Source organism: Streptomyces sp. NPDC007025, from assembly GCF_042869455.1.
In the GTDB taxonomy this organism is placed as follows: domain Bacteria; phylum Actinomycetota; class Actinomycetes; order Streptomycetales; family Streptomycetaceae; genus Streptomyces.
The window spans coordinates 551821-609491 of the sequence record NZ_JBIAFT010000002.1; the positions used below are offsets into that span (position 1 = coordinate 551821).

A 57671-nucleotide genomic window follows, 5' to 3' on the forward strand; every position below is an offset into this window, starting at 1 on the left:
GTCGGCGGCTGCGGCTGGAGCTCCGCCAGGCCCTGCCGGGTCGCCGCCACCACGACCCGGTCCTCGGGGCGCAGGACGTAGTCCGGCCGGAGGTCCCAGACCAGGCCGGTCGGGCGCTGCTCCCCGTCGGCCGGGCGCGGGACGCCGAGATCGGGGCGCCGCTCGGCCGGTTCCGTGGTGTCCAGGGCGAGGACCCGCCAGGCGCCGGGCCGGAAGGCCGCTTCGACGGTACGGCCCTCCAGCTGCGGATGGCCGGCGACCGTCAGCGCCGCGAAGACCAGCACCCTGCGCTCCACCGGTATCGCACCGAGAATCTGACGGCCCATCATCGCACCCGCGAAAGCAGGCGCGGCCAGGTGCGAGACGCTGCGGCTGCGGGTCAGCGCGTGCGGGTGGGTGGCACGCAGGGTCCGGAACACGGCGGCCGCGAAATCGTCGTCGTACAGCCGCAGCGCCACCCGCAGATCCGCCTTGACCGTTCGGGCGTACAGGGCGGCCTCCAGGTTGGTGGTGTCGGAGCTGGTCAGAGCGAGCAGCGAGTGGGCCCGATGGGTCTTGGCGGCCTCCAGGACGCCCTCCTGGGTGACGTCGCCGATCACGGTCGGTACCCGCAGGCGCCGGGCCAGGGCCACTCCGCGCGCCTCCAGGCTCTCCTCCACGCAGACGACGGGGATGTCGAGGTCGCGCAACTGGGCCAGCACCCGGGTACCGACCTTGCCGAGCCCGAGCAGCACGACATGACCGGAGAGTCCGCGCGGCGGGCGGCGCAGGGCGGAGGCACTGCGGAACGCCCCCAGCGCCTCCAGCGCGCCCGCCACCAGGAGCGGCAGCAGCGCGAGACCCACCAGCCCGGTCAACAGCTGCAGCACCTGCCGCCCCGCGCTCTCGCCGAGCGCGGGGTCGTTGATGGCGAACAGGTCCAGCAGCGTGACGTAGGCGGCGTGGAGCAGATGGCCGCCGGTGATCAGCCAGGAGACGAGAGCGAGGGCGCACACGGTCAGCCCGGTGACGGCGACGGACCAGCGCAGCCTGCGGGAGAAGAACTCCGAGAGCGGCCGGCCCCGGCCGGCCGGGCGTCCGGACGGCGGTGTTGGCCGGTTCCGGGCCACCGCTTCGAGGACGATCGTGCCGCGACCGGGGGCGGCCGAGACCGCCTGCGGCTCGGGAAGCAGCCGGGGACCGGCCGTCCCGCTGCTGTCCGAACCCTCCTCGCCTCCCGGGTCGTTGACGGTCGCCGAGAGCAGAGCGAGCGTGCACAGACCCGGGCCGGCGGCCCCGCGGCCGGACGGGGTGCGCTCCGCCGCCCGCAGCAGCAGCCCGTCGGCATGGACGATCTTGCTGGTGCCCGCGATCGCCGTGGCCGCCAGCGCCGGGGCGGCGGTGTCGGCGTCGGAGAGCACGGTGGTGGACGCGTCGGCGGTGGCGGGGTCCAGGTCCGGCAGGGCCACCAGGGCGGCCTGGTCGAGGAGCTGCTCCAGGTGCTGGCCGAGCCTGCGGTTGTAGAGCCGGATCACCAGCCGCAGCCCCGGATTGAGCCTGCGGGCCGCCAGGGCGGCGTGGATGTTCGTCTCGTCGTCGTCGTGGACGAGGGCCAGCGCGGCGGCCCCGGCCACACCCGCCGACTCCAGTACCTCTTCGGTGAGCGCGTCGGCCTCCAGCCGGTGCGGATCCGCCCCCGGTGCGGGCGGCCCGCCGGTGACGGCCGCCGAGACCCGTCCCAGCAGCGCGGCGGCCCGGCCCTGGCGGGGGGCGGACAGGCGCGGAGGCCCGGCAGGCGCGCCGCCGGGGAGGACGAGTGTGACGCGGGCTCGGTAGACGTCGCGGAGTTCGGTCGCCAGACGATGCGCCAGTGCGTCGTCGCCGCAGACGATCATGTGTCCGGCGAAGCGGTCGGGGTCGAACTGATCGGGCAGTGTGGGCACCTGCGTAGCGTGCCCTGTCACAGCTCCGGCCGCACGTCGCGTCGGGGCGGCCGAGAGTGACCGCGGTGCGGGCCCCGGAGGACGGTGGCGGGCCGCCACCTCTTGACCCGGGTGGGCGCAGCCACTAATTTACGCTCGAAGTGGATTCATGACACCGAAAGGAGGCGGCCCGAGTATGCGTATCTACTCCGATCTGAGCCGCCTCGCCCGCCGCACCGTCTGGGTGCCGGGTCGGGTCGCGCACGGCTGCTGACAAAAGCCGCTCCTACGTGCCCTCCGTGGCACGGTCCCGCATCTTTCTCCACCATTCTCCGGCGCGCCGCCGACGCGTGCCGTCATGCGCTCGCTCCTCTTTTGCTGCGTATCCGAAACACAGAAAGCTGCCTGAAATTGGCGAACAAGATGAACCGACCTGCCCCGGCCCGGAACGGAGGCACGTCATGGTAGCGGCACGGATCACGGTCAACGGGAAAGAAACCCCCCTCGCACCGGCACCGCCCCACGCCACGGTGCTGGACTTCCTCCGCGAGCGCGGCCTCACCGGCACCAAGGAGGGCTGTGCCGAGGGCGAATGCGGCGCCTGCTCGGTCCTGGTGGCCCGGGCCGGGGTGGACAAGCCCACCGACTGGGTGGCGGTCAACGCCTGCCTGGTCCCGGCGGCCTCGCTCGACGGCCAGGAGATCGTCACCTCGGAAGGCCTCGCCACCGCCGGTGCGCACGGCACACCGCCCGCCCTGCACCCGGTGCAGGAGGAGATGGCGGTCCGCGGCGGCTCCCAATGCGGCTACTGCACACCGGGATTCGTCTGCAGCATGGCCGCCGAGTACTACCGGCCGGACCGCTGCGCGCACGCCGAACCGGCCGAGAGCGGCGACGCCGGGCACGGCGCGGCCGACGCCGAGCACGGTCCGAACGGTTTCGATCTGCACGCGCTGAGCGGCAACCTGTGCCGCTGCACCGGATACCGTCCGATCCGCGATGCCGCGTTCGCCGTCGGCACGCCCGCCGACGAGGACCCGCTGGCGCAGCGGCGCGAGCAGCCGGCGCCCGCGCCCGTCGCCACCGAGTACGCCCAGGGCGACGCGGTGCTGCTGCGCAAGAGCACCCTGGCCGAAACCCTGCGGCTGCTGCGCGAGCGGCCCGACGCGGTGGTGGTCGCCGGCTCCACCGACTGGGGGGTCGAGGTCAACATCCGCTCCCGCCGCGCCGACTGCGTCGTCGCCGTCGACCGGCTTCCGGAACTGCGCGAGCTGCACGTCGGGTCCGACGCCGTCGAGATCGGGGCGGCCCTGACGCTCACCGAGATCGAACGCCGTCTGGACGGCGCGGTGCCGCTGCTGGCGGAACTCTTCCCGCAGTTCGCCTCCCGGCTCATCCGCAACGGCGCCACACTCGGCGGCAACCTGGGCACCGGTTCGCCCATCGGCGACAGCCCGCCCGTACTGCTCGCGCTGGAGGCGTCGCTGGTGCTCGCGGACGCCGACGGCGAGCGCGAAGTGCCGCTGGCGGACTACTTCACCGGCTACCGGCAGAGCGTGCGCCGTCCCGGCGAACTGATCCGCGCCGTGCGCCTCCCGCTCCCGCTCTCGCCGCTCGTGGGCTTCCACAAGATCGCCAAGCGGCGGTTCGACGACATCTCCAGCGTGGCGGTCGCCTTCGCGCTCGACATCGAGGACGGAGTCGTGCGCAAGGCGCGCATCGGCCTGGGCGGTGTGGCCGCCACCCCGGTCCGCGCCCTCGCCGTCGAAGCGGCCCTGGAGGGCGAGCCGTGGACGGCCGGGACCGTCGAGGCCGCGGCCGAGATCCTGCGGGCCCAGGGCACTCCGATGAACGACCACCGGGCCAGCGCCGACTACCGCTCGGCGATGCTCGGTCAGAGCCTGCTGAAGCTGTACGCGCAAACCACCGAGGCGGTGCCGTCATGAGCCAGCTGTCCCAGCGCCCCGAGAACCCCGTCGTCGGCGTCCCCATGCCGCACGAGGCCGCCGGCCTGCACGTCACCGGCGCCGCGCTCTACACCGACGACCTGGTGCACCGCACCAAGGACGTCCTGCACGCCTATCCGGTCCAGGTCATGAAGGCCCACGGCCGGGTGACCGCGCTGCGCACCGCTCCCGCGCTCGAGGTGCCCGGTGTGGTCCGGGTGCTGACCGGCGCCGATGTGCCCGGCGTCAACGACGCCGGGATGAAGCACGACGAGCCGCTCTTCCCCGACGAGGTCATGTTCCACGGCCACGCCGTCGCCTGGGTGCTGGGCGAGACTCTGGAGGCGGCGCGGCTCGGCGCGGCGGCGGTGGAGGTCGAACTCGACGAACAGCCCTCCCTGATCACGCTGCAGGACGCGATCGCGGCCGGCAGCTACCACGGTGCCCGGCCCGTGATGGTGCAGGGCGACATCGAGGCGGGCTTCGCCGACTCCGCGCACGTCTTCAGCGGCGAGTTCCAGTTCGCCGGCCAGGAGCACTTCTACCTGGAGACGCACGCCGCACTGGCGCAGATCGACGAGAACGGGCAGGTGTTCGTCCAGAGCAGCACCCAGCACCCCTCGGAGACCCAGGAGATCGTCGCGCACGTGCTGGGCGTGTCCAGCCACGAGGTGACGGTGCAGTGCCTGCGGATGGGCGGCGGCTTCGGCGGCAAGGAGATGCAGCCGCACGGATTCGCGGCCGTCGCCGCCCTCGGCGCCAAGCTGACCGGCCGGCCGGTGAGGTTCCGCTTCAACCGGACCCAGGACCTGACCATGTCCGGCAAGCGGCACGGCTTCCACGCCCGCTGGAAGATCGGCTTCGACGCGGACGGCCGCATCCAGGCCCTGGACGCCACACTGACCGCGGACGGCGGCTGGAGCCTGGACCTGTCGGAGCCGGTGCTGGCCCGGGCGCTGTGCCACATCGACAACACCTGCTGGATCCCCAACGCGCGGGTCGCCGGCCGCATCGCCAGGACCCACACGGTCTCCAACACCGCCTTCCGCGGCTTCGGCGGACCGCAGGGCATGCTGGTGATGGAGGACATCCTCGGCCGGTGCGCGCCGCTGCTCGGCCTGGACCCCATGGAGCTGCGGGAGCGCAACTTCTACCAGCCGGGCCAGGGCCAGACGACGCCGTACGGGCAGCCGGTCACCCAGCCCGAACGGATCTCCACCGTCTGGCGGCAGGTGCAGGACGACGCCGGCATCGCCGACCGCAGGCGCGAGATCGCGGCCTTCAACGCGGCGCATCCGCACACCAAGCGGGCCCTCGCGGTCACCGGCGTGAAATTCGGCATCTCGTTCAACCTCACCGCCTTCAACCAGGGCGGCGCACTCGTGCTGGTCTACAAGGACGGCTCGGTCCTGATCAACCACGGCGGCACCGAGATGGGCCAGGGCCTGCACACCAAGATGCTGCAGGTGGCCGCGACCACGCTGGGTATCCCGCTGCACAAGGTGCGGCTGGCTCCCACGCGCACCGACAAGGTGCCCAACACCTCGGCCACCGCGGCGAGTTCCGGCGCCGACCTGAACGGCGGCGCGGTCAAGAACGCCTGCGAGCAGCTCCGCGAGCGGCTGCTGCAGGTGGCCGCCTCCCAGCTCGGCGCCAACGCCTCGGACGTGCGCATCGTCGAGGGCGTCGCGCGCGCCCTGGGCAGCGACGCGGAGCTGGCCTGGGACGACCTGGTGCGCACCGCCTACTTCCAGCGGGTCCAGCTGTCGGCCTCCGGCTTCTACCGGACCGAGGGGCTGCACTGGGACGCGAAGTCGTTCCGCGGCTCGCCGTTCAAGTACTTCGCCATCGGGGCGGCCGCCACCGAGGTGGAGGTCGACGGCTTCACCGGCGCCTACCGTGTGCGGCGGGTGGACATCGTGCACGATGTCGGCGACAGCCTCTCGCCGCTGATCGACATCGGCCAGGTCGAGGGCGGGTTCGTGCAGGGCGCGGGCTGGCTGACCCTGGAGGACCTGCGCTGGGACGTGAGCGACGGGCCGAACCGCGGCCGGCTGCTGACCCAGGCCGCGAGCACCTACAAGCTGCCGAGCTTCTCGGAGATGCCCGAGGAGTTCAACGTCAGGCTGCTGGAGAACGCCACCGAGGAGGGCGCCGTCTACGGGTCCAAGGCGGTGGGAGAGCCTCCGCTGATGCTGGCGTTCTCGGTGCGGGAAGCCCTGCGGCAGGCCGCCGCCGCGTTCGGGCCCAGTGGGGTCAGCGTCGGGCTGGCCTCGCCCGCGACGCCGGAGGCGGTCTACTGGGCGATCCAGGAAGCCCGCGGGGGCGCCGCCTCCCGGCACGGCGAGCTGCCCGCAGCTGCCGCGGAACCGGCGCGCACCGGCGCGGAAGCATTGAGCGGTGCCTGATATGACGTGGATCGCCGCGGTCGCGCGGTTGCGAGCACGCCGGGAGCCCGGTGTGCTGGTGACCGTCGCGGCCGCGCGCGGCCACGCGCCGCGCGACGCCGGCGCCAAACTCGTCGTGGGGCGGAGCGGGACCTGGGGATCGATCGGTGGCGGCAACGTGGAAGCCGTCGCGATCGACCGGGCCCGGGAGCTGCTCGCCGTGTCCGAGCCGGAGCCGGAGCTGATGGATTTCGCGCTGAACGACAAGGTGACCAACGAGCACGGCGTGCAGTGCTGCGGCGGCACGGTCTCGGTGCTGCTGGAACCGCTCCCGGTGGTGCGGGCGGTGGCGATCTTCGGCGTCGGGCACGTCGGGCTGGAACTGGCCCGCATCCTGGCGCGTCAGGACCTGGACCTGCATCTGGTCGACAGCCGCGCCGAGATCCTCGCCGAGGAGCGGCTGGACGTCCTGTCCGACGCAGTGGCGCAGGTGCAGGTGCACCACACACCACTGCTGCCCGAGGAGGTGCTGGCGGAGTTGCCGCACGGCACCCACGTGCTGATCATGACCCATGACCACGCCGAGGACGCCGCGCTGTGCGACGCGGCGCTGCGCACGAGCCACCTGGGCCCCATCGGGCTGATCGGGTCGGCCGCCAAGTGGACACGGTTCCGCAAGCGGCTGGCCACCGAGGGCGGTCACGACGACGCGGCCATCGACCGGATCAAGACCCCGATCGGGCTGTCCGACCTCACCGGCAAGACTCCCGCGACCATCGCCGTGAGCGTCGCGGCCGATGTGCTGCGCGCCTTCGAGACCCGGGAGAGCTGACTCCCCACCCCGACCGGCAGGGCCCTCGCCGCGGCCCCGGCCCGCTGCGCGTGCTCGTACGAACCGCCAGGGCATGGGGCCGCACGGCGGCACCCCCAGCACGCCCGTGGAGGCCCGTCCCGGCCGTGCGCGACGGCGCTGCTGCGGACCGGCTCCAGCAGCCTGCTGCCGGAGCGACCAGGGGGTCACGAGGTGCGACCGCACTTGTAGGACCCTACGAATCGCCAGGCCGACTCCGCCCATTGTTTGGTCCTTCGCTCCCTGGCCGATCTTGACCGGCGGGCTGTCTAATTCTTGCAGCAGACGCGACGGAGCGAGGGACTTGTTGTATGGCGTGCAGAATCCAGCGTGCCTCTCCGGCATGGGTATTGCTTTCGGTCACCACCGTGACCCCGCTGCCTTGCGCCTTTCCGGGGAAGAGGACCGGCTGATACGGCCCGAGGGTGGCGCGCGCGGAAAGCAGGCCGACGCCACTGATCCGTTCGCAATTGTCCAATTCTCGTCTCCGTTTTCCCCGGCGTTCGAAAGCGAGAAAAGTTTGTGCGCGGGAAAAGTGCCGGTACATGGATCCTGCACGGTTTCGAGTCCGACGCGGCAGAGCGGAATTCCCGCCGTCCGCACGTCGTCCTGAATCCGGCCCGGCCCCCGCCGGCACCCCCACGGCCCCGACTCCGCACAGCCCGGGGCCGCCGCCCTGCCCGGCGTCCGCCGACCCCAACCCGGGGCGCCTCCACCCGCCCACCCACACCCGAAGGAACACCCATGACCACCCGCATCGCAGAGACCGGCAACCGTGAGCTCGAGCGCGCCTGGATGGAGCGGGCCGTACAGCTCGCCACCACCAGCGTCCACAACGGCGGCGGCCCCTTCGGTGCCCTGATAGCCAAGGACGGCGACATCGTCGCCCTCGGCAACAACCAGGTCACCTCCAGCCTCGACCCCACCGCGCACGCGGAAGTCAGCGCCATCCGCGCCGCCTGCAAGGAACTCGACACCTTCAGCCTGGACGGCTGCACCCTGGTCACCTCCTGCGAGCCCTGCCCGATGTGCCTGTCCTCCGCGCTGTGGGCGCGCGTCGACCGGCTCATCTTCTCCGCCGACCGTCACGACGCCGCCGTGGCGGGCTTCGACGACCGCAAGTTCTACGACCTGTTCGAGAAGCGGCCGCAGGAGTCGTGGCCGATGGCCGTCGAGCACCTCGATCTGCCCCATCGCACCCAGCCGTTCGACGCCTGGGTCGGCAAGGCCGACCGCATCGCCTACTGACCCGAGCCCGCGAGCGCTCCAGGCGTCTCCTGCGCGGGCGCACGAGCACCGCGGCAACGCCGGCCGCGTCCCGCCCCGTGGAGGCGGCGGGCGTGGCGGCCCGTCCGACCGGACCTGCGGACGGGGCGCTGCCGCCGGGGAGGAGGACGCCGGGGAGCCGCTGCCGTCCGGCGTCCTCCCGCGGCGGAAACCCGGTGGCGGGTTCGGTCGGCACGCACGAACATGCCACGCATGAGTGACCGAAGCACACGCTGGACCAAGGCGACCCTCTACCCGGACATGTGGGCCGACCCCGAGGACGACCCCCGCAACGACGGACCGGCTCCGGACGGGGAACTCGGTTCGCTGCAGGACTGCCTGACGAACTACCGCACGACCCTGCTGCTGAAGTGCGGGGGACTGGACGCGGAACAGCTGGCCCACCGGTCGGTGTCGCCGTCCACGATGTCCCTCCTCGGCTTGGTGCGGCACCTTGCCGAGGTCGAGCGCGACTGGCGCAACTGGCTCGGCCGCGGCGACTCGCTGCCGAAGCTGTACGGCGAACGGGACGCCGACTTCGAAGGCGCCGTGCCCGAGCAGGCCGTCGTCGACGCCGCGTACCGCGATCTGGAGCGTGAGCAGGCCGAGACGGACGCGGCCCTGGCCGGCTACCCGGACCTGGGCGAGCGGGTGGGCGAGGACGGCATCGCGATCCGGGAGCTGCTCGTGCACCGGATCGAGGAGTACGCGCGGCACTGCGGACACGCCGACCTCCTGCGCGAGCGCGTCGACGGCAGGGTGGGCCAGTGACGGCGAACCGGGAGCAGCTCCGCGCCCTTCAGGGCGCGGTGGCGCGCCGCCGGTCCAGCGCCCGGGAGTGACGCCCGGACCGCGCGGAGTGCCGCGGGGGCAACCGCCCTGTCAGTGCCCCAGTAGGGCCATGGCGGCGTTGTGGCCCGGGATGCCGCTGACACCGCCGCCGCGCACGGCCCCCGCACCGCAGAGCAGGACATTGGCGTGCCCGGTCTCCACTCCCCAGCGGCCGGTGCTCTCCTGCGCGTGCGGGAAGGCGAGGTCGCGGTGGAAGATGTTGCCGCCGGGGAGCCGCAGATCGCGTTCCAGGTCGAGCGGCGTCTTCGCCTCGATGCAGGGCCGGCCCTCGGCGTCCTCGGCCAGGCAGCCGGCGAGGGGTTCGGCAAGATGGCTGTCGAGCTGGGCCAGGGTCGAGGCCAGCAGCCTCTCGCGTACCGCGTCGTTCTCGGCGGCGAAGAGGCGGGCCGGGGTGTGCAGTCCGAAGAGAGTGAGGGTGTGGTAGCCCCGTTCGGCCAGCTCCGGTCCCAGGATGGTGGGATCCGTGAGGGAGTGGCAGTAGATCTCGGACGGCGGAGCCGAGGGCAGCCGGCCTGCGGCGGCTTCGGTGTACGCGGTGGCCAACTGCTCGTAGCCCTCGGCGATGTGGAACGTCCCGGCGAAAGCCTGCCGCGGATCGACGGCGGGATCGCGGAGCTGCGGGAGCCGCTTCAGCAGCATGTTGACCTTGAGTTGGGCGCCCTCGGCGGCAGCGGGCGGTTCCTCGCCCAGCAGCGCGGCCAGCTCGTGGGGCGAGGCGCCCACCAGCACGTGACCGGCTGCGACGGTGCCGTAACCCTCGGCTGTCCGGTAGGCGACCTCGGCCTGCCGGTCGCCGTCGGTCTCGATGCCGGTCACCTGGTGGCCGGTGGCGAGCTCCGCGCCCGCCGACCGCGCCGCCGCGGCCAGCGCGTCCGTGAGCTGCCCCATGCCGCCGACGGGGACGTCCCAGTCGCCGGTGCCGTTGCCGATCACGTGGTAGAGGAAGCACCGGTTCTGCTTCAGGGACGGGTCGTGGGATTCCGCGAAGGTGCCGATGAGCGCGTCCGTGAGGACGACGCCGCGCACCAGGTCGTCGTGGAAGTACGCCTCGACGGCGGCGCCGAGCGGCTCCTCGAACAGCATGCGCCAGGCGGTGTCGTCGTCCACCCGGCGGCGCAGCTCCTCCCGGGCGGGCAGCGGCTCGGTCAGGGTGGGGAAGACGCGCTCGGCGACGCGCCGGGTCATGCCGTAGAAGTCCTCCCACGCGCGGTACTCGGCCGTGCCTCCGGTGAGCTGCTCGAACGACTGCCGCGTCGCGTCGGCGCGGTCGTCCACGAGCAGACCCGTGGCGCGGCCGTCCCGCCGGACCGGGGTGTACGAGGAGACCGGCCGTTTCCGGAGCGTCAGCTCCAGCCCCAGGTCCCGTACGATCTTCCGCGGGAGCAGGCTCACCAGGTACGAGTAGCGGGACAGGCGGGCTTCCAACCCGGCGAAAGGGCGCGAGGAGACGGCGGCCCCGCCGGTGCTGCCCAGCCGCTCCAGCACCAGCACGCTGCGGCCCGCCCGGGCCAGATAGGCGGCGGCGACCAGACCGTTGTGGCCGCCGCCGACGATGACGGCGTCGTATCGCTCGTGTGCGGGCATGTGCTCTTCCTAGCACGGGGAAGCGAGGGCCGTGCAGATCCCGCGCGCCGCACGCGGGCGACGCCCGCGCCGCCGCCGTGTCCGTCCCTCCCTGCCGACGGTGCCGTGGCGGTCGCCTCCCGGCCCGGTCACAGCTCGGAGAGGCGGTGCCGTATCCATGTGTGTGAGGGCGGGTGTTGAGAACGGTCGCATGGGTATTCGGCAGCCCATGCGGAACAGATCAGTGACGTCTCTGGAGAGCCGCCCGTGGCTCCGTTCCCTCGACAAGTTCCTCGTCCGGGCCTGCCCCGTGCTGGCAGTCGTCGGAATCGTGCTGGGCATCGGCGGTGTGCTCACGGGAGAACCCGTTCGCTATCTCGTCTCCCAACTCGTGCTCGCGGTCGTCATGGTGTGCACCACGCTCACAGCGCGTGCCCGGCTCCGCCGGACCGAGCTGCCGGACGATGCGGATAGCGGCCGCTCCGCGCGGCGTGGGCTTCCGGTGATGCGGCCGTACCGGGAGAGACCCCGGGCAGGCCCCGTGCAGTACGCTGACCCCGATTCGCGCGGACATCCGGCACAGCTGTCGTCCGGCACACCGGTGCCTCCGCGGGTCGCACACCACGTCTCCGTGCGCCGGGAGTCCGGCCCCCACCGGGAGGATTTCATGCCGGGACCGTCCGACTCCCCGACACCTCCTGGGTCCGGAGGCGTGCTCGACGGGCGGGGCTGGTACACCGCCAACGAAGTCCTGGCGTTCCTCCTCGAACTCGCCGCCCTGGCGTGCCTGAGCTGGTGGGGTTTCACCGTCGGCGGCCCGGCGGTCCTTCGAGTCCTGCTGGGGATCGGCGCACCCCTGATGGCGGTTGTGCTGTGGGCCTTGTTCGCCGCGCCGAGGGCACGACTGCGTCCGCGGCTGCCCGCCGTGCTCGCGGTGAAAGCGCTGGTGCTCGGGGGCGGAGCAGCCGCCCTGTACGGAGTGGGGCATCCGGTCGCGGCGGTGGCCATGGCGGTCGTCGTCGTGGTGAACACCGCGGTGGCGGAGGTGTTCCGGCGCAGGCCGGAGGCCGCGCCCACCGGGAGAGTGGTCGCGGTTGCCCCACCGGCGGCCGACGGCTGAGGCGTGGGCCGGGCCGGACCGGCATTCGCACTCGCGGGGATCCGGTGCCGCGCAGCCCGGCCCGAACGGCCCCCGTGCCCCCGCCGGTTCGGGCAGGCGCCGTACCTTCGCGACGGGCGGGCCCGGAGCCGGTGACTGCGTCGGCTGCCGTCGGCGGGAGGCCGGCGTCCGGCAGGCGAGCGCGCGGCAGCCGCCCGGATCACGGCGGTATGGGCGTCACGAACCCACCACCGCGGCCGGCCCGCTGCCATCCCTGCTGCTGTCTTTGCCGTCGTCTGCTCTGCCGTCGTCTCTGCCTCCGCGTGCGGCCACGGCCCCCAACAGCACGCCGGTCAGCACGCCGATGCCGTGGTTGTTCTCCAGCAGGCACAGCACCGCACCGGCAGTCGGCACGAGCACCGACAGATACCGCAGCGGCCGTTGCCGGCCGTCGAGCGTGTAGGCCGCCGCGAGCGCGCCGACCAGGCCGCAGATGCCCACCGAGTCACCCCCGCCGTGCACGCTCCAGCCCGCCATGCTCACCACATGGGCCGCGATGCCGGACAGCAGGAAGACCACCAGCGTCCGCACGGTTCCCAGGCTGCGCTCGGCCGCCGGTGCGACGACGGCGAGCGCTGCCAGGTTGAGGGTCAGTTGCGGCCAACCCGATGTCTGCACCAGCAGCGCGGTCGCCGCCCGCCACCACGGCCCGTGAGGAGCGCGCTCCAGGTGCGGTATGACACCCGGGGCGACGCTCTGCACCACGGCCATCGCCACCATCACGCCCGTCAGCACGGCGGCGGCCCGGGGCACCGGCCGTCGCCACAGGTCCGCGAGCAGTCGGCCGGGACCGGCCTGCCGGCCCTCCGGCCGGGCCGTGATCAAGCGCGTCCCGGGTACGACCACGGCGGCCGCGCAGCCGTACAGGGCGAGCGTGTGCGTGTTCATGAGTCAAGCGTGCCGTGCGCACCGAACCGGCGACAGTGGCCACCGTGCTGGAACAGCAGTGACATATGTCCCGTCCGGTCCGGCGCAGAAGGACCCGGGACGGTGACCGCCCGGGGCGCCCGCAGCGACACGCCCCGGACCGGTGCGCCGGCCGGAAGCCGTCACGCCTGGTGGTCGAAGAGCGGTCCGAACTCGTCGGGCAACTGCGTGCGGACGTGCCGGATCTGACCGGCGGACACTGCCTGCGGCAGGGTGGAGAGAACGGCCGCGGCGTGCTGCTTCGCCGTCTCCGGCTGCGACCGGGACCGGTCCGCGACGCGCCGGTGGAACTCGTCGAGGCCGAACACCTCCCCGCTCGTGTCCGCGTCGGCGCCGCTACCGCGGAGGGGAAGGTCCAGGGGGGCGGGCAGCTGGTCGGCCAGGTCCTGGGCCTCGTCGGCCCCGATCCGCTGGGCCAGCACGGTCAGTACGGCCTCCGTGGCCTCCCGGGCCTCGTTCTGGTCCGCGTAGCCGCCGCGGTCCCGCACCTGGGCCAGGAACTCGTCGTCACGCATCTGGGGACTCCTCTGCTCGCTCGTCGTCTGCTGTCGAGCGCTCCGGTTTCCCAGCGGAACGGAGCCCATGCATCATGATCACCGATGTCCCGCTACCGGCTCCCGCCGGGCGCGGCGAACGGGGGAGAGCGGCGGCGGACCGGCGAGGTGGGATGCGCTCCCGCGCCGCCGGGACGCAGTATCCGGCGTATGGACGAGGACGAGCGCTTCAAGCCCGGCCAGCAGGTCCCGGTGAGCGGGATCTACGCGTGCGACTGCGGTCAGGGGCACCATTGGAGCACCGACGTGGCGGGACACACCTTCCCGCCGCTGCCGTGCGCGGGCAGCACCTGGCGTCTGCAGACCAGAGCACACGAGCAGTAGGCCGCGGCTCTCGTCAGCCGTGCCGCCCGGCGTCTTCCACGTACGAGGCCAGATTGGCCAGCGAGGAGGCGAGTCCGGTCTCGTGGGCCGCGGGGTCGATACCCGGCGGTACGCCGGTCGCCGTGACGGTGACCTCCGTGCGGTCCGCACCGGCGGCGGCCAGCTGCCAGGTCATGGTCATCGTCCCCGCGTACGACGGATCGTCGGCCTCGAAGACCGCCTGCTGCACCACGCGCACCGGCGGCACCAGCTCGGCGAACCCGATGTCGACGACATCCTCCGTGGCCGACGTCTTGCCCCGGCCGGCAGCCGGGTCCAGGTAGGTGAGCGTCATCCGGAATCCGCCGCCGGGCCGAGGGTCCCACCGCTCGATCCGTCCGCGCATGCCGCCGGGGGGGGGAAGCCACGTCTCCAGAGCCTCCCGGTCGAGGAGCGCTCCGTAGACGGTCGCCCGCGATGCGGCGATCATCCTGCCGGCACGGTCCGTCCTGCCCATGGCCCGAGTCTACCGCCGTGACCGGGAAGTTCGCCGGTGTGGAGACGTCCCTGGCCACTCTGTGCGGCGTGACCGACTCATACGCCAGTTCCGGCCACGCCGCACACACGAGATCCGGCGACGGAAGTCGCGGCAGCCGGGGTGCGCGGCGCCGGGCGGATGTGGTCCGCGGATCGGCCGCGCAGGCGAGGACGCGGGGGTGAGTTCCTGCCCGCCCCGGTGCGCCGGACACGCCCAGCGTGCTGCGGCGCGGCACGCTGGGCGTGTCCGGCCGAGGCGCAGTGCGGCAGCCCGCGGAGCATGCCCCTGGAACGAGTGAGGCCCTGCGAATGGACTGGAAAGCTGTCGGAAGCATGCAGATCGGGCCCGATCTCAGAGTGCGCCGAATCGGCTTCGGCGGTGCTTGGCTGACCGGCCCCGGAACGTTCGGACCCCCACCCGATCCGGCCGCCGCAACAGCGGTCGTGCGGCGCGCGGTCGAGGCCGGTGTCCAGCTCGTCGACACCGCCGATTGCTACGGGCCCGAGATCAGCGAGACACTCATCGCCGAGGCGCTCGCCGACTGTCCGGACGACGTGGTGGTCTCCACCAAGGGCGGCCGCATCGCGCTCGGTGGCAACACCTGGCGCGCCGACGGGCGCCCCGAGCACCTGCGGAAGGCGTGCGAGGGGAGCCTGCGCAGACTGGGGCGGGAGACGATCGACCTCTATCAGCTCAACGCGGTCGACCCCTCGGTGCCGCTGGAGGAGTCACTCGGTGCGCTGGTCGAACTCCGCGCCGCCGGGAAGATCCGCGCCATCGGTCTGTGCAACGTCGGCGTCGCCGAGCTCGACCGGGCCCGGCTGGTCACCGACATCGCCTCCGTGCAGGACCGGTACGACCTCCTCACGCGTGACCACGACGACGTCCTCGACGTCTGCGCGGACGCCGGCATCGCCTTTCTCCCCTGGTTCCCGCCGGCCAACGAACTGGGGGCTGCCCCGCACTCGGCGCTCGGCCGGACCGCCTCCCGGCACGGAGCCTCCGCGGTCCAGGTGGCCCTGGCCTGGTTGGTGCGGCGCGCACCGGTGACCGTGCCCCTGCCCGGAACCTCGAATCCCGCGTGGTGGGAGGAGGACCTGGGCGCCGTCGGTCTGCGGCTCTCGGAGCCGGAAGTGGCGGAGCTCGGCGCACATGCGGGCGAGGCGGCGTCCGCGTAGCACAGGCCCGCGCGACGGATCGGGAGTCCGCTGCCGGCCGTGCGGCGGGACCGGCCCGCGGGGGGCAGGGGGGTGAGGAACATCGGAACGAGAACTGGACCTATGTCTTCGTCGGCCCTGGTGGACGGCTGAGGGAACCTCGGCGACCGGACCCGGTTGAAGTATTCCCGCAGATAACGCCCTATTATCTGAACGACGCCTCACCACATAGGGCACGGTTTTTGTGCTGGAGCCCGTGCGCTGGGGACGCCGGTACCGCCCGGCTGCTGCCCCGGCTGCTCAAGGGGCGTACGCGTGGGCCGGTGTTCACCACCCACGGCAGGCCGGGCCCCGGCGAGGTCGTCAGCGCGTGCGACGTGTGCCAGGACACCGGCCCGGCCCGGCTGTCGTACGGACAGATCCGCATGCTGCTGGACGAACACACCGTCCTTGGCTGCGCGAGAGCGGCACGGGCTGGGACCTGCATCAGTGGCGGCATTCCGGACTCAGTCACCTCGGCGAGGGCGGAGCAAACCTACTGATTCTGGTGGATCTGGTGCGCATGCTGGACAATGAGGAGTGAGAGACGACAGCCGGCGTTTGGATGTGCATAGGGCGGAAGTGGTGCTTGCTTGCTTCTCCGAGGAGGCCCGGAAGGGTTCACTGGCTGACTTGTCCGGCGGGTCAGGCGACCTTCGGGGTTGAAATAGGTTGCTTTTGGCAACTGCTCTGGGTGATCCGAAAAGACGGGAAGGAGCCGAGATGCGGACCAATATCACCCGGAAAAACGACCTCATGGTGAACTACGAGGTTGTCAACGGTTGGACTGTGGTGGAGATCGATGGCGATGTCGACGTTCACACCGCTCCTGTTATGCGGGATGCGTTGCTCGGCCTCATTGAACAGGAGCATCGCAACTTCGTGCTGGATCTCGGCTTCGTGACGTTCCTCGACTCGATGGGGCTGGGCGCGGTCGTCGCGATCGCGAAGCGTGTGCGCGAGAATCAGGGGTCGTTGCGCATTGCATCTGCCTCGGGATTGGCGCAGCGAATATTCCGCATCAGCGGGCTTGACAAGGCATACGATTTCTATGCCTCGTCATGGGAAGCCACTCACCACGCTCCGCCTGGTTGAGTGCGCGCTCTCGCGTCTTGTCTCACGTGGTGAGGTTCGTGAACTACCTGTAGTGGCTCATCGGCGCCACCGGCATGTCCACCCGCGGAAACCGCCTGCACAGCAAAGAAATCCTGTTCGAGGGACATCTCGACCAGGACCTGAGCGGTTCCCGTGGGGCACCCGTACGTGTCGGGAGGAGGCGGGGATGTTTCCCAACGCGCTGCGCCCACCCTGTGCGTCCCCGCAGGGCGCGACGGAGGTGCACCACCCGCGTGCCTCGCTGCCCGTGTCGGCCCCTGCCTTCGCCCTGTGCGCGGCACCGTCTTCGAAGAGACGCGCGCACGGGACCGCGCAGCGGACCGGACAGGAGTCGTTCGGCGTGGCCGCGCCGGTCGGCGGTGTTCGTCAACCGAGGCGGCGGGCCCCGCCCCCGCTGGCATCAGCCGTGTGCGGTGCGGTGGTAGCGGGAGTCGAGCAGCTGGTCCTTGGCCGGGCCGCGGACGAGCCACCGCAGCCGCCACTCGGTGGGGGAGACCACCGTGAAATCGGCCTCGTACAGATCGGCTCCGCACTGGTGCTGTGCCGTCCAATGCCCGCTGCGCAGATCGAGATCGTGGAAGAACCGGCCGTCCGCGAAGGCCACCTCGGCGGTACCGGCGGCGCCCGGCAGCAGCCGCAGCGTCCGGCCTGCTTCGCGCCGGACCCCGTCCCACTCGAAGACGCCCTGCTCCACGTGCAGCCACTCGTCACCCGTGCCGGCCCGGAACTCCGCTCGCCCGTCGAACCGGCCGCGCCGCCCGCTGGAACGGTCGAGCACCTCGCGGCGCACGCTCCACTCGCCGGCGAGGTAGGAGAGGGTTTCGGCGACCGGGTGCGGTGCTGGGGGCATGACGGCAGTCTCGCAGAGCCGGTGGCGGCCGTGCTCGGTGACGTCGAGCCGGGCGGCATCGTGTCCGGCGGCGAGGTGCCCGACGATCGGCGCCGGTCGTGCCCGCCGGCCCCGGGGTGGTGAAGTGGAGCGGTCCGCCGTCAGGTTCCGGCGCCCGGTGCGTGCCGGGCCAGCTCCGTGGACAGGCGCCGCATGGCCGTGCGGTTCGCGCTCCGCATGGTGGCCCGGACGAGGGGAGCCAGCAGCCGGTCGGGGAGCGGGGCCTGCTCCCAGGCGTAGGAGAAGGAGACCCGGCTCCCGCCGTCGGGCAGCGGATCGATGGTGTAGGTGCCGCGGGCGACACGTCGCCCGGCGGCGCTGACGTTGTGTTCGGCGATGTGCCGTGGCGCCTCGGCCTCGACGACCTCGATGGCGGCCTCGGTCTTCGTGCCGCCCAGCGCGGCGGTCACGGTGGCCCGGGACCCGGGGCCGCGGCGGGGGCCGCTGAGGTGCCAGTCGGTGAGGTAGTGGTCGGTGAACCGCTCGTGGTGCGCCATGACATCGAGGAACTCGTACACCTGCTCGGGTGTCTGCGGTACGTCGATCGACACGGTGACGGGCTTCATGTACCGAACGGTACATGGTGCATGTACCACTTGGTACACTCCTGAGGTGGGAAATACGGACGGCACCCGGCGGGAGGGCCCATCGGCACCCGGAGCGGACCCCGACCGGCGCGCCCGGCTGGTGGACGCGGCCCTCGACCACGTCGCGGCGCATGGCATCGCGGACCTCAGCCTGCGCCGCCTAGGCGGTGCCATCGGCGTCAGCCACCGCATGCTGATCCACCACTTCGGCTCCAAGGAGAAGTTGCTCGTCGAGATCGTCCGGGCGTCGGAGCGGCGCCAGCGCGAGCTGCTGGCCGGGCTCCGCCTGGAGTCCGGCCTTTCGCCCGCCGACGCCGCCCGGCGTCTCTGGCAGCAGTTGGCGGACCCTTCACTGGCCGGACAGGAGCGGCTCTTCTTCGAGATCTGCGGGCACGCCCTGCGGGGCCGGCCGGAGGCCCTCCCGTTCCTGGAGGGGCTGGTGGCGGAGTGGCTGGAGCCGCTCGCGGCAGCGGAGGAAGCGGCCGGGGCGGATGCCGCCACGGCCCGCAGCCGCGCCCGGCTGGGGCTCGCCACGGTCCGCGGCCTGCTGCTCGACCTGCTCGCCACCGGAGACCGGGCCGGCGTCGACGCGGCACTGGAGGAGTTCCTCGGGCTGTACTACACCGAGTGACGGGCCCTCTCGGGCCCGGGGCACGCGGGCCCGGACAGCACGACCGCGGCGGCACGCCGCCGGCGGCTCCCGGCGGCTCCCGGTGGCGAACCCGCGCCGGCGGACGAGGGAACCCCGCCTGGAAGCAGTCGGCGCAGCCCGCCGAAGCGGCGGTGGGGGTGCTCGTGGAGCACCCGGAGAATCAGCACCTTCCACTTGCCGCCGCTCACTGCCATCGCGGTGTCGACACCGCAGACGTACCCGTCCGGCGCACCTGGCCGGTTCAACGTCGCTCAGCGCCCTGTACGGGATGCTCGCCGGGGCTGCGCGCGCCTTCGCACTGACCCGCAAGGAGGACATCGCCCCCGCGTCGCTCGCGCCGCTGCTCGCCGACTGGCTCACCGCCATGGCCCCGGTCGGTCCACCGGGCCGCCGATCAGCTGCGCAGCGGCGACTACACCACGGGGGTCGTCTCCACCCCCGCCGTGCAGGTGGCCGGTACGCCGACCTTCCTGCACACCGCCGAACAACAGGGGCGTCAGCCCGGAACTGCTCAGTCCCTGGTTCGCGCTGATGTGCCGCCGGCCGGCCGACGGCGACGGCGCGGAGGACCTGACCGGTGTGATCGACCTTCTGGTGCGCTGACCGGATGCTCACCGGCGCGGGCGGCCACCTGCGATGTCGACCACGGCGGACGGCGGAGACGGGCAGGGGGACAGCGCAGTTGCCGGGCTCCCGGGCACAGCGAGACGGCGAGGATCAGTCCGCCCGTGGGGAGGCCGCCGGGTTCCCCGGAGGCGCACGGGAGCGCGCGCGGGACGCTCAGGCGGCCGCCCCGCCGCGGCCGCGGCGCCAGGCGCCGGCCGTCAGCAGCCGCAGCCCGTTGAGGCCCACCAGGACGGTCGAGCCCTCGTGCCCGGCCACTCCCAGCGGAAGGGGCAGCGTCCCCGCCAGGTCCCAGACGACCAGCCCGGCGATGAACACCCCGGCGATGCACAGATTCTGCAGCACCAGCCGGCGAGCCGCGCGGGAGAGACGGACCGCGGCGGGGACGGCGCCGAGTTCGTCGCGCACGACGACCGCGTCGGCGGTCTCCAGCGCGAGGTCCGAACCGGCACGGCCCATGGCGATGCCGGTGTGGGCCGCGGCCAGAGCGGGGGCGTCGTTGACGCCGTCACCGACGACGAGGACGGCCCGGCCCTGCTCCTCCCACTCCCGCACCGCTGCGACCTTCTCTTCGGGCAGCAGACCGGCGCGCACGTCGGTGATGCCGACCTCGGCCGCCAGGCGCGCGGCGGCGGGCGCGTTGTCCCCGGTCAGCAGCGTCGGGGCGCGACCCGTCAGCCGGGCGAGCGCGGCGACGGTGGCGGCGGCGTCCGGCCGCAACCGGTCGGCGACACCCAGCACCCCCGCGCTCCTACCGTCCACCACGACCACGACCGCGGTCCGTCCCGCGTCCTCCAGTTCCCGGACGATCTCCTCGGCAGCCGCGCCGCCCTGACGGGGCAACAGGTGTGCGGGCGACCCGACACGGACTGTGCGGCCGGCGACGGTGGCGGTGACGCCCCGGCCCGGCACGGAGGAGAAGCCGGCCGCCTCCGCGAGGTCCAGGCCGCGTTCCCGGGCCGCGGCCACGACGGCGCGGCCCAGCGGGTGTTCGCTGCGGTGCTCGGCCGCCGCCGCCAGCCGCAGCAGGGTCTCCTCGTCCGTCCCGCCGCCGGGCACGGGCCGGATGTCGGTGACGTGGGGCGAGCCCTCGGTGAGGGTGCCGGTCTTGTCCAGGGCGACGGTGTCGATCCCGCCGAGGCGCTCCATGACGACGGCCGACTTCGCGAGCACCCCGTGGCGCCCCGCGTTGGCGAGAGCCGACAGCAGCGGCGGCATGGTGGAGAGCACCACGGCGCACGGCGATGCCACGATCATGAACGTCATCGCCCGCAGGAGAGCGGGTTCGAGCGCGGAACCGAACGCCAGCGGGACGGTGAAGACGGCGAGCGTGGCCAGCACCATGCCGACCGAGTAGCGCTGCTCGATCTTCTCGACGAACAGTTGGGTCGGCGCCTTGGTCCGCGAGGCCTCCTCGACCATCCGCACGATGCGCGCAACGACCGCGTCGGACGGGTCCCTCCCGACGCGGACGTGCAGCGCGCCGGTGCCGTTGACGGTGCCGGCGAACACCTCGTCACCGGCCTGCTTGACCACCGGCAGCGGCTCTCCCGTGATGGTGGCCTGGTCGACCTCCCCGGCTCCGTCGACGACCAGACCGTCGGCGCCGACCCGCTCCCCCGGCCTGACCAGGACGAGGTCGCCGATCTCCAGCCGTCCGGCGGCCACGGACTCCGCCGTGCCGTCGGGCAGGATCCTGGTCGCGGTGGCGGGTGCCAGATCGAGCAGTCCCCGTACGGAGTCCGCCGTCCGAGCGGTCGCGACGGCCTCCAGGGCGCCGGACGCGGCGAAGATGACGATCAGCAGCGCGCCGTCGAGCACCTGGCCCACCGCCGCGGCGCCGAGCGCGGCGACCACCATGAGCAGGTCCACGTCGAGCGTCCGGTCCCGCAGCGCCTTCAGGCCCTCCCAGCCGGGCTCCCATCCGCCGGCGGCGTAGGCGGCGGCGAACAGCGCTCCCCAGAGCCAGGCCGGAGCACCCTGCAGATACAGCGGCAGCGCGAGCAGGAACAGCGCGAGCGCCGCGGCCGCCCACCGGGCCTCCGGCAGCGCCAGCAGACGCGTGCGGCGCGGGGGAGGAGCGGATCGCGCCCCCGGGGCGAGCGTCGGCGAAGGACGCTGGTGCAGGACTGAGGACATGGCGGAACGCCCCTTCGCACACAGGGAGTGGAGAGCGCGCCCACCATACCGGAACAACTGAACAGGTCTTCAAGTGTCATGAGTAGGATGACCGCATGGGCCACGGAAGCGACGGCAGGAACAGCGACACCCCGCGTGAGCGCCTGGACGCGGCCGGGGCCACCGAGGTCGCCGCCGCCCTCCAGGCCCTGGCCACCCCGTCCCGCCTGTACATCCTGGCCCGCCTCCAGGAGGGCCCCTGCCCGGTCGGCGAACTCGCGGAAGTCGTGGGCATGGAAGCCTCGGCCTGCTCCCACCAACTGCGCCTGCTGCGCAACCTGGGACTCGTCACCGGCGAACGGCACGGCCGCTCCATCGTCTACTCGCTGTACGACAACCATGTCGCCGAACTCCTGGAGCAGGCCCTCTTCCACGTCGAGCACCTGCGGCTCGGCCTGCGGGACGCCCCGGCCGCCGAAACGGCAGCCGGCAGCCGCCCCGGTCCCGGATGAAGCACCGGGCCCCTGCACGCCGAAGTGCACGGGGCCCGGCTCACCGGACGCGCCGACGGGTCGCACTGCTCCGTTCGGCTCGAGCCGGCCCGCCACCGTGCGGACTCCGCCCGGCACCGGGCACCTTCCGCGGAACGCGTGGTACCGATCAGGGCAGCATGCAGGGTGCCGATCCGCCCACCTGGTGTCGCAGCGGGGAAGGTCATGCATCACCGTCTTCGCCCCATCCCCACCGAGGCCGTCCGCCGCGCGGCCGCCGGAATCCCGCAGCCGCGGCTCGAGCAGGCGCTCCTGACCGTCACCGCTGCCGCCCTGACCGCCGGGGGCGCCGCCTGGCTCACGGACGCGCCCGCTGCCGCTGACCTGTGCTGGGCCCTGGGCACCCTCGCCGCCATCCCACCCGCGCTGGCCTGGGTGCTGGGCGCGCTGCGACGCGGGCACGCCGGCGTGGACCTGATCGCCGTTCTGGCCCTTGTCGGCACCCTGGCGGTGCGGGAGTACCTGGCCGGAGCGCTGATCGCGCTGATGCTCTCCGGCGGCCGGACCCTGGAGGCCGGAGCCCAGCGACGGGCCTCCCACGATCTGCGGTCGCTCCTGGAGCACGCGCCCCGCTCCGCCAGGCGCCGCACCGGCGACGACGTGACCAAGGTGCCGCTCGACGAGATCGCCGTCGGCGACGTGCTGGTGGTCGGCCCCGGCGAAGTGGTCCCCGTGGACGGCCGGGTACTCGGCGCGACCGCGATTGTGGACGAGTCCGTGCTCACCGGGGAGCCGATGGCAGTGGAACGGGCCGCCGGCCGCCCGCTGCGCAGCGGTGTCGTCAACGCCGGCCACGCCTTCGACCTGCGGGCCGCCGCCACCGCCGAGGCCAGCACCTATGCCGGGATCGTCCGGCTGGCCCGCGAGGCCGAGGCGGAGTCAGCGCCCGTCGTCCGGCTGGCCGATCGCTACGCCGCGTGGTTCCTGCCCCTGACGCTCGCCGTCGCGGGGCTGGCCTGGCTCGTCAGCGGGTCGACCGTACGGGCCGTCGCGGTCCTGGTGGTCGCCACGCCCTGTCCGCTGCTCCTGGCGGCGCCGGTCGCCGTCGTCTCGGGACTCTCCCGCGCCTCCCGCTCAGGCGTGGTCATCCGCGGTGGTGGTGTCCTGGAAGTCCTCGGCAGGGCCCGGACGGTACTGCTCGACAAGACCGGCACCCTCACCGGCGGCCACCCGCAGGTCGTCGATGTGATCGCCGCGCCCGCCCGGTCGCCGGAGGACGTGCTGCGGCTGGCCGCGTCCCTCGACCAGTACTCCCCGCACGTCCTCGCACACGCCGTCGTCGACGCAGCCCGCGAACGAGGCATCAGGCTCAGCCCGCCCGCGGACGTCGCGGAGGAGCCCGGCAGGGGAGCGACCGGCATTGTCGAGGGGCGGCGCATGGCGGTCGGCCGCCTCGCCGCCGACGCCGAACGCCCCGAGTGGGTCCGGGCTGCCGAGAACCGGGCCCTCCTGGACGGCTCGGCCCTCGTCTGGCTCACCGTCGACGGCCGTCCCGCGGGCGCTGTCGGCCTCCGCGATCCGCTGCGCCGGGACGCGGCCCGAACGCTGCGCCGCCTGCGGGGTGCGGGTGTCCAACGGCTCGTGCTGCTCACCGGCGACCGTCCCGAACCCGCCCGGGAGGCCGCGGCCGTCCTCGGCCTCGACGCCGTGCACGCGGAACTCACGCCCGAGGGGAAGATCGCCGCGGTGCGGGCCGAACGCGCACATGCCCTCACCGTCATGGTGGGCGACGGGGTGAACGACGCACCGGCGCTCGCCGCCGCCGATGTCGGCGTGGCCATGGGCGCCCGCGGCTCCACCGCTTCCTCCGAGGCGGCCGACATCGTGCTGACCACGGACCGGGTGGACCGTCTCGCCGACGCCGTCACCATCGCCGTACGCGCACGCCGCATCGCGGTGCAGAGCGCGCTGGGCGGCATGGGCATGTCCCTCGCCGCCATGGCCGTGGCCGCCGCGGGCCTGCTCGCGCCCGCAGCCGGCGCCCTGCTCCAGGAGGGGATCGACGTCGCCGTCATCCTCAACGCCCTGCGGTCCCTGCGCCCCGGCAGGGCGGAGCGCTCCCCGCTCTCCCCGTCGGCAGAGGCACTCATCCGCCGATCCACCGCGGAACACGAGAAGCTCAACGCGCTGCTGGACGCCCTCCGGGACACGGCCGACCGGATCCCGGCCGAACCCGGTGAGCAGCACCTGCGGGAACTGAGAGAGCTCCACCAGATGCTCACCGAACGCCTGCTGCCCCACGAGCGCGCCGAGGAACGGGAACTGTATGCCGAACTGACCCGTACCTTCCCCGATTCCGCGCTCGTCATCGCGTCGAGCTGTGCCCGCACCGAAATCGGACGCCTCGTCCGACGTCTCGGCGCACACGTCGAACTGGCCGACTCCGGGACGGGGATGACGACCGCCCAGGTCGACGATCTCCGCGCCTGCCTGTACGGCCTGGACGCGATCACCCGGCTGCACTTCGCCCAGGAGGAGGAGACCTGGCCTTCCAGTTCCTGACCTCTGCGGCCGGGGCCGGTCCGGCCGTTCTCCGGAGGCGGAGCGAGGATCGACGGTATCTCTCAGGGCGTACTGAGGCGTGCGTGCGGGTGACCCGAACGTGTCGCGGCCGAGGGGTGAGACCGGGCCCCGGACCATGGACCGTGGGCGAAGTCTGTCCTCCTGCACCGCCGCCGGAGGCCCCGACGGCACCTCTCTCCACCCTGCCCCACGATCCGAACCGCCATGGTGCCGATCGCGACTGCCGCGAAACAGCGCCCCCTCGTTCCCCGGAGATGGCCTCATGGACATCGATACGATCAACGGTCTGCCCGCTCATCCCTTGCTGGTTCATGGAGCCGTCACCCTCGTGCCGCTGGCTGCGCTGCTGCTGGTGCTGTGTGCGCTGTGGCCCGCCCTGGGAGGGCGGATCGGCTGGCTCCTGCCTGCTCTGGCCGTGGTGGCGCTCGTGGCCGTGCTGCTGACGACGGAATCAGGCGAATGGCTGGAGGAGCGCGTCGAGGAGACCTCGCTGGTCGAGGAACACACCGAGATGGGTGACGGGCTGACTCCCTGGGCCGTCGGACTCCTCGTGGCGTGCTCGGCGGTGTGGCTGCTGAATCACTTCTCTGCACGACGAAGCGACGTGTCGTCACACCAGGGAAGAGACCGGGCGGTCTCTGCGGCGACGTCCCTGCCGGTCCGGATCGCCGTCTGCCTTCTTTCACTGGCCGTCGCGGTGGGCTCCGCCCTGGAGACCTTCCGGATCGGGGACTCCGGTGCGAAGGCCGTGTGGGAGAAACGGACATCGGGCCACACCGGGGACGGTGCGAACGGGATTCCCGGCGGCCGTGCCGTCTCCCTCCCTCGTCTCTCCGCTGCGGAACCTACGTGTCCGCCGCACACCCACTGCTCCCGGACCGGGCACCGGGCACTCGCGCCAGTACTGCCACCAGGATCAGCAGGAGCGCCAGCCCGGCCAGCAGGCCGTACAGCGGGTAGCCGGGCCGGGTGATGCCGGAGGTGATGAGCAGCGCGGTCGCAGCGGCAGGCGGGTGTTCCACCCGCAGCAGCGTCTGCCCCAGCAGCGTCAGCCCCACGGCCACGGCCTGCGCACCGATCTGCCGAAGACTCTCGTGGCCCGTCTCGACGACCGAGGGGTGACTCCACAGGCCGAAAGCGGCCAGGCAGGCGAGCCCGCAGGCGATCGCGGTCGTGTGTCCCAGCAGCGCGCTGCGCAGCTGGGACGCCTCGTTCCCGGAGTGGGCCAGGAGCAGGTAGGCCGTCGGCCCCAGCGCGGTCGTCAGCCACACCCAACCGGCGGCGTATCCCGCAAGGCCCACCGCGGTGAGGGCGACCCCGACCAGTACCAGCAGCCTGACCCCCGCGAGCCACAGCTCCGCAGCATGCCTCTTCCTGGGAGAGGTCATGCTGCTCCCGGGACCGGACCGGACGCGTGCCCGGCACCCGGCAGGCCCGGTCCGGGGTCCCCGCCCCGTGTCGTTCTTCGGCCCGGCACGATGAAGGGCGCCGGGGCCGCTCCCGGTCGGCGCCGTACCGCGCCGTACTGGCAAGTGCAGTGTTCGGTCACCGTCCAGCAATCCCGAGGCGGCCAGCGTGCCAAACGTCGGTCGACCCGGTGGGGCCCGGTCGGGTGCAGTCACGGCGCCCGGCGGTCCACAGCACGAAGGGGGCTCGGCGACAGAGGTGTCGGAGGTCTCCTCCGGTCACTGAACACGGCGATGCCAGAACCGGGCCGGGCTCGTGTATGTCAGGAGAGGCGATAGACGAGCTGTGACATCCACAGCAGCGGCTGTCTGGTGCCCTGCGACAGAGGGGAGAACAACTTGATCGAGAAGATGAGCATACCGCCGCGCGCCGAGGGAGGATCGTTGTCGAGAAGCCAGTCCGACGCCACGCGCGCGACGGTCGTGGCGGCCGTCGGCGTCATGTCGAGCGGCGCCAGCGCGATCGGCAGCCGGCTGACCAGGCCCTGGCCCTCTGCCTCGCCCGCCACCAGTTCGAATCCGTAGTCGATGCTCACCACAGCGCTCGGGCTGCCGGATGCGCCTGTGAAAGTGGCGAACGTGGCGGACAGCGCCTCTTCGATCGAGCCGGCAGCGCTGATGTCCACCGGCGTGTCCCAGACCAGGAACGGTGTCACGACATCGGGCGCCACGGCCGGGGCGGTACGGAACACGAACTGCTCGTCGGTAGGGGGCCCGTCGGGAACGAGTCGGGAATTGCGGCACACCGAGAGCGCCGCGCGAGCGTTCTGATACGACATCACATGCAGGTTGGGCCAGTGCAGGCGCAGCCGCGGCCGGCCGGACGTGGGCACCCGCGGCGTGCACCGATACGTTCGGCTGCTCCCGACCGGCGTGTCGGGAACGAGGCGGACGGCGTGCCCTTCCATGTCGAGGTACTCGACCTCGGGCCAGGTGCCGCCGGGTCCCGGACCGTCCGCCAACGCTGTGAGTTCCACGGCGTCGAGCCAAGTGCCGCCCTCATCGGACAGGTGTCCGACATGTACGCGGAGCGTGGCCTCCACATGCCCCGGCCCCCGCGCCGTCGCCGCCGAGGGCCCAGCCGGTCCGGGCACCGGAGGGTCTTCGGCGCGGAGAGGCCATCTGCGATCCCACGCCTCAGCGGCCCGCTCGACAAGCTCACCGAATGCCACGGCGGCGTTGGCGCGGGCCGCCGGTGTGCCGGCGCCGGACACATAGCCCGCGAGATGGGACCAGAGTCCCTCAGCGACACAACCGTAGGCGGCCAGCGCGCTCACCACGTCGTCGTCCCCGGTGCCGGACAGTGCGGCTTCGGCGGAGACGTTGAAGGCGACGGTGACCCACACCTCGTCCTGTGCCGCATGCTCGTGCGTATAGGTGACGGAGTAGGTCCACAGCGGCGCCCCGGAAAGCGGCTCCGCTCCCGACGACGGGCCCGCCGCGGACGCGCCTGCCGCCTGCCCGAGCAGTACCGGTGGCGCCGGATAGGCGCGCAGAGGTACGGGCACCTGCGCCCGCCCAGGAGTCACCTGCAGCGCTGCGGGCTTCCGGTCGCCGGAGAGCGGGGGACGGAATGCCAGCCAGCGCCCCGCCTCGTAGCCGCCGACCTGTGGCTCGGCCCGGATCTCGTATTCCAGATCGAGCACCTCGTAGTCGATGTCGATGTCCACGTTCGACTGCCATCGGGGGTCGGACAGCCGCAGCAGGAAGCCGGTCCGGGAAACGGGCCTGGACAGGTCGATCCCCGACGACGACAGCGAGTACGAGGCGCCGGGTGAGGAGGCGACAGTGCCGTGGAGCCTCGCGGGCCGTCCGGCGACACAGTTCGACGGCGGCGCGACGTGCACGTCGTACTGCACGAGTGCGGTGGTGCCGTAGCCGTCGGAAAGGCCGACCGCCAGTTCACCGGCGAGCTGTTCGACGGCGGCCTCGCGTGCGTCGCGTTCGGCCTGTGCGTCCGGGTCGGCGGCGTCGAGAACCGGCCACAGCCCGCGGGCCACCGCGCCGGCGAGGGTCCGCTTCGCGGCGATCACCCGGGCCAGCGCGTCCCCCGTCCCCTGGTCGTTCCGGACCGCCGTCGCATAGGCCGCGGTGAGGAACAGATCGATGTCGGTCAGCAGGCGGCGTGCCCACACCTCGACGTCGACACCCAGGAAGTCCATGGGTGTGGCGTCGCGGGCGAGGGTGCCCTCGGGGGAGAGGAGGCGCACCGGAACACCGACGCGGCTGACCAGTTCCCGGGACAGCGGGCGCAGGGCAAACACACGTGGCGCCTTCCGGGTGCTCGCTCCTTGCCAGGCCTGGCCCGGCATCAGCCGTACGTCGGTGATGCCGCCTTCGGCGAACGACACCACGGACAGGTCGGTTCCGCCCTCGGGAGCGTGTCCGGTGGCAAGTCTGAGCTCGGGGAAGGCGTTGCGGAAGGACCTTTCGAAGCTCTCCAGGGTCAGCGACGCCTGCTGCGGCGAACCGGCGCCCGTGACGTACGGGGGCACCGGTGCCTCGGCCTGCTCGACGGTGTGCGGACTGCTGCCCTGTGTGCGGAACTCCGGGGACACGAGTACACGGGGGCGGGCCAGGCGCAGCGCGACAGTGAGCGGGAACGGCAGCGTCGTGTCCGACAGTGGAGGCTTCCCGGGCAGCACCACGTCGATGGTGAGCGGCGCCGGAGGCAGCAGCACTCGTGCGCCACGCCGGAGGAACGCGACACCTGCCAGCCGGCTCGTCAGCTCCGCAGCTGTCAGCGTCGTGCCTCCCGCGGCGAAGCGGGTGACGAGGGTGTTGATGCTGTCGTACCCGCCGATGGTGGTGATGGTCACCCCGTCGACGGTCAGGTCCACCTCAGGTGCGATGATTCCGGTGACGCCCGCGTTGGCCAGTCCGAACGCCACGGGGTCGAGACCGTAGAGTGCAGCCGCCGCGGCGGGGGTCATCGCAGAGGCGTCACCGGTGAGGACGCCCGGACCGCACACCAGGAGCGTGCCGGGATTCAGATAGGACGGGTCGTCGGCGACCGCGTCGACCGCCTGCTCGAAGGTCACCTCGCCTTGGCAGGCGAGCCGCCGCCACACCGCGTCGAGCGTGTCACCCTCGGTGGTCTCGGTGGTCACCGGACCCGCGGGTGTGGTCACCGACACCACGCGATACGGGGCGAGGAGACCCGGCATGTCCGCATTGCTCTCGGCCAGTTCGACAGCTGTACTGCCGAAGACCGGACCGAGTGCGTCCAGGGTGTCCTGGGAGCGCAGCATGTACGGCACGCGGACCGTCTCCGGCACGGCGACGCAGCCTGGCAGTGTGGCGGTGAGGGGCACGTCGGAGTTGGCGGCCAGCAGCAGGACCGGAGGGCATGCATAGCGCTCGGCCAGTTCCTGCAGCGTCTGCCCCGGGGGAATGGTCACATCTGCGAAATCGCCGACCCGCAGCAGTGTGCCCGGTGGGAAGAGATCCTCGACGGACCCGTTCAACTCGGCGAGATCGGACGGACGCCGCCCCGAGGCGTTGTGGGCCAGCGAATCGCCGCCGGCGGCGACGTAGTGGGCACTGACGAGTGCGGCCTGCGGAGCGAGGAGGCCGCTGCGATCGGAGTTGGCCGTCGCGAGCGCCGCGGCGTCCATGTGATGGCCGAGTGCGGCGAACGCCCGCGCCGCGGCGGCGAACGAGTACGGAGACGGCACCTCCAGCGTTCTGCCCTCCCAGCTGAGGACGGCTCCGGGAAGAAATACGCCGGGGGTCTCGGCGCTGTCCATGGCGAGCAGCCCGGGACGGGTGTGTGTGGCGGCAGCGAGCTCGTCGAGCGTCGTGTCCACCCCGGTGAGCTGGACGGCAGCCGGAGGGACTCTCAGCACGGTGCCGGGACGCAGCGGGAGTCCTGCGTTCTCCGAGCGCGTGAGGACCTCCGCGGCGTCGGCAGGGCGCGGCCAGCCCGGCCCGAGCGCCGTGATGAGGTCTTCCGTGCTGCGGTTCTCCTCGACGACCGCGTAGGCGGGGACGGCGGGCGGATCGGCGTCGAAGAGGACGCGGATCTCGTTGTATGCGTTCGCCGACGCGAGCGCCTGATACGAGGTGCCGTGACGGGCGGTGAGGTCGGCGGCGGAACCCGTGACGGTGACCGGCGTCGAACTCCCGGCCGCTGCCGCAGCGAGGTGGCTCGCTGCGGCATACCGCCACAGCGGCGCGGCGTCCACCGGCAACTGTGCCGGCGTACCGTCGGGACCGGGGACCAGCGTGGTGCGTACCGTCGCGGTGACCCGGTCACCTGCGAGCTGGTAGTACGCGGCAGCGTAGCGCTCGCTCTGCCGCCGGGCGGCATCGAGCGCTCGGGTCGGTGAATCGCCCGGTTCCGGAGCCGTTGCGCCCGCTTGCGGTGCGAGAGTGATCGAGAGCCGTGGGCCTGCGGCGCTCGGCTCCACGCTGTAGGACAGGGAGAGGGCGGGCCACTGTGTCACGGCGAGGAGGACGTCGCGGTAGCCGAGGGGCGCGTCCACGACGTACGGCGCCGCGTCGCCGGTGTCCGTCGAGATGCCGAGGTTGCCCAGGACATCGCAGAATCCGAGGGCGATCGCGACGCCGGGCGTGCGCTCCCCCTCGATGCCGCGGTACGGATCCTTGTCCGGTGCTGGAAGTCCCTCTACCGCCGGCGCCGGAGAGGGGGCAGTTGACCCGTGGGGGAGGGCTTGCTGGTACCTCCAGTGCACCGGTCCCGGGGCGCTGACGTTCCGTCTGCTGCGCCGGGCACGGGCCAGACGATCGCGCTGCCAGGCCGGTCGGCCGCCTCCGTCGTTGTCGGAGGGGGACACCGGCAGGCCGTGCCCGCCCGGGGGCGCGGCGCTTCCATAGGTCAGCTGACTGAACATCCGCGCGGCCCGGGAGGGGGGAGTGTCGTCGGCCGGCGGCCGGGGCAGCGTGGTGGTGAATCCGACCGTCCCCTGAGGCAGCACGGGCACCATCGTGGTCTCGGCATCCGGATCGGCGGCCTCGACGTAGAGCACGGCCGCCGAGGGGTCCAGGCCGGGGGCCACCAGGGCGCAGGTGTCGCAGGGCAGCAGCGTGCGGCCAAGGGGAGCAGGCGACGCACGGTCGTCGAGGACGACCAGCAGCGTAAGCCGGGCCCGCCCCTCGGGGTCGAACGCGCCGGGCGGGAGATCCTCACCGGTCCGCGTGCGGTAGCCGAGATAGTAGCCGGAGCCGCCGACCACACTGCCCTGCCAGAGCAGCACCAGGAAATCGGTGACCTCGCACAGCCGGGCCGCGTGCGGCTGCCGCCCGGCAGCGGCGACGTCACCGGCGGGCGGTTTCGAGACCGTCGACTCGTTGGTCTTGAGGAGATACGTGGCCTCCTCGTCTGCTGCGAGCACTGCGAGTCCTGAGCTGCTGGGGGCGTCGGGTGTCGGTGCGACGGCCAGGAACGCCCGGGCGCCCCCTGCTGTGGCCAGGCGTTCCCTGAGGAGGAGCAGTACATCGCGGTCGACCGTGTCGACCCCGCTCAGCTCGTAGGCGTGAGCGAGCGCGCCGACTCTGCGGATGCCGAAGGTCACCGTGGTCGCGAAGGTCACGCCGCTCAGCACGTCGCCCGGTCTCGGCCGGCTTCCGGGGGCTGCGGTGCGTACGACGTCGTACGGCGTCTCCTGGTCCATAGCCGCGCGGGCGCGCAGCGCGGCAGGGAACGGCCACAGACTCGCGTTCCCGGTGGCCCTCGCGGCCTCGGCCGACAACGGGAGCGGAAGCGGTGACTGCAGCTCGATGCGGTGGTCGAGGCCATAGGTCACGGGAGCCGGCTCACCCGCAGGCAGGGGTTCGGGAAAGCGTTCGGGCTGCACCGCCAGCACCGTGGGCGGGTAGAGCCGCTGCAGCTCCGCGTTGGTGAACTCCAGAGTGAGCGCCGTAACGTTCTCCGTGCGCCTCAGTGCGCCGTCCGCGACCTCGGACCGGCGCAGTACGAGCCAGTCGGCGGCCGACGTCACCTCCAGACTCAGGCCGACCGACGTCGGCCGGTCCGGATCCGGTGCGGGGCCGTCGAATTGCTGGCCGGTGAGATCGTGCAGCGGTGTCAGGGGGCCCGTGGCCGTCCGGTGACCGTCGTCGGGTTCGGTGGTGGGGGCGGGCGCGGGCACCCGCTGGCCGCTGAGCAGATGTCTGGACATCGGCCCCGTGACGCGTCGCACCGCCTCGCCCGTGCTGACGTGCGCCGCGATCTGGTCGACGGTCGCGGCGGGCACATCGGGGACACGCAGGGTTGCGGCGTCCGCGGTGCGTGCGAACAGCGGCTGTGTCGCGAGCCGGGCGGCGAGATCGGCCAGCGGCAGTCCGTAGTGCTCCGCGAGCAGGGTCAAAGTGTTCCGGCCGGGAGACACGATCGCCTGCACGTCGGGCACCCGCACCAGCGCGAGTGCTGCCAGGATGTCGCGCTCGGCGACCAGCTCCTCGACGGTCTGCGGGGTGTAGGCGACCAGGCGGACGGCGAGTTGTCCGAACGTCTCACGTGGCTGGATCGATGTCCGGTGAGGTGGAATGGTGAAACCGCCGTCGGCCGCAGGCCATACGTCCGCCCGGAAGGACGGCCAGCCGGAGGGCCCGTTGCCGCCCGTCGCAGCCCGCTGAGCGAGTGCGAGCGCTGCGGCGACGGACCGCGCGGAGTCGCCCGGCAGCGTCGTGTACGGCTTCGGCCGCGCCAAGTCGCCGAACTCGGCGGGAACCCGCAGCGAGCACCCGCCGCCACCCGCGTAGTCCGGGTTGAGGTCGTGCAGCGCGTTCAGGTACCAGTCCAGGTCGGGTACCTCGGCATCGGGCACATAGCGCGGGAACATCGCCGCTGCCGCCTCGACGGCGGAGGTGAACCCGGGGTGCGTCAGAGTGAATCCCGGAAGCTCCACCACAGCCCCCGCGCGGGGCACCGCCGGATCCTGGCACACTGCCGCGAGAACGTCGGACGTGGCGACCCCGAAGCGGGTGGCCACCTTGGCGAGCGTCTCCCCGCTCTCCACCTGGTGGTCGATGATGCCCAGCGGCACCGGTCGCGTCGCGGTGAGCGGGAAGTCCGCATTGGCCAAGGCGATCGACGTCGGGGAGACTCCGACCTCGACGACCGTCTCGGCACCGGCCGCGTAGGCCGTGCTGTGCGCGAAGGCCGGGTTGCGAAAGGTCAGGTCCGCCGTGGTGATTCCCAGTGTCTCGGCGACGCTGTCCGGTGTGTCGCCCGCGCGCACCGCACAGGAGGCGGTGACGCCGGGGAACCGGGTGGCCAGGTCGGCCGCCGACACGGGCTCCGCCGGTGCGGGCACCGGCCAGTCGGCCAGCCCGTCCGCGGCCTCCTGCACCGCGGCCCGGGCCAGCCCCAGGCACCAGTCCTGAAAGACCCAGGCGGCGAAGGGCCGGTAGGCGGTCAGCGGGTCCTCGGGTTCCGGCGCAGGCGCGGACGAGGTCGTCGACGCATCGAACTGCGCGGCGTACTGGGCGATGTCCCAGACATAGCGCGGCCCGACCTTCTGATGAACGCTCAGGTCCCGCTCCGGAACCTGCTCGCTCCGAACCAAGACGAAGGGAGGGATGGCGACGACCATGCCGTCCATCTCGTCCGGGTCGCCATCCGGCGGCCGGCCGACGACGTCCAGGTGCAGGGTGCTCTCGAAGAACGCCGCCAGGTTCTCGGAGGTGAACAGCGAGTCCGTCAGCTCCCGGTCCCGCAGCGCGGCGGCGAGGTGCCGGACCTGTTCGGCTGTCACTGTCGTCCCACCCTCCCCAGGAGAGCCGGAGACCGCGCCCAGGCGCCAGCGCAGGAACGCTTCGACGATCAGTCCGGCGCCTGCTTCCCCGCCCAGCGGGGCGGACAGCAGCAGCGCCGCACGGTGCCGGGGCGTCGCAGGTGCGGGCGGAGTGCGGCTCCATCCGACGGCGATCCCGTCGACCGAGAACAGCGGCAGCAGGATCAACTCCGCAGTGCGGGGCCCATCGGGGAAAACTCCCCTCGACACGTCCCACGACCACGTTCCGGAGGGCGGTCCGGGGAGTGTCCTGAGGGTACGCCTGGCCTCGCGGGGCGGCGGGAGGATGTGGGAGCGCAGCCGGGCCGCGGTCGGTGCCGAGTGCCCCTCGGCCAGAACCCACGGAGTCGGCTGGTCGCTGCCGACCACGAACTCCACGGCGAGCTGCGCACGGTAGGCGAAGGTGACGTTGACGAACAGCACCCTCACCGAAGCGGAGACGCTGACGTCGGCGGTGAGTCGGAAAGTCGAGGCGCGGTATGCGGCCAGTGCCACGCTCGCCTCGGCCCATGCCTCGAGCGTGACGTTGACCTGGACGACCGCGAAATCCAGCCGTCCGTAGATCTTGCCGTGTATGCCGACGACGGCGTGGGCCCAGTAGTACGTCGCCGGTCCGGTGCAGTCCCGCACCGGGTTGAACCATCCGAGCACGCCCTGGAAGATGCCGAACACCTCGACGTAGGCCCCTCCCGACAACGGGCCGAACGCCATCTCCTTGCCGACGCCGACGGCCAGCCCCACACCCAGCTCCAGCACCGGCGCGAACGTGCCGTTGGTCACGCGGGGCACCCGGCTGGACGTCGCACTGTCCAGAGAACCGAAGTAGATGCCTCCCCGGCCGAGGAAGGGCAGGACGTCGACGGAGAACGAGCGGCTGAAGTCCCGGCCGTGCGGAAAGCCGAGGTCCACGAGGAAGGTCCCGTTCGTGCAGACCTCGACCACGATGCTGCCCGCCGTCACCGACACCGCGCCCAGGTCGATACGGCGGAAGGCATCGGGCAGCCGGAGGTCGACCCGGAACATGCCGATGTCCGCGGTGATCTTCTTGTAGAGGACCTCGAACTGCAGTCCGGCCAGGGAGCCGGCGCGCTGTCCGCGCAGCCCGATCGACAGGCCGTACAGGCGGGGGTCGTCGAAGACGAAGGACAGGTCCAGAGTCTCCAGGAACGTTGCTTGAAGCGCGATCAGCCACCCAGAGTCCGGGGAGTACGAAAGGTCCGGCAGCTGTTCGACCGGGCTGCCGCTGTCGGGCCTGACAGGGCGCAGCGCCTTGCGCAGCAGGGCCACCGTCTCCTTGACCGTGCCGGGCGTCGGGGCATGCGTCGAGACCCGCTGGCCGATGCCGAGGTAGCGCAGGTCGAAGAGGGACTTCCCCTGGCCGGGAACGGCTGGTGGAGAGCCGCCGAGCAGATCCCACGACAGTTCCTTGCCCTCAGGGTAGCTTTGCCCCAGAAAGTCACCGGTGAGGATCATTTCGACCGTCGAACGACCATCCGGCTTGCGCTTCCAGCGCACGCCGACAGTGTCCGCGGACATCACTCCGAGGTCCGTGGCGCTCCCATAGGTGAATTCGACCGTCGAGCCTGCCGGGTCGATCGTCAGCGCGAATGCCGACAGTTCGATCCTGCCGAGCAGGTCCCACGGTGGGTCGAGTGTGAAGTTCACGGTCGGCGCTGCGAGACCGACCAGGTACTCGATGATTTCACCGAGAGTCGCACCCCCCAGCCTGACGGTGATGATCTCGTGCTGGTCCTCGGCACGCCGGGAGGCGACCGCGGCCACCCACAGCGCACCGAACTGGACCTTCAGCAGATACGTCTGCTGCTTGGCGGCCAGGTCCAGGCCGACGGAGATGGTCAGCCGGTTGACCGAGAAGGATCCGGCGACAGCGCCGGTCACTGCACCTTGGCCGTCCCGGGCTACCGTCACGCGGGCACCGGCCGACAGGTCCCGCTGCTGCCCGAGAACCCGGGCCTGCCAGGATCCGGTCACCGCGCCTCGGACGTCGTAGGTGCCCGCCCCGGGGGCGAAGCGCAGTGACAGCTCGGTCACCGAGACGGAGGGCAGTTCGCCGACCTCCCAGGGCAGCAGCGCCTCGAGAAGGGCTCCCAGATCCACCGCGTCGCCCGGAAGCAACGCGCCGTGGAATTGCCAGCCGGCCGCGCTCTCGTACTCCGCGCCGCCCAGGAACGAGGGAACGGCGCCGCTGTCGGCCGCTGACAGCGTGACAGCGGCGGAGAGCCCCAGACCGACTGCTCCCTGACCCGCGTCGACGTGCAGATACACATCGGTGAGTGCCAGCTTCAGGTCGCCGATGTCGAGGGAGAAGTCGGTTGTGAGGTCGGCCGAGCAGGCCAGGGTCTGCGCCGTGAGGTCGGCCTCGAACGTGAGGCGTGTGACGGAGAGCCTGTCGTCGAGCACGGTGGCACCGGGGAAGAGCCAGGCGAGCGCCGAGCCGAGCGGGATCTCTTCGTCAGCCAACCTGCCCGTGACGGCGAACTGTGGGAAATACGTGGCGATGTCCAGCGAGAACGCCGGCTCATCAGATACCGCGAGAGCGTCCGCCTGTGCTCCCCTCCCCAGAGGCACCCGCGGGGATGAGTCCGTGTCCGCAGCGCGGCGGGTGAGTTCGCCGCGACCTACCTCGACCGTACCGAACACCGACGGCCCGTCGCCGCCCCACAGCGCGACCCATCGCATGCCCACATCGCGCACGGCGAGATAGGGCACAGGCGGGACCCAGCGCTTCGCCGACTGCAGTGTGACAGCGATGTAGTGCAGCCCCGGTGAGCTGCCCGTACCGGGCGCGGTCAGAGACAGATCGATTTCGCTGATGCCGAATCCGGTGAAGTCGTCGAACGCGCGTGGCCCCTCCAGCGGGATGATGCCCTCCACCCCGAGCAGCGAGGCGATGCCCTCCAGCCCTTCGCCGAGACCCGGCGCGGCGTCTTCGGGGAAAGCGACGTGCATCAACCAGGTCCCGGCCATGGCGAGCAGCGGTGTGCTGACGGTCGCCGTCACCGGTTGGCTGCTCCCGAGCCGGAGCGTCGCTTCCCCGTACAGTGTCGAGTACGGAGTTCCCGCACCGTACCCGGTGGTGTCGACCAGTTCGGTCACGAATCGAAGCCCGAAATCCTCGAGGGTGGCGACGCCCGGGAGTGTGATCGGCTCGTGCGCCGAACGTGCGAACAGCGACAGTTCCGTTACCGCGGCGGCCTGTTGCCGGAAGGCGACGGTCCCTTCGAAGCGCAGCGGGAAGGGGCCGAAGAAGTCGGCAAACGAACCCAGCTGTGGCACCTCGTTCACAGTGCCGGACAGCTCCAGCTCAGCGGTTCCGCCGGTCGTCGCTCTCGCGGTGAACACGACTCCGGAGACCGGCATGTCCGCGAGGAACGACCCGCCGGACGCGACCAGACCGTCGTTCTGGAGGAGCAGCGTGGGCGGGAGTTGTCCGAAGGCGGTCTCGAACTTCCACCCGGCGTGTGTCTCCAGCCGCACCAGGAAGGTGCCCACATCCGGTGCGGCCGTGTAGGTGAGAGTCAGAGAGACCGGGAATGATGTTCCGTACGGGAAACTGAGTTCCGCCTTTCCCGAGAGCTGCACCGAAAGTGCGTTCCGCGTGAGCTGGACGCCCACGATCGGCCAGGATGCTCCGGTACACAACAAGTCGAACACGCCGACGAGCGCGCCGAGCTCGTCGACGTGTGCATGCGCCGCGGCCCGCAGGTCGACCTCTCCGCCGCTCACCTGCCCGACAAGCACTTCGTGGACCCGCTCCACCGACGGCGTCATGGCAACCCTCGCAGCCGCGGCAGTGCTTGACGCGACGTGGGTGCCGAAGGCGGCTCGGGCGCAGGCTCGGACGGCGCGGTCGCGCCTTCGTCGGCCAACGAATTGAGCACCTCGAACGCGTCCGAAGGCAGCGAGACCCACTGCCGTTCGCCCAACTCCGCCGGTTCCGGCCAGCCCTCCGGCACAGCGGTGAGCGAGGCGACCATTCTCTCGTACACGGCGCGGCTGATGTTCGGCTCGGGCCTGAGCTCAACGCCGTTCTTCGTGACGGTGTAATGCCAGGTCACGCTCTGGGGGCGCGGCGGATGCGCGGGGGCAGCCGGCTTCTTGCGCTCGGATCCGTCCGGCGGCAGCACGATGTCTTGCTCAGTGTCGCCGCTGTATCGCGGATCGACGTACAGCGTCGTGTAGATATCGGAATGTGTCTGAACCGAGCGCCAACCCTCTGGTTCCCATTGACGGTATGCATTTTTTTCCTTGTATCGGAAAATCTTGCCCTTAAAATAGGCCGAGTAAAAGTGGCGCCACTCGAGTGCTCTCTCTCCCCAGTGGGGATTTCCTTGCCCACTGTTGCCGCGGTTGATATACGGCCAGAATGCTTCGATTACTTCAGCTGATGGATGATCCCAGTCTGTCGACTTTCCGCTGAATTTATCCGCACTGGCGGTGATGGTGTATGGTTTCGTATTTTTTGCGAATTTTTCGAGAGGCTCCGGTCCGACGCCCTCTTTCGCTGTCTTCGAACTCCCGTGATGGGGCAGTGAGAGTATGAATACGTTAGACAGTATTTGCTTCGGAAACCTAGGGTCGGTGGCAATTTTGTTAATTTCCGTCAGAGTCACTCCCGTCGCGTCTCCAGGGAGAATGAACTGGTGTCCGTGAATTTCTCCGAGGAGGATGAGTGATTCGGTGTTCGCGTCGTGTCTACTTCGCTTGGCAGCTTGCATGTCAAACGTGATCCGACGACGCTTCCTCGGTGGTTCGGGGGAGCAGGTATTCGCGGCGAGAGGCCAGATTTTGAAGTGACTTCCGATGGGGAACGGGGCATTGGGAGAGTCGAAGATGGTGAATCTGGGGGAAAAGGAACGCACGTCTGCACCGTATTTTTCCAGGAATTCAATAATGTTGAATTTATTCTTCCCTTTCCCTTTACTGTATTTGGAGCGGTCCCCGCCATGCCAAACGCGGTGGATCTCCAGGTTATTGCACTTCTCCATCAAGGGTCGGATCAAGTTGATGTGATCGGAGTCTGAATGCGATAGTGTGAGGAGGTCAATTTTTTGGCGGTTCCCAAGTAGGTCGATGACTTTGTCCACGGCTTTGAGGTGCGGATGTCCGCTCCCGGAGGTGCCCGTGTAGCCGAAGTCGGCGAGGACCGACCCCAGGAGATTGCCTTGTTCGTCGAAAATCTGGAGGAAATTTCCCGCGCCCTGTCCGACATCCAGGACGTAGAGTTCCATCCTGCTCATGGCTCTTTCCTCTTCTCCGCGAGGAGCGCGCGGTCGGCGGTCGGGAGCTTCGGTGGCGGGGGCGTCGCCGAGACGTCGCCGTCGTAGGCGGCCAGCCAGCCGACCGTGCGGCCGGTGCCGTCGGGATCGGCGAAGACCAGCACATCGAGATCCCCGGGCGGGAGCGAGAGCGCAAGAACCGACAGTGCGAGATGCCGCAGCCGCAGCAGGTATCCACGTCGGACATCACCTCCCGCGCCCGAGGACTCGTACGTGGTCAGTTCGAAGCCCCGGAACCCCAGCTTGAGTACGCCCTGCAGGGGCCACGTGGTGTCGGCCGTGTCCGCTCCGGCCAGGCGGAGCCCGAAGTACACGGGCTGCTCGTCGGTCGTGCCGGGCGACCAGGCGACCAGAAGGGTGGCCTGCAGGCCCGCGCTGTCGGCCAGCGCCCCCAGCGTGCCGAGATCGAGGGTGAACTCGAGGCCGAACCAGGGTGGGGAGAGCAGTACGGCGTCCACGGTGGGGACGAGCACACCGGTGTATCCGAGGTCCTCCGGGGTCTTCCCGCGCGGCCCGGCGTCCGGGTCGGGGACCGGGCTGGCCACTGCAGAGGTGAGCCGGGCCGGGAAGCACTCGGCGAGTGACCGGGCGCGGGCCGCGCTGCCGACGAGGTCGAAGGTCAACCTGTCGTAGGTCGTGGTGAAGGACTGTCTGCCGGGGTCGGCGAGGGGAAAGGACAGCGTCACCACAAGGTTGCTGAACCGCAGATTACCGTCGAATGCTTGCTCGCCGGGGTTCGGGAGTGCCGCCTCGGGTCCGTATGAGAAGAGGTCGGCGTTTTCGAGTTCGGCGAAGCGCAGGTTGCCGTCGAGTACGAAGTCCACCGAGAGCGTGCCGGCGTCGACCGATTCCGTGGCGGTCTGCGCCTGAACACCGAGTACCTCGACCCCGACCAGAACCGACCGGTCGACGGTGAAGTCATTACTGCCGACGAGCACGAACGCATAGGACGCGGTGCCGTTCTGCCGCTGGTACGCGCCGTGGAGGAGGAGATTGTTGCCGCTCTTCGGTGAGCGTTTGGTGAGCGGGGAGCCGAACAGGTTGTTGACCATCAGTTCGACGTGAGCGGTGAAGTCGGCCAACGCGGAGTTCACGAACCGCGCCGACAGATGCTGGGTCTTGACGGCGAATTCTGCGCCGCCTGGTTCGACATGAAGGTCGACCGGATCGTCGTACGCGATCAGGCCGAACGCCGCAGTCTGCCCCAGCACCAACCCGTCGGCGGTGGAGTCGAACGGCGTGCAGGAGAACCCGATATGATGTGCGAAGAAGCTGCCTGTATCGATTCCTGTCGTGACGAACCGCAACTCCTTGGGCAGTTCGGCGGCAACGACCGGGGCATTGAGCACCAGGACGCCGTTCCACGCGGGGTTGTCGGCGACTTCCCGCAGGAAGCGCGCGTACGGGCCGCTCGGGTCGACTGCGGCACGTTCCCGGGCGTCATCGAGAATGCCGAGCACCAGATCCCGGGTCGCCGAGGGATCGCCTGCCGTGTGGCACGCGGCCTCCGGCCAGCCCCAGGCCGAGGTGTTTCCGGCGAGCTCGGTGAGCGTCCGGGAGGCGTATTTGATCAGCATCACCGTCCTCGACGCGGCGTCGGTCCGCCAGGAGCGCGGCGACAACTGGAACGTCCACTCCTGGAGCACCGCCTTGAGCTGACCGGCCACGGACAGCAGGGTGTCGAGGTAGTCGGCATGGGTCCGGGGATCGATCGTGGCCGACCCCAGCTGTGCGCGGAACGCCTTCTCGGTCTCGTACGCACGGGTCCCGGCCGCCTGGCCGATGGCGTCGATGACTTCCGCCGGCACACCTTTACCGCGAAGCGACGCGCGCACTGCGTCGTCCACCCGGTAGCCGACCGACGAATGCTCGAAGAATTCGTCGACATTCGTCACCGCGGCGAACACTTCGGTCGACTGCAGCAGTTTGCGCAGCCGAGGACCCACGGTGCTCAGAGTCAACTGATCCGCCGGCGCACCGGGCAGGCTGGCCAGGACGACCTGCCGCCATCCGGTTCCATCGGCCGTCAATCTGGCCAGCAGCCCGCTGGGCGTGACGACCAGTACCGCCGGCGCGTCCGGCTCGTCCGTCGAGTCCGGCACCGGCAGCAGCGAACGACGGGCCGGTGCCAGGGCTGCGTGTTCGAGGACGGCCGCGTGCGGGATCAGCCCCCGTTCGATCCCCTGGTACACGCCGATCGGAAAGACCGGCGAGGCGCCGGCTTCGAAGGCGCCGAGGACGGCCGCCGGCATCTCGTGCAAGCTCAGGAAGCCCGTACCGGATTGCCGGGCGGAGTACAGCGGCGACTGCGCCGGCTGCGCGTAATACACGAGCTGCCCGGCACCGTCCGGGAGCAGGGCGACATGAGCGGTGGTCGCCAGGGCGCCCAGCGCCGCATCCCCGCCGGCGGAGAAGTAGGCAGGGTGTCCCGACCGGAACAGCACGAGGGCACCGTCGCGGACGTCGACGTACTCCAGCCCGGACAGCCCGAGAGCGAGCCGTGCGGCGCCGGTACCAGGGCAGGATTCGGCGCGGAGGCGGAATGCTCCGTCCGGTGTCAGGTAGACCTCGGGATCGGACGGGTCGTCGACGAGGCGCGGACTGCCGGCGAACACCAGCCGGGCCGGCCACCGAGTCGGCGTTTCCGCGACGGGGGTCAGCCACACGCGGCCACCCAGCGTGGTGGTGAGCAGGGATCTCAGCGCGCTCGGGGCCGGGACGCCCGGAGCGAGCAGGGCGAGGGCCGTTCGGTCGGGCTCCAGCGGGAAGAGCGGGTCGAAGGTGAGGCGGGCTCTCAGCGCGCAGCCGTCCTGGCAGAGCAACGGCATATGGAGGGCGAGTACGGCACCGCTGCCGGGGGAGTCCGGATCGGGCATCGCGTAGCGCAGTCCGACGCGGAGGCGGTTCATGTCATCCGGGCGGGCGTCGTCACCGGTGTGGTCCAGGGCGAGCGTGCCGCTCAGACAGCCGGTTTCCGGGCCGGCGAGTGTAAGGGCCGCGCTCCCCGGTGTTGTCGCGTAGGCGGTGCCGTCCGGTGCGCAGAAAGCCACGGACGAGACGGAGATGCCCATCGCCGCGGGACTCAGTTCGCTGCCGTGGTGCACGGCGAGGGCGTAGTCGCCGAAAGGAAGGCAGGCGTCCTGCCGGACGCGCCAGGTGCTGGTCGGGTCGCCTGTCGCGGGGGTCGCGGCCAGGTGCCGCACCTGCCAGTAGTCGGGGTCGGCATCGGGATCCGTCACCCAGAGGAACCGGGTGTGCGGCCGTGGTGCCAGGTACCGGCCGATCCGGTCGGCGAACTGCCGGACGTCCGCGGGCCCGGTGGTGCAGAAGACGTAGACACCGGCCATGTCCCGCCAGGTGTCCTCGAACGTTGCGGGGTCGGTCAGCCGGCTCGTCGTGCAGAATCCCGCCCAGTACCCCGGTACGGCGGCCTCACCCCTCGTCGACAGCGCATACACGCCCTCGACTTCCTCGGAGAAACTGATGCTCGTCATCGCGTGGTCAGCCTGTCCCCGGCGAGCAGCGGAAGGGAGAAGGCGTCGAGTCCGAGGTCGCGGCTGTACTCGGGCACCCCGCACCAGTCGAAGCGCACGCGCCGACCGGCGGAGGCGCCATGGCCCGTGCCGACGGAGGCGGGGCCCGGCGTGCGCTCCAGGGCGATGCCGGGGGAGCGGACGGCGCCGGGCACCGGACGCCTGCCCCGACCCGCGAGCACGTCACCGACCGTGGTCCCGAGAGGCACGACCGTCTCGGCGCCGTCCACCATCACGCGTACGCACACCCGCAGGACCGCACGCCCGCGGAAGGCGACCACAGGGCGGCCCGGCTGCGGAGTGCGCCCAGCTGCCTCCAGCTCGGTCCACGATCCGGCGGCCGCGAGGGCGAAGCCGCCGCTCGTTCTCGCCGTGCCGACCGAGTCCGCCGGGGACAACGTCGAGGGAGCGAACAGCCGCAGGTACCGGGTGGGTGTGGCGAGCCCGAACAGGTCGGCCGTGTCGGCGAGTCCGCTGACCACATCGCCGTTCCTGCACGCAGGCGCATCGACGGAGAGTGCTCCTGACGCGATGAACTGGGCGAGGAAGGCGTCCAGGCCGAGCCGAAGGCCGTCGGCGGCGGCCCACGTGGTGACCTCGTAGTCCACCTGGCCGGAGCCGGACCAGCCGTTGACGAAGGGGGGCGGGGCGGGCTGGCCGGTGTTGACGTAGTCGGCGAACACCACGCGCAGCACCGTTCCGGGGCGTAGATCGACGGAGCCCGCCTCTCGGTCCAGCCCGTATGCGTAGTAGAGCGTTTCGGCGAACGTCTGGGGCATCGCGTGGGACACCGCCTGCTGCAGCAACGCCACACCGGCCGGGCTCGCGCCGTTTTTCTCGACGCACGACAGGAACGCGGAGTAGTTCTGCCGCAGTTCATCGCGGACCGCCTGCGGGGAGAACGGCTCGGCGCGGATGGTGAGGGTCCGGCCCGATGCGTCGAGATGGAACGCTCCGCACTCCACCGGACCGTTGAACGACGCGCCCGGAACCGGCAGGGAGACGGTCACCTCTCCAGGCGCCGGAGCGACGCCGGAAGCCGGGTAGAGATACGGATAGGCCTCCGTGGCAGGCGCGGTGGACAGGAACCAGCTTTCCGGTACCAGCGGGACCGGTGGAGAGGGCGGTCCCGAATCCGGCCCGCTCAGCGCCTGGACGACGACCGCGCAGTCGTCCCCGGCTGCCGTGCCGGTGAGCGGAAAGGTGACCTCCGTGGCGCTCGCCGGGGCCCGCCCCGATCCTGCCGTCGTGGCCGAGAGCGCCGTCACCACGTAGCCGGTCGCTCCCTGGACCGGATGCCAGGAGACCGTGGCGGCACTTCCGTCGAACGTCACGTGAGCGATGGTCGGTTGCGCTGTCGGCAGCGGATACGGACTGCTGTAGGGGCCGGAGACGGTCGTGGCGGCCGTGCCCACGACAGCCGCGACTGCCACTGCGGAGCCACTACCGGGAGCTGCGGTGACCTCGCAAGCAGCCCCGGGGACCTGCCGCGGTTCCTCGCAGGCCAGTCCGTTGCGGAAGGACTGCAGCAGATAGGAAGTCGCCCCCTCGACGGCCGCCCAGGTGAGCGTCGTCTTCCCTGATGCGGGATCGGTCGTCGCGCCCGTCACCTGGGGTGCTCGGGAGATCAGGCTCAGCGGCTGGGATGCGGGGCCGACCACCTGCCCGCACACACCGGCGACCTCCAGGAAGAGAGGGCAGTCGGCGCAGACGCCGACGGTGCCCGAGGTATGGCCCGCTGCTGCTGCGGCGACGGTGACGCCCTCCGTGTGCACACGCAGCCGGTGCTCAGTTGCTGCTCCGTTCGAGGTCCAGGATGCCGTCACGGTGGTTCCGTCGAAACGGGCGGACGTCAGCACCGGCGGCTCGGTGATCAGTTGGAGTGGTGCGCTCGGCACGCTTGTCGCGGTTCCGGCGACGGCCATGGCGGTGACCGAGTGCGGACCGGCCCCTGGAGGGACATCGATGTCACCTGTGCTTCCCCGCACCAGGGCTGTGGTGGCAGGCTCACCCGCCGCCGCGACGGTGACGAGCGCGGCTCCCGTCGGCGAGCACAGCGTCGCCCTGGCTTTTCCCGGCCCGGTGCTGACCACAGACGTGATCGAAGGCGGAACGGCAAGCAGCGGAAACCGACGCGAGGGCGGACCCGTGGCGACCCCGTCCGCCGCTGACAGGACGAGATCGAGTGCCACCCCCGGAGGCAGGCGCGGCACGTCCACCTCGCACACCGTGGTGTCACCGTGGCGCTGCGAGTCGACGAGGGTCGGCCCGGCGCATGTCTCGCCGTCGGCCAGAACGGTGACCGCGTACTGGCGCCCGGGGTAGCCGGCCGGGCTCACCGTGGCTGTGTACCGCAGGCCGGTGTCCGCATCGCCTGTGCCGTACGCTGTCGCGAGGATCGAGGGCGGGTGCACGTGGAGCATCGCCTCCGCGGCGGGGCCCGTGGAGAGGGTCCGACCGTCCTTCTTGACCGGGCTCAGGGCGAGCTTCACCCCTTCAGGCGCGAGCGTGAGCGGCACGGCGGTGAGGTCGAAGCGCGAGACTCCTCCGGTGGCCGCGGGTACGAGCGGAGCCGTCCCGTGCCAGATTTCCACGCCCGCGGCGGTGAGCCCCGCGTCCGCTCCTGTCGCGCCCCCTTCGGCGGGCGTCCAGGCCACATCGAGCATGCCGCCGTCGCATGCGGCGGATGTGAGCGATGGCTGCTGCCACAGGACCGCGCCGGTGTTCGAAGCTGGAAGCGGCACTGGCGAGGACGGAAACAGAAGCACCACCGCGATCCAGTACGGCGTGCGGGCGACAAGCGAACACTCGGCCTGCTCCTCGTTCCACGTGCCGGCGAAGGAGCTGTCTGCCGGAACGGCCTTGCCGACGGCACTGCCCACGTCCGCTGTCGGGGACGAGAACAGTTGCATGGCGAATCGGCCAACGGTATCGGCCTCGGGATGGCCTTCAGGGCGCGATGCGGGGGAGACGTCGCGTCCGACGCCGCCGATTGCACCGGCGTCGGATGACTGCCAGCAGAGTCTGAAAGATCTGCTCGTGCCGGGGACGTAGTCGACCCGGGTGAGTGTGATGCTCCCTGCCGTCACCACGCCGCCCTCCTTGCCGCGCTGCGCGGCAACGGTAGGCCGGGAACTGCACCGCCTCCTGCGGGCCACGAGGATGCCTGTCGGCTGTTCAGGGAGTTCTTCACTCGCTCGGCACACTTTTCGCCGCCGCAGAGGCGCACGGCCTCAGCGGCCGATGGTGCGGACACCTCCGCGGTGCACCGGCTGGGAGGTGCCGCTCACGAAAGTGCCCCGGCACCCGCCCCCTCAGCCCACCAGCAGGCCGATGGCGACTCTCATCCGTTCGAGGAAGAACTCCCGCGACCGGGCCTGGTGCTTGAGACCGATCGAGGCGCTGTTCAGCGTCCGGGCGACCGCGCGGGCCGTCTCCCGCCCCGTCTCCACGGCGACCGCGTCCGTGACGAGCGCCTCGAAGCGCCGCGGCGCGGTCTCGGTCGTCTCGCCCAGCAGGCCGGGGTTGGCTTCGATGACCTCGGTGATGTCGCGTGCCGCGGGGCCGACGTAGCGGCCCGCCCACTGGTCGAAGGCCTCGGCGAGACGCTCCGGCAGGGGGCGTGCGGCATCGGCCAGGACGTGTTCGACGGCCGCGAGATCGCGTTCCAGTAGCTGGATGACGGCGGCCCGGAACAGCTCCTGCTTGGAGGAGAAGAGGAAGTAGAGCCCCGGCCGGGAGATCTGCGCCGCCCGTGCCACTTCCTCCATCGAGGTCTTCCGGTAGCCGAAGCGCGCGAACGTGGGCAGGGCGGCGTCCAGGACCGCGGCCCGCCGACTGGTGTCGGCGACTGCCGGAGAAGCCGGAGAAGGGCGACCGGCATCGGGGCTGCTCATGAGGCGAGCATACGGGCAGATGCGGACTATACAAACAGAGTCTAATCTGTATAGTCGATGGCATGGCTGATTCCACCCTCATTTCCACTCCCTTCACTGCCGCCAGCACCGCGGAGGATGTGCTGCGAGGCCTCGATCTGACCGGCGTCCGCGCGATCGTGACCGGAAGCTCCTCCGGCATCGGGGCCGAGACGGCCCGTGCGCTGGCCGCGGCCGGCGCAGAGGTCACCCTCGCGGTCCGGAACACCGCCGCGGGCGAGGCCGTCGCCGAGTCGATCCGCGAGTCCACCGGGAGCATGCGGCCCCGGGTCGCTCCGCTCGACCTCGCCGACCCGGCGACCGTCGCCCAATTCGCCGAGGCATGGCGCGGCCCGCTGCACCTTCTGATCAACAACGCGGGCGTGGTCACCGGTGGCCTCGAACGGACACGTGAAGGCTGGGAGGTGCAGTTCGCGACGAACCATCTCGGCCACTTCGCACTCGCCGCCGGCCTGCACGGCGCCCTGGCGCTGGGAGCGTCCGACCGCGGCCCGGCCCGGATCGTCGCGGTGAGCTCCACCGCGCACATGCGGTCGGGGATCGACTTCGACGACCTCCACTTCGCACACCGCAGCTATGACCCGCAGATCGCGTACGCGCAGTCGAAGACGGCGAACTCCCTGTTCGCCGTCGAGGCCACCCGCCGGTGGGCCGCGAACGGGATCGTCGCCAACGCCGTGAACCCCGGCGGCGTCTCCACCGGGCTGCAACGCAACTTCACGCCGCAGCAGCGGCAGTCGCTCGAAGCAGCCGAAGCGGCCGGTGTCTTCACGTACAAGACGGTCGAGCAGGGGGCCGCCACCAGCATCGTCGCGGCGGTCTGGCCCGCCTTCGGCCACTCCGGAGGCCACTACCTCGACGACGCGCAGGAGGCGTACCCCGTCCCGAACGACGTCGATCTTGCACAGCATCCCCACGGGGTCAAGGAGTGGGCGCTCGACCCCGACCTGGCCCGACGGCTCTGGACCGTCTCGACCGACCTGCTGTCCGTCTGACGTCGCCGGCCCGCCGGGGACGCCGGGGACGGACGCTGATCGGATCCCCGGCTGACCCGGCACGGTTCAGAGCCTCCACCGGTGCCTGAACGGTCCGTCTGGCCAGCCCGCACCGAGGCCGCAGACGGCTCGGCGCGTCGCGGGCGTGCGGAGCGGGGAAGACCGCCACAGGGCCGGCAACTGCTCCAGCTTCCGCGCCGAACAGCGACCGGGGCCGACGGCGCCGTTCCATACTTCCTGCATGACTGATGCACGTGAGGACCCCATGGACGGCTACCGCCGCTTGCGTCAGGAGCAGCCGGACCTGTTCCGCAACGAGGAAGAGCCCGGTGCGATCGACATCGTCGACCCCCGCCAGGCGCCCGAGGACCTCGGCACCCTCGGTCTGGTCTACCAGGACCCCTACATTCGCCTGCTGCGCGACCCTGTCCGCTTCCCCGACGGCCGCCTCGGCACCTATCTGCGGATCCTCAGCACCGCGAACTCGCCGGGTGCGGCGATCCTGCCCGTCCTGGACGACCGCGTCCTGTTGATGGAGAACTACCGGCACGCCATTCGTGGCTGGACTCTGGAGATCCCCCGTGGTTTCGGCACCGAAGGGCTCACCGCGGAAAGCAATGCCCTGAAGGAGCTCGACGAGGAGCTCTCGGCGCAGGTGGAGTCAGTCACTCCCATCGGCGTCGTCCATCCGGACACGGGCCTGCACTCTCAACCGGTGCACCTCTTCTTCGCCTCGCTGACCGCCACAGGTCAGCTGGAGACCGCGGCGGGAATCCGCAGCCTGGTCACCTTCACGCCCGAGGAACTCGACAGGAGGATCGTCGACGGCACCATCACCGACGGCTTCACCCTCGCCGCCCTCACCCAAGCCCGCCTGCGGCACCTCCTCCGATGAGAAAACTCAGCCGGTTCCCTCGTTCTCGTCCGGAGCGTTCAAAGTGGCGTCCTCCTCGGGACGGTGGACCGGCTCACGCCGAGAGAATCCTGCCTCCTGCATTCGCCGGACCAGACCCTCCCACTCGTCCCTCGTCCGGTCGAACCTCACCTGCATCAGATCCACGCTCGTCTCCAACTGCTTCCTGGCCTGCCGCTGGTCCCGGCCGACCACAGCAAAGCGGACCACACCTTTGGATGCCGTCGCGGCGACAGAGTCGGCCACTTTCCCGACCACCTCGATGCACGGTTCCTCGCCGAAGATGACGGAGATGACAGAGCCGAGTGTATGAATGCTCATCTTGATGATCGGCTGCCATCGGTCCACCACTCCTGCGCGTCGCGCGCCAACGATGCCACCGAGCCGCTCGGCAAGAGACACGTACCGGTTGTACACGTCCTGGCTGCTGTCCCTGAACGCTTCAGGTGTCTCCGCCAGGCGTTCGGGATCCCGGAGGAGACGCAGGAGGCTGTCCTTGTAGAGTGTCCATTCGTCGGTTCCTCTCGCCTGTCGCACATGATCCAGATCGAGCCCGGTGAGCCCGACGTCCAACGGACTCTGGACGAGAGCGAACGCCTGCTGCTGGAGCATCCGGACCAGTTCGTCCGCGGACACAGCCGTGCCGCGCGAGAGCGCCCGGTCTAATTCCTGCAGGGCCGTACGGTCCAGCGAATCCGCCGGCGTCAGCGGGTAACGCCCCACGGCGTCCGACAGGGAAGTGTTGTATTTCAGATCGGCAAGCTGCTTCAACTCCCCCGCGAACGGCTTGGTCCGGTCGTATCGGCCTTCTGCCGGGTCGGTGCCCTCGGCCACCACGAATTCCCTGTAGAAATCCTCGCGCACCACTGATTCCCTGTCCACCGCCCACCGGGAGACATCCCTCAGTCTGGCCTTCAGCCGTCTCGCGCCCTCGTCGTCGAGCTTGAAGTCACGCATCAGGCTCTCGGTCCGGAATCTGGCCATGCTGAGCAGCTGATCGTGGAACGAGTCCTTGAGTTTGAGGTCGGTGAGCCGGGTGTTCTCGTCCTCGTCCCAGGACAGCCGGAGGCAGCTGCCCGTCCCCGCGTCGGCGACGACCTCCCGCCATGCTCGTTCCCCCTCGGTCCGAACGGTGAAACTCTGCTCCGCCACCAGTCCGGTCTCTCTGTACAGATAGGGAACGATCACCGCATCACGCAGCAGTTCCTTGAACGCCTCGCGGGCAGCGCCACCGTTCTGGAAATCCTGATAGACGGCCTGATTGTTGAGGAAGAACGCACGGTTGACGATGACCTGCTGGGCATTCAGCATCGCCCGCAGGTACTCGTGGCGTACGGCCTGGAGGCGGGCACGAGCCACCTCGGCGTCCCGCAGTGAACGGCCGCCCTCAAGCATGGACCCGAGAAGTTCCTGTGGGACCCACTGGTTGTCGAGGCACTGGGCCACCACTGCGACCGGCTCGAGATCACTGTTGACGATCTTGTTGAAATCTTCATCCGGCATCGCACGTGCACCTCTCCGTCATGGTTGGTCGCCCTCAAACCATCTCTGTCCGCCTCGCACAAGCTGGTCATGATTTTGACATTTGGTCACTATTGATTGACAGGTGTTTGCGAAGCGGCTGGTTCGACCCGTGCGAGGTCGGCTGTCGGGCCGAGCTCGCACAACAGCAACTCACAGGCATGCGGGCCGTCGAGCCGGGCAGTGAGAAGCGGTGGCACATGCGTGCGGGTCCTCGTGCACGCCGCCACCCTGACGCCGAACGTCCAGTGAGGGAGCGCTTCGTGAAGGTTCTGGTGATCGGTCTCGCCGTTCTGTTGGTGCTCGTCCTTCTGGCACTCCGTGGAGGCAGGGAACGACGGGGCTCCGGCCCCACCTGGGCCGGGGGCGGGGACTCCACCGGAAGCGAACACGGGCACGGCGACGGCGGAAGCAGCGATGGCGGAGGCGGTGACGGCGGAAGCAGCGGCGGTGGAGGCGGTGACTGACCGTCCCTGGCACCCGGCACGGCCGAGACAAGCCCTTCCGCGGCCTTCTGCCCGCCCGGACTGTGGAGGCTTGCGCCTCTCACCCGCTGCGCTGCGGAAAGCGGCGTCGCCTCGCCTCCTCCCGCTCTTCCCGCGTGTGCCGCTGGGAAGCATGGACCCCGACAGCTGGTTCAAAAGGGCAGAAAACCCCGCCGGGCTGCCACAGCGTCCGAGGGAGCCCGCTGGACGGTGAGAAGAGCGACATCGTCATGAAGCCGGCCACCGGTGTGGTCCAGCAGGTCGGTCACCACGGCGTCGGTGGTCTGCTCGGCGGTGCCGATGGTGAGCTCGGCCAGGCGTCCGGCGAGAGGATAGAAATCACCGGTGGCGTTGCGCGCCTCGATGACCCCGTCGGTGTAGAGGATCAGCGTCTCCCCGGACGTGTACGCGTGCCGTTCCACGGCCCGCGACTCGGGGGAGAGCTCGCCCAGCCCCAGGGGCGGGTACGGTCGGACCGCTTCGAGAGCCCGAACCGTCCCTCGGCCGAGGACGTAGGGGGGCGGGTGTCCGCAGCAGACCAGAGCCAGCTCGTCGGCGTCGTCGAAGAGGTCGACGAGCACAGCCGTGGCGAAGTCCTCGATCATGTCGGTGTCGAGATTGTGCAGGCTCAGCACCGTGTCGAGTTCACGGGCGAGTTCCGGCAGCGGCAGGTGGTGGTGGGCGAACGCCCGAAAGGCACCGAGGACGAGGGCGGTGTCCTCCAGCGCGTCCAGTCCCTTGCCCCGCACATCCCCGAGGATGAGCCGGGTACCGCCCACGATCCTGGCCGCGGCGTAGAAGTCGCCGCCCACCTGCGCCTCCTGCTGCGCCGACCGGTAGGCGGTCGCCAGGGACAGCCGGCCGAGCCGCGCCGGAGGCGGCTTGAGCAGTACCTCGCCGGCTGCCTCGGCCACTGTCCTGGCCTGCGCCAGCTGCTCGTCGCGGCGTCGGCGGCTGCGGCTGTAGAGGACGAGGGCGGCTGAGACCAGCGCGATGGCGGCGGCACGCGTGCTGTAGCCGACGACATCGGAGTCGGCGTTCGCCAGCCCGAGAGCCAGCTGCGTGACGACGGCGCACAGCCCGACGGCTGCGGTGGCCAGGGGGCCGCCCAGCACGGAGGTGATGGCAGGAGCGACGATCACCAGCGGCCCGAAATGGCGGGAACTGGGCAATACGGCGTCGCAGATCGTCAGTCCCACCACGAGCGCCACCGGCAGCAGCAGAACCGCCCCGGGGGCACGAGAGACACGACGGAGCCATGCCCGACATTCCCGATAGTCCATGTCCAACGGCTACACCACCATCTTCCGCCCGCCTCGGAACGACTCGGGCGGCTTCGCGGAGAGACCGCTTACCTCACAACCTCCACGACGCTGTCGCCGCAACAGCAGTATCGGAGCGACCAGGACCTTGCGCGCGAGCGACGAGTGCGGCGGTGCAGCAGCGCGCCTCGGGCCTGCGCCCCGCGGACCCGTCGCGGCCGTGACCTTGCCCGTCCCGGTGGCGAGCACCGTGCGCTGCGGTTGCCGATCGCTGCCGCGTTCATGGCGGGTGAGGGCCGCTCACTCGCAACGTGCAGCCGGTCGACCGCGCGGACGTGCTGGACCGGTCCGCGCCGCTGCCGGTCCATGCGACCGGACTCAGGCCTCGGGGTGTCGCTCCCGGCCGCTGGGAAGTTCACCCGACGCTGACTCCTCCAGCAGTGCGGTGTACTTGCGGGAGAGTTCCTCGTACCGCGCGTCGGCCTCTTCGAGGGCTTGGTCCGTCCGGCGTCGGTGTCGCGTCACGGTGTACAAGGCCACGGGCCCGGCGACGATCCAGAAGACGGCGATCAGTGCCCACCACGGCATGGTTCCCCCTCGGTGCGGTGCTTTCGGTAGCGCCCGGCGCTCCGCTCGCAGCGTATGCCCTGGCACTCCGCACACCAACATCGTCGACCGCCCCCCCTGCCGGTGACGCCGGACGACCGGATTCCAGCGGCGAAGCCCCTCCGGGGCCCGGCGCGCAGCGGTTCGCGCCCCGAGCCGCCGCGGTGACGTCCCGGAGGGCCGGAACGCTTCCGCTGACCTACCCGGTGAGCGGTGCCTGCCCCGGCCCTGTCGGCTGACCTGTCAGGGCGCTGTGTCATGATGCGGACGCGCCCGGGGGAGTGGCGCGTGGTCACGTGAGCGCCTGGGGGTTCGGGATGAGTGGGGGCACGGAGCCGGACGGCACGTCGAAGTCCGACGAGGAGTGGGAGCGGTTTCTGCGCGAGTCGGTGGCGGGTGCCGCCGACGCCCCCAAGGAGCCGTCCGCGCGGGCCCGCGCCGTGACGAGGCGGCTGCGCGAGGAACCCGACCGCGGACCGGAGGGCTGGCGCACCTACACGCCCGCCCGGCCCAAGCGCCGCACGGGCTGGTACGTGGCCGGGCTGCTGGCCTCGCTGGTGCTGCTCGTGGTGGCGCTCGCGCCCGGCTGGGTGACGGATCTCTTCTCCGGTGCCGACTCCTCGCCGCAGGCGGCCGAGACCGCCCGCCCGGACCAGGCGCCCCCGACACAGACTTCCCAACGCCCCACCCGGGATCAGCCGTTCCGGGGGTCACCGGCCGCGCGCTGGGCGAGCGGAGCGGCCGGGATCACCGTGCCGAAGGCCGAAACGGTCGGGGGGATGACCGCGGCCGAGGTCGAGCGCGCCCTCGACCGCAGCCGGGACTTCCTCGTCGCCTCCAGCCTGGACCGCGGAGTGCTGCGGGGCGAGCATCCGGAGAAGGCCATCGCGCTGATCAACCCGCGCCAGAAGGACGTCCAGGACTTTCTGAGCACCGCCTTCCGGAGCCCGAGCGAGAAGAACGACCCTCTCCTCCTCTTCAGCCGCTTCCAGCCCTCCCGCGTCCACCTGGTCGGCGACGTCGTGAAGACCCGGGGCCGGCTCACCTTCGAACAGGGCGAGCGCGGCGCGCTCCAGGTGACGGCCGACGTCACCTTCGTCTACCCGGTCACCCGCGCGGAAGCGGACGGCGACGACGAGATCGTCCGCACCATCGTCCGGCGCGAACTGGTCCTGAGCTGGGACGACCCGGACAAGGTGCGGACCGAGCCGGGCACGTTCTCGATCGTCTCGTACAAGAACGACATGACCAACGGCGGTTGCGGCACCCCCACGGGCTTCTTCGAGCCGCCTTTCGGCACCGACCAGGCGGCGGACGGGGACGGCCCGGACATCGATCCGTACGACCGCAGTGCACCGGTCGAACGGGACGAGTCCTCCGGGGACGGGTGCAGGCGGGCGACCCGGTCCTAGCGATGCCGCCCGGCTGCCCGTCCCGCACGAGGCCTGGAAACGTCTCACATGCCGGGCGGTTGGTGGTTCCTCGCGGTCCTCACCGCAGGGGACGAACCTTACCGCTGTCCGGTCCGGTCTTCCCGCGGCCCCGAGGAATGCGGAGACACCTCGACGGCACAGGACGACACCTGCGGCTGCTGAGCGGTTGCCAGAGCCTGTTCGACGGCGTGCATGCGCCGCCGCTGCCGACGCAGGACAAAAGGGTTGATCAGGCACATGCCCAGGGCCAGGAGATTGAGGCCGGCGAACCCGTAGCGCTGATCGAAGACTTGTGCCGCTGCGCTCATGAGCAACAGCACTGCAGCGGCACTCATCAGCCACCACACCCACCGGCGCCGCTGAGCGCTCAGCGTGCGCCGCTGCCGCCTGACGACGTCGATGGCGGCCGGCAGTTCGGCGGGGTCCTGAGGCAGCCGTCCCCGCTGGATCTGACGGCCCACCCGCATGTACCGGCTCGGGCTCAGTCCGAAGCCGGCCGCCCGCCGCCGAGTCCGCCACCATGCCCAGGCGGCAGCCCCCGCGGTCGGCAGGAGAAAGGCTGCGGTGAACAACAGACCCCGCGTGACGTCCCACTCGCCCTCTCCGGCGAACGCTCCCGCCAGAAAACCGGCCAGCGCCGCTGCCAGGAGCACGATGAGGACGATCCCGACCGTGTGGAAGCGCCCAGCATCCGTACGAGTCTCCCCGTCCTGCCCGGACATCGCCGTCCCCCTTCTTGCGCGTTGCGGTACGTGGTCGGATACCCGGACCCGCCTCCGGCACACCGCGGTATCCGGTGAGGAGCCGTGCGGCAGGCGAAGTCCGCGCCGCCCGTGTTCCGGGTCAGGGGGCTGTGCGGCGGTGCATGCGAACCCCGCTTCCCGGCCCGTCCGCCGACGAGGATCACCGGGCGCCTTCTTCGGCCGGTACGTGCTGCTCTCTCGGAAGGCCGTTCCCCGGGCCGGGAGGGCGGCGGAGGACGCGGACCGCGTGGGTGAGGCGAAGCACGATCGCCATGAGCCCGGCGGCGGCCGCGACGCAGAGGGCGGTGACGGCGTCGGGTATCCACTGCAGCAGTCCGAGCACGTCGCCGTAGTGGGCGGCCGGCGCCAGGAGGAGCAGTGGCGCTGCGCAGACCGTGCACCAGCCGACCGTGCGGGCGAGGACACGCGTCCGGGGCAGTGACCCGACACTCCCGCGCTTGAGGAGCAGCACCGCGTGCCCGGTGGAGAGGACCAGCAGCGCGGCCAGGGCGGTGGTGCTCCAGACCGCCCAGTAGTAGAGGGACGTGGAGGGGTTGTCCGCGGGCTGCCGCCCGCCGGCCAGGATCCGTGCTGCTCCGAAGCCGACCTGCATGACGGCTTCGTCCTGGAGGAGGCCGTAGAGGTTCTGCTGGAGGACGAGGGCGATGTTCCGTTCCGGGACGAGGAAGAGCATGGCCGAGTAGCCGGGGGTCGCTCCGGTGTGCCAGACGGCGTCCCGGAGCGGCGCCTTGAGCCCGCCCACCCGCCAGCCCAGCCCGTATCCGGTGTGGACGTCGGAGGCTCCGCCTTCGGTCCGCAGCGTACCCTCGGTGCGCATCAGCCGGGTCGACGTGGGGGTCAGCACGCGCTTTCCGCCGGCGGTCTTCCCGCCGCGGAGCTGCAGAGCGGCGAAGTCGGCGAGGTCGGCCAGGGTTCCCCCCAGGTAGCCGTAGCCGGCTCCGTCATCGTCCACCTCGTCGGCGACGGCCGCCGGCCTGCCCCACAGCAGCTGATGCCCAGGAGGCAGGTGCTGTTTCCGCGCCGAGGCCCGGTCGGCGATGGCGGTGTCCATGCCCGCCGGGGCGAGCACGGCCTGCCTGACGTATGCGGCGAAGGGGCGGTGGGTGACGGCCTCGATCACGGCTGTCAGGACCAGGTAGTTGGCGCTGGTGTAGGTGTAGCCGGTACCGGGCGGTCCCGTCGGCTCGAGCCGGTCGAGAGCCGTGAGGCGTCCCGCCGGGGGAGGGCAGTCGGCGTGGTAGCAGTCGGCCACTTCGAAGGTCGCGGATTCGGGCAGGCCGGAGGTCTGTTGGAGCAGGTGGCGGACCGTCACTCTCCCGGCGTGCGCGGGACCGCCGAACCGGAACTCCGGAAGGTGGTCGACCACCGGATCGTCCAGGTCGAGGCGGCCGTCCTGCACGAGTGTCAGCACGGCGGTCGCGGTGACGGGCTTGGCGACGGATCCCCACAGGAAGGGGGTGTCGGCTGTGACGCGCTCGCCCCTGCCGTCCTCTCCCCAGGAACGTTGATGCACCGGTCCCTCGGGGCCCACGACGGCGTAGGAGAGTCCGGGTGTGCGGGTGGCTTCCATCCGGTCGCGCACATAGGCGTCGATCGCGGCGTAGCGGTGCGCCGAAGCGGTGGCTTCGGCGGGAGGAGCGGCCGCCGCGCACAGCAGCAGCCCGAGTAGCGGGGGCATGGTCCTCGTGGCGATGCGCCGGAGGAAGGAGCGCATGGGGTTCCTCGTCGTCGATCCCGGACACGGAGAATAACCGTATGTCCGTACGGTTATAACCGTACGATGATACGGTTATCAAGTGTCAAGAACCGCCGATCACGGAGAACGCAAGCGCCGGATCGCCGTCGCCGTCCGGACGCTGATCTCCGACCAGGGGCTCGATGCGGTCACCGTCGCCCGCACCGCGGCAGCGGCCGGCATGTCGGTCGGACTCGTCCAGCACTACTTCCGCACCAAGGACGACATGCTGCTCCATACCTTCCAGGAGGTCGGCACGGCTCTCCGCGAACGGGCCGAGCAGCGGATCCGGGACGGCGTCGAACACCGCCGCCCGGTCGCGGACGTCCTCGCGCAGGCGATGACCGAACTCCTTCCCCTGGACGAGGAGCGCCGCACCGAGTTCCGCGTCAGCAGAGCGTTCGCCGGCCGCGCGCTGGACGTCCCGGCCCTCGCCGAGATCGACGCGGAGACCGCCCGGCGACTGCGTGCCGACATCGCCACGGCCGTCCGCAACGGCAAGGAGTGCGGCGAGGTCGAGGCCGGACTGGACCCCTGGCCCGCCGCCGTCCGGCTGACCGCCGTCACGCAGGGGCTCGCGACGCAGGTCTACCACGACCCGGCAGGTGTGGACGGCGTCACCGCGGCCGAACTGGCGGCATCCGTGATCGACGCCGAACTGGCCACCGTCTTCACCGGGGAATGCCGCCAGTACGCTGCATGACGCCTCCTGCCGGCCCCCTCCAGGAGATCGGCGCAGGGGCAGCGTGCTCGATGGGCCCGTACGGACCGCCATCACCGGTCAAGGCCGAACGAGAACCGCGGCGCGAACCCGCCCACTGTCGCCTGCTCCGGCCCCCGGGAAGCGAATCGGCACAGGAGTTCCAGCCCCCGCAGTGACGACCGTTCATGCGTCACGCTCCACCCGCCGGGCACCTTGAGCAGCGAACTGCCTGCTCGCCCGGGCCGACCGATAGCCGCGCCGGACACTCACGACTCGCGGTCGGGACCCCACCCGGAGGATCCATCCCGGAGCCGTCCCGAGGACTACGCGGGCCCAGGTCAGCCGTGTCTGTCTCCGCCGCACGAGCAGACGGCCGCGCTGTCCGGCAGGACCATACCCTCCCTTTCCGGCTCGCTGCCCGGGAGATAGACCACCAGCGTCTGTTCGGGCTGTTCAGCCAGGTGAAAAGCGGTGTAGACGTACTCCACAGTCCCCTGTTGGGGGCGCCGCAGGCGTTTGCGGCCGCTGCGCCGCACCTGTACCTCGTACTGGGGCCACCACTCCCGCATCTCCGCGCTGCCCTCGCGCAGTTCCTCGATCAGCCGGGTGTACCGCGGGTCCCCGGAATGGTTCGCCGCCAGAGTGCGGAGCCGGCCGAGCAAGCCGCGCGCCTCGGGTTCCCAGTCCACCAGAACCTCCCGGGCCGCAGGTTCGAGAAACACCCACCGGACGAAGTTCGCGGGCCGCTCCGCCCCGGT

General features: G+C 71.1%; 36 protein-coding genes and 3 pseudogenes (2 of these 39 only partly in view). 18 read left to right on the forward strand and 21 right to left on the reverse strand.

Annotated features, from left to right (window positions below; translation table 11 throughout):
• Positions 1–1874, reverse strand: the 5' portion of a protein-coding gene (locus ACFYMO_RS06070; RefSeq protein ID WP_366772864.1) for an NAD-binding protein. It extends 13 nt beyond the left edge of the window; the window shows 1874 of its 1887 coding nt (coding positions 1–1874); its start codon is at positions 1872–1874; its stop codon lies beyond the left edge, outside the window.
• 488 nt (positions 1875–2362) lie between these two features.
• Here ACFYMO_RS06070 and ACFYMO_RS06075 point away from each other — a divergent pair, with 488 nt between their 5' ends.
• The 5 genes from ACFYMO_RS06075 (at position 2363) to ACFYMO_RS06095 (ending at position 9121) form a co-directional block, all read left to right on the forward strand.
• Entirely contained in the window at positions 2363–3847 is a 1485-nt protein-coding gene (locus ACFYMO_RS06075) for an FAD binding domain-containing protein (protein ID WP_366772816.1), read from the forward strand.
• Entirely contained in the window at positions 3844–6255 is a 2412-nt protein-coding gene (xdhB, locus tag ACFYMO_RS06080) for a xanthine dehydrogenase molybdopterin binding subunit (RefSeq protein ID WP_366772817.1), read from the forward strand. Before ACFYMO_RS06075 ends, xdhB begins: the two co-directional genes overlap by 4 nt.
• Position 6256: 1 nt before the next feature.
• Positions 6257–7066, forward strand: coding sequence for a xanthine dehydrogenase accessory protein XdhC (xdhC, locus tag ACFYMO_RS06085; protein ID WP_366772865.1), 810 nt, complete (start codon positions 6257–6259; stop codon positions 7064–7066).
• 762 nt (positions 7067–7828) lie between these two features.
• Positions 7829–8332: a nucleoside deaminase gene (locus tag ACFYMO_RS06090; RefSeq protein WP_366772818.1), complete on the forward strand. Its 504-nt coding sequence runs from the start codon at positions 7829–7831 to the stop codon at positions 8330–8332.
• A 231-nt stretch (positions 8333–8563) separates the two neighbouring features.
• Complete coding sequence (locus ACFYMO_RS06095) at positions 8564–9121, forward strand: DUF664 domain-containing protein (RefSeq protein ID WP_388544530.1); 558 nt, start codon at positions 8564–8566, stop codon at positions 9119–9121.
• A 111-nt stretch (positions 9122–9232) separates the two neighbouring features.
• On the opposite strand, the gene ACFYMO_RS06100 is transcribed toward ACFYMO_RS06095, so the two are convergent.
• Positions 9233–10786, reverse strand: a complete 1554-nt coding sequence (locus ACFYMO_RS06100; protein ID WP_388544532.1) for a phytoene desaturase family protein — start codon at positions 10784–10786, stop codon at positions 9233–9235.
• 646 nt (positions 10787–11432) lie between these two features.
• Here ACFYMO_RS06100 and ACFYMO_RS06105 point away from each other — a divergent pair.
• Positions 11433–11885, forward strand: coding sequence for a YrdB family protein (locus tag ACFYMO_RS06105; RefSeq protein WP_051272245.1), 453 nt, complete (start codon positions 11433–11435; stop codon positions 11883–11885).
• Positions 11886–12101: 216 nt separating this feature from the next.
• On the opposite strand, the gene ACFYMO_RS06110 is transcribed toward ACFYMO_RS06105, so the two are convergent.
• Together ACFYMO_RS06110 and ACFYMO_RS06115 are read right to left on the reverse strand one after the other, a co-directional pair.
• Positions 12102–12812, reverse strand: coding sequence for a rhomboid family intramembrane serine protease (locus ACFYMO_RS06110; protein ID WP_388544535.1), 711 nt, complete (start codon positions 12810–12812; stop codon positions 12102–12104).
• A 161-nt stretch (positions 12813–12973) separates the two neighbouring features.
• Positions 12974–13366, reverse strand: coding sequence for a DUF2267 domain-containing protein (locus ACFYMO_RS06115; RefSeq protein WP_366772824.1), 393 nt, complete (start codon positions 13364–13366; stop codon positions 12974–12976).
• Positions 13367–13555: 189 nt separating this feature from the next.
• On the opposite strand from ACFYMO_RS06115, the gene ACFYMO_RS06120 reads away from it, so the two are divergent.
• Positions 13556–13729 (forward strand): hypothetical protein, encoded by a 174-nt coding sequence (locus ACFYMO_RS06120; RefSeq protein ID WP_366772825.1) that lies wholly within the window; start codon positions 13556–13558, stop codon positions 13727–13729.
• A 13-nt stretch (positions 13730–13742) separates the two neighbouring features.
• Here ACFYMO_RS06120 and ACFYMO_RS06125 read toward each other — a convergent pair whose 3' ends face one another.
• Positions 13743–14225, reverse strand: a complete 483-nt coding sequence (locus tag ACFYMO_RS06125) for an SRPBCC family protein (protein WP_388544539.1) — start codon at positions 14223–14225, stop codon at positions 13743–13745.
• 353 nt (positions 14226–14578) lie between these two features.
• Between ACFYMO_RS06125 and ACFYMO_RS06130 the strand changes: the two genes are divergently transcribed.
• The 3 genes and pseudogenes from ACFYMO_RS06130 (at position 14579) to ACFYMO_RS06140 (ending at position 16537) form a co-directional block, all read left to right on the forward strand.
• The gene (locus ACFYMO_RS06130) at positions 14579–15424 is read left to right on the forward strand and encodes an aldo/keto reductase (protein WP_366772827.1); all 846 of its coding nucleotides are present in this window, start codon (positions 14579–14581) and stop codon (positions 15422–15424) included.
• A 220-nt stretch (positions 15425–15644) separates the two neighbouring features.
• Positions 15645–15953 (forward strand): annotated as a pseudogene (locus tag ACFYMO_RS06135) (site-specific integrase); the annotation flags it as partial.
• Positions 15954–16165: 212 nt separating this feature from the next.
• Positions 16166–16537 (forward strand): STAS domain-containing protein, encoded by a 372-nt coding sequence (locus tag ACFYMO_RS06140; RefSeq protein WP_366772828.1) that lies wholly within the window; start codon positions 16166–16168, stop codon positions 16535–16537.
• A 421-nt stretch (positions 16538–16958) separates the two neighbouring features.
• Here the strand turns inward: ACFYMO_RS06140 and ACFYMO_RS06145 are convergent, their stop codons facing one another.
• Entirely contained in the window at positions 16959–17408 is a 450-nt protein-coding gene (locus ACFYMO_RS06145; RefSeq protein ID WP_366772829.1) for a DUF6314 family protein, read from the reverse strand.
• Positions 17409–17548: 140 nt separating this feature from the next.
• Positions 17549–18013 carry an SRPBCC family protein gene (locus ACFYMO_RS06150; RefSeq protein ID WP_366772830.1) on the reverse strand — a complete coding sequence of 155 codons (465 nt, stop codon included), beginning with the start codon at positions 18011–18013 and terminating at the stop codon, positions 17549–17551.
• Between the two features lie 46 nt (positions 18014–18059).
• Between ACFYMO_RS06150 and ACFYMO_RS06155 the strand changes: the two genes are divergently transcribed.
• Positions 18060–18665, forward strand: coding sequence for a TetR/AcrR family transcriptional regulator (locus tag ACFYMO_RS06155; RefSeq protein WP_388544544.1), 606 nt, complete (start codon positions 18060–18062; stop codon positions 18663–18665).
• Between the two features lie 116 nt (positions 18666–18781).
• Here ACFYMO_RS06155 and ACFYMO_RS06160 read toward each other — a convergent pair.
• Positions 18782–18931, reverse strand: a pseudogene (locus ACFYMO_RS06160) (winged helix-turn-helix transcriptional regulator); the annotation flags it as partial.
• Between the two features lie 535 nt (positions 18932–19466).
• The gene (locus tag ACFYMO_RS06165; RefSeq protein WP_388544546.1) at positions 19467–21449 is read right to left on the reverse strand and encodes a heavy metal translocating P-type ATPase; all 1983 of its coding nucleotides are present in this window, start codon (positions 21447–21449) and stop codon (positions 19467–19469) included.
• A gap of 95 nt (positions 21450–21544) precedes the next feature.
• Here ACFYMO_RS06165 and ACFYMO_RS06170 point away from each other — a divergent pair, with 95 nt between their 5' ends.
• The 3 genes and pseudogenes from ACFYMO_RS06170 to ACFYMO_RS06180 all read left to right on the forward strand — a co-directional run.
• Positions 21545–21940, forward strand: coding sequence for a metalloregulator ArsR/SmtB family transcription factor (locus tag ACFYMO_RS06170; protein WP_366772833.1), 396 nt, complete (start codon positions 21545–21547; stop codon positions 21938–21940).
• A gap of 204 nt (positions 21941–22144) precedes the next feature.
• The gene (locus tag ACFYMO_RS06175; RefSeq protein ID WP_366772834.1) at positions 22145–24481 is read left to right on the forward strand and encodes a heavy metal translocating P-type ATPase; all 2337 of its coding nucleotides are present in this window, start codon (positions 22145–22147) and stop codon (positions 24479–24481) included.
• 283 nt (positions 24482–24764) lie between these two features.
• A pseudogene (locus tag ACFYMO_RS06180) lies at positions 24765–25253 on the forward strand (DUF2231 domain-containing protein); the annotation flags it as partial.
• A gap of 94 nt (positions 25254–25347) precedes the next feature.
• Here ACFYMO_RS06180 and ACFYMO_RS06185 read toward each other — a convergent pair.
• From ACFYMO_RS06185 to ACFYMO_RS06210, 6 genes are all read right to left on the reverse strand, one after another.
• On the reverse strand, positions 25348–25890 hold the full coding sequence (locus ACFYMO_RS06185) for an HPP family protein (protein WP_366772835.1): 543 nt from the start codon (positions 25888–25890) through the stop codon (positions 25348–25350).
• 341 nt (positions 25891–26231) lie between these two features.
• Positions 26232–37520, reverse strand: coding sequence for a hypothetical protein (locus tag ACFYMO_RS06190; protein ID WP_388544551.1), 11289 nt, complete (start codon positions 37518–37520; stop codon positions 26232–26234).
• Positions 37517–38989: a hypothetical protein gene (locus tag ACFYMO_RS06195; protein ID WP_388544553.1), complete on the reverse strand. Its 1473-nt coding sequence runs from the start codon at positions 38987–38989 to the stop codon at positions 37517–37519. The genes ACFYMO_RS06190 and ACFYMO_RS06195 overlap by 4 nt, the downstream gene beginning before the upstream one ends.
• A complete protein-coding gene (locus ACFYMO_RS06200) occupies positions 38986–42522 on the reverse strand; it encodes a hypothetical protein (RefSeq protein ID WP_388544556.1) in 3537 nt (1178 codons plus the stop codon). Before ACFYMO_RS06200 ends, ACFYMO_RS06195 begins: the two co-directional genes overlap by 4 nt.
• Positions 42519–45653, reverse strand: coding sequence for a hypothetical protein (locus tag ACFYMO_RS06205; RefSeq protein ID WP_388544558.1), 3135 nt, complete (start codon positions 45651–45653; stop codon positions 42519–42521). Before ACFYMO_RS06205 ends, ACFYMO_RS06200 begins: the two co-directional genes overlap by 4 nt.
• Before the next feature lie 222 nt (positions 45654–45875).
• The gene (locus tag ACFYMO_RS06210; RefSeq protein ID WP_388544561.1) at positions 45876–46457 is read right to left on the reverse strand and encodes a TetR/AcrR family transcriptional regulator; all 582 of its coding nucleotides are present in this window, start codon (positions 46455–46457) and stop codon (positions 45876–45878) included.
• 62 nt (positions 46458–46519) lie between these two features.
• On the opposite strand from ACFYMO_RS06210, the gene ACFYMO_RS06215 reads away from it, so the two are divergent.
• Positions 46520–47491, forward strand: a complete 972-nt coding sequence (locus ACFYMO_RS06215; protein ID WP_388544564.1) for an SDR family NAD(P)-dependent oxidoreductase — start codon at positions 46520–46522, stop codon at positions 47489–47491.
• A gap of 241 nt (positions 47492–47732) precedes the next feature.
• Positions 47733–48386, forward strand: coding sequence for an NUDIX hydrolase (locus tag ACFYMO_RS06220; RefSeq protein WP_366772845.1), 654 nt, complete (start codon positions 47733–47735; stop codon positions 48384–48386).
• A 6-nt stretch (positions 48387–48392) separates the two neighbouring features.
• On the opposite strand, the gene ACFYMO_RS06225 is transcribed toward ACFYMO_RS06220, so the two are convergent.
• The 3 genes from ACFYMO_RS06225 to ACFYMO_RS06235 all read right to left on the reverse strand — a co-directional run bounded on the left by ACFYMO_RS06225 (position 48393) and on the right by ACFYMO_RS06235 (position 52260).
• Positions 48393–49907, reverse strand: a complete 1515-nt coding sequence (locus ACFYMO_RS06225) for a hypothetical protein (RefSeq protein ID WP_366772846.1) — start codon at positions 49905–49907, stop codon at positions 48393–48395.
• A 655-nt stretch (positions 49908–50562) separates the two neighbouring features.
• Positions 50563–51621: a PP2C family protein-serine/threonine phosphatase gene (locus ACFYMO_RS06230; protein WP_366772847.1), complete on the reverse strand. Its 1059-nt coding sequence runs from the start codon at positions 51619–51621 to the stop codon at positions 50563–50565.
• Positions 51622–52050: 429 nt separating this feature from the next.
• Entirely contained in the window at positions 52051–52260 is a 210-nt protein-coding gene (locus ACFYMO_RS06235; protein WP_366772848.1) for a hypothetical protein, read from the reverse strand.
• Between the two features lie 335 nt (positions 52261–52595).
• Between ACFYMO_RS06235 and ACFYMO_RS06240 the strand changes: the two genes are divergently transcribed.
• Positions 52596–53690, forward strand: a complete 1095-nt coding sequence (locus ACFYMO_RS06240; RefSeq protein WP_366772849.1) for a hypothetical protein — start codon at positions 52596–52598, stop codon at positions 53688–53690.
• Positions 53691–53788: 98 nt separating this feature from the next.
• Here the strand turns inward: ACFYMO_RS06240 and ACFYMO_RS06245 are convergent, their stop codons facing one another.
• Both ACFYMO_RS06245 and ACFYMO_RS06250 read right to left on the reverse strand, forming a co-directional pair.
• On the reverse strand, positions 53789–54433 hold the full coding sequence (locus ACFYMO_RS06245; RefSeq protein ID WP_388544569.1) for a hypothetical protein: 645 nt from the start codon (positions 54431–54433) through the stop codon (positions 53789–53791).
• 181 nt (positions 54434–54614) lie between these two features.
• Positions 54615–56189 carry a serine hydrolase domain-containing protein gene (locus ACFYMO_RS06250; RefSeq protein ID WP_366772851.1) on the reverse strand — a complete coding sequence of 525 codons (1575 nt, stop codon included), beginning with the start codon at positions 56187–56189 and terminating at the stop codon, positions 54615–54617.
• 82 nt (positions 56190–56271) lie between these two features.
• Between ACFYMO_RS06250 and ACFYMO_RS06255 the strand changes: the two genes are divergently transcribed.
• Positions 56272–56913: a TetR family transcriptional regulator C-terminal domain-containing protein gene (locus tag ACFYMO_RS06255; protein WP_366772852.1), complete on the forward strand. Its 642-nt coding sequence runs from the start codon at positions 56272–56274 to the stop codon at positions 56911–56913.
• A 338-nt stretch (positions 56914–57251) separates the two neighbouring features.
• On the opposite strand, the gene ACFYMO_RS06260 is transcribed toward ACFYMO_RS06255, so the two are convergent.
• A protein-coding gene (locus tag ACFYMO_RS06260; protein ID WP_366772853.1) for a helix-turn-helix transcriptional regulator crosses the window boundary here: on the reverse strand, positions 57252–57671 show its 3' portion. Its footprint extends 441 nt past the window's final position; the window shows 420 of its 861 coding nt (coding positions 442–861); the start codon falls outside the window, past its right edge — the gene reads right to left on this strand; its stop codon occupies positions 57252–57254.

Bases quoted from the DNA above. Each gene is read 5' to 3' on its own strand.
- ACFYMO_RS06235 (WP_366772848.1), bottom strand. From the start codon at position 52,260: ATGCCGTGGTGGGCACTGATCGCCGTCTTCTGGATCGTCGCCGGGCCC.
- ACFYMO_RS06245 (WP_388544569.1), bottom strand. From the start codon at position 54,433: ATGTCCGGGCAGGACGGGGAGACTCGTACGGATGCTGGGCGCTTCCAC.
- ACFYMO_RS06120 (WP_366772825.1), top strand. From the start codon at position 13,556: ATGGACGAGGACGAGCGCTTCAAGCCCGGCCAGCAGGTCCCGGTGAGC.
- ACFYMO_RS06150 (WP_366772830.1), bottom strand. From the start codon at position 18,013: ATGAAGCCCGTCACCGTGTCGATCGACGTACCGCAGACACCCGAGCAG.
- ACFYMO_RS06250 (WP_366772851.1), bottom strand. From the start codon at position 56,189: ATGCGCTCCTTCCTCCGGCGCATCGCCACGAGGACCATGCCCCCGCTA.
- ACFYMO_RS06165 (WP_388544546.1), bottom strand. From the start codon at position 21,449: ATGTCCTCAGTCCTGCACCAGCGTCCTTCGCCGACGCTCGCCCCGGGG.
- ACFYMO_RS06090 (WP_366772818.1), top strand. From the start codon at position 7,829: ATGACCACCCGCATCGCAGAGACCGGCAACCGTGAGCTCGAGCGCGCC.
- ACFYMO_RS06210 (WP_388544561.1), bottom strand. From the start codon at position 46,457: ATGAGCAGCCCCGATGCCGGTCGCCCTTCTCCGGCTTCTCCGGCAGTC.
- ACFYMO_RS06100 (WP_388544532.1), bottom strand. From the start codon at position 10,786: ATGCCCGCACACGAGCGATACGACGCCGTCATCGTCGGCGGCGGCCAC.
- ACFYMO_RS06075 (WP_366772816.1), top strand. From the start codon at position 2,363: ATGGTAGCGGCACGGATCACGGTCAACGGGAAAGAAACCCCCCTCGCA.
- ACFYMO_RS06200 (WP_388544556.1), bottom strand. From the start codon at position 42,522: ATGACGAGCATCAGTTTCTCCGAGGAAGTCGAGGGCGTGTATGCGCTG.
- ACFYMO_RS06110 (WP_388544535.1), bottom strand. From the start codon at position 12,812: ATGAACACGCACACGCTCGCCCTGTACGGCTGCGCGGCCGCCGTGGTC.
- ACFYMO_RS06095 (WP_388544530.1), top strand. From the start codon at position 8,564: ATGAGTGACCGAAGCACACGCTGGACCAAGGCGACCCTCTACCCGGAC.
- ACFYMO_RS06175 (WP_366772834.1), top strand. From the start codon at position 22,145: ATGCATCACCGTCTTCGCCCCATCCCCACCGAGGCCGTCCGCCGCGCG.
- ACFYMO_RS06240 (WP_366772849.1), top strand. From the start codon at position 52,596: ATGAGTGGGGGCACGGAGCCGGACGGCACGTCGAAGTCCGACGAGGAG.
- ACFYMO_RS06195 (WP_388544553.1), bottom strand. From the start codon at position 38,989: ATGAGCAGGATGGAACTCTACGTCCTGGATGTCGGACAGGGCGCGGGA.
- ACFYMO_RS06215 (WP_388544564.1), top strand. From the start codon at position 46,520: ATGGCTGATTCCACCCTCATTTCCACTCCCTTCACTGCCGCCAGCACC.
- ACFYMO_RS06145 (WP_366772829.1), bottom strand. From the start codon at position 17,408: ATGCCCCCAGCACCGCACCCGGTCGCCGAAACCCTCTCCTACCTCGCC.
- ACFYMO_RS06190 (WP_388544551.1), bottom strand. From the start codon at position 37,520: ATGACGCCGTCGGTGGAGCGGGTCCACGAAGTGCTTGTCGGGCAGGTG.
- xdhC (WP_366772865.1), top strand. From the start codon at position 6,257: ATGACGTGGATCGCCGCGGTCGCGCGGTTGCGAGCACGCCGGGAGCCC.
- ACFYMO_RS06115 (WP_366772824.1), bottom strand. From the start codon at position 13,366: ATGCGTGACGACGAGTTCCTGGCCCAGGTGCGGGACCGCGGCGGCTAC.
- ACFYMO_RS06130 (WP_366772827.1), top strand. From the start codon at position 14,579: ATGCAGATCGGGCCCGATCTCAGAGTGCGCCGAATCGGCTTCGGCGGT.
- ACFYMO_RS06125 (WP_388544539.1), bottom strand. From the start codon at position 14,225: ATGGGCAGGACGGACCGTGCCGGCAGGATGATCGCCGCATCGCGGGCG.
- ACFYMO_RS06185 (WP_366772835.1), bottom strand. From the start codon at position 25,890: ATGACCTCTCCCAGGAAGAGGCATGCTGCGGAGCTGTGGCTCGCGGGG.
- ACFYMO_RS06170 (WP_366772833.1), top strand. From the start codon at position 21,545: ATGGGCCACGGAAGCGACGGCAGGAACAGCGACACCCCGCGTGAGCGC.
- ACFYMO_RS06225 (WP_366772846.1), bottom strand. From the start codon at position 49,907: ATGCCGGATGAAGATTTCAACAAGATCGTCAACAGTGATCTCGAGCCG.
- xdhB (WP_366772817.1), top strand. From the start codon at position 3,844: ATGAGCCAGCTGTCCCAGCGCCCCGAGAACCCCGTCGTCGGCGTCCCC.
- ACFYMO_RS06220 (WP_366772845.1), top strand. From the start codon at position 47,733: ATGACTGATGCACGTGAGGACCCCATGGACGGCTACCGCCGCTTGCGT.
- ACFYMO_RS06140 (WP_366772828.1), top strand. From the start codon at position 16,166: ATGCGGACCAATATCACCCGGAAAAACGACCTCATGGTGAACTACGAG.
- ACFYMO_RS06105 (WP_051272245.1), top strand. From the start codon at position 11,433: ATGCCGGGACCGTCCGACTCCCCGACACCTCCTGGGTCCGGAGGCGTG.